At 41.2% G+C, this 57,671-nt stretch carries 50 protein-coding genes (1 of these 50 running past the window's edge); 13 read left to right on the forward strand and 37 right to left on the reverse strand.

Features of this window, described 5'->3' with window-relative positions:
• Positions 1–23: 23 nt before the first annotated feature.
• The 5 genes from selB to BN2425_RS21275 form a co-directional block, all read right to left on the reverse strand.
• The gene (gene selB / locus BN2425_RS21255) at positions 24–1,922 is read right to left on the reverse strand and encodes a selenocysteine-specific translation elongation factor (RefSeq protein ID WP_074433108.1); all 1,899 of its coding nucleotides are present in this window, start codon (positions 1,920–1,922) and stop codon (positions 24–26) included.
• A 71-nt stretch (positions 1,923–1,993) separates the two neighbouring features.
• On the reverse strand, positions 1,994–2,800 hold the full coding sequence (gene coaW / locus BN2425_RS21260; protein WP_042463924.1) for a type II pantothenate kinase: 807 nt from the start codon (positions 2,798–2,800) through the stop codon (positions 1,994–1,996).
• Positions 2,801–2,913: 113 nt separating this feature from the next.
• Complete coding sequence (locus BN2425_RS21265; protein WP_042463926.1) at positions 2,914–3,369, reverse strand: GNAT family N-acetyltransferase; 456 nt, start codon at positions 3,367–3,369, stop codon at positions 2,914–2,916.
• 63 nt (positions 3,370–3,432) lie between these two features.
• Complete coding sequence (locus BN2425_RS21270; protein WP_042463928.1) at positions 3,433–3,774, reverse strand: YkgJ family cysteine cluster protein; 342 nt, start codon at positions 3,772–3,774, stop codon at positions 3,433–3,435.
• Positions 3,775–3,798: 24 nt separating this feature from the next.
• The gene (locus BN2425_RS21275; protein WP_235714711.1) at positions 3,799–5,124 is read right to left on the reverse strand and encodes an MFS transporter; all 1,326 of its coding nucleotides are present in this window, start codon (positions 5,122–5,124) and stop codon (positions 3,799–3,801) included.
• Between the two features lie 178 nt (positions 5,125–5,302).
• On the opposite strand from BN2425_RS21275, the gene BN2425_RS21280 reads away from it, so the two are divergent.
• Positions 5,303–6,958, forward strand: a complete 1,656-nt coding sequence (locus BN2425_RS21280) for an FAD-binding dehydrogenase (protein WP_042463930.1) — start codon at positions 5,303–5,305, stop codon at positions 6,956–6,958.
• 55 nt (positions 6,959–7,013) lie between these two features.
• On the opposite strand, the gene BN2425_RS21285 is transcribed toward BN2425_RS21280, so the two are convergent.
• The 8 genes from BN2425_RS21285 to BN2425_RS21320 all read right to left on the reverse strand — a co-directional run bounded on the left by BN2425_RS21285 (position 7,014) and on the right by BN2425_RS21320 (position 23,117).
• Positions 7,014–10,148, reverse strand: a complete 3,135-nt coding sequence (locus tag BN2425_RS21285; RefSeq protein ID WP_042463932.1) for an AAA family ATPase — start codon at positions 10,146–10,148, stop codon at positions 7,014–7,016.
• Positions 10,145–11,290 carry an exonuclease SbcCD subunit D gene (locus BN2425_RS21290; RefSeq protein WP_042463934.1) on the reverse strand — a complete coding sequence of 382 codons (1,146 nt, stop codon included), beginning with the start codon at positions 11,288–11,290 and terminating at the stop codon, positions 10,145–10,147. The genes BN2425_RS21285 and BN2425_RS21290 overlap by 4 nt, the downstream gene beginning before the upstream one ends.
• A gap of 216 nt (positions 11,291–11,506) precedes the next feature.
• Positions 11,507–11,707 (reverse strand): cold-shock protein, encoded by a 201-nt coding sequence (locus tag BN2425_RS21295; RefSeq protein ID WP_042463935.1) that lies wholly within the window; start codon positions 11,705–11,707, stop codon positions 11,507–11,509.
• A gap of 338 nt (positions 11,708–12,045) precedes the next feature.
• A complete protein-coding gene (locus BN2425_RS21300; RefSeq protein WP_074433109.1) occupies positions 12,046–13,842 on the reverse strand; it encodes a TIGR04190 family B12-binding domain/radical SAM domain protein in 1,797 nt (598 codons plus the stop codon).
• 523 nt (positions 13,843–14,365) lie between these two features.
• Positions 14,366–17,878 carry an InlB B-repeat-containing protein gene (locus BN2425_RS21305; protein WP_042463936.1) on the reverse strand — a complete coding sequence of 1,171 codons (3,513 nt, stop codon included), beginning with the start codon at positions 17,876–17,878 and terminating at the stop codon, positions 14,366–14,368.
• Positions 17,879–18,056: 178 nt separating this feature from the next.
• On the reverse strand, positions 18,057–20,465 hold the full coding sequence (locus tag BN2425_RS21310) for a pectate lyase family protein (RefSeq protein WP_052352985.1): 2,409 nt from the start codon (positions 20,463–20,465) through the stop codon (positions 18,057–18,059).
• Between the two features lie 523 nt (positions 20,466–20,988).
• Positions 20,989–21,345 (reverse strand): ArsR/SmtB family transcription factor, encoded by a 357-nt coding sequence (locus BN2425_RS21315; RefSeq protein ID WP_042463937.1) that lies wholly within the window; start codon positions 21,343–21,345, stop codon positions 20,989–20,991.
• 23 nt (positions 21,346–21,368) lie between these two features.
• A complete protein-coding gene (locus BN2425_RS21320) occupies positions 21,369–23,117 on the reverse strand; it encodes a SulP family inorganic anion transporter (protein ID WP_042463938.1) in 1,749 nt (582 codons plus the stop codon).
• A 330-nt stretch (positions 23,118–23,447) separates the two neighbouring features.
• Between BN2425_RS21320 and BN2425_RS21325 the strand changes: the two genes are divergently transcribed.
• Positions 23,448–24,236, forward strand: coding sequence for a TIGR00266 family protein (locus tag BN2425_RS21325; protein ID WP_042463941.1), 789 nt, complete (start codon positions 23,448–23,450; stop codon positions 24,234–24,236).
• Positions 24,237–24,517: 281 nt separating this feature from the next.
• Here BN2425_RS21325 and BN2425_RS21330 read toward each other — a convergent pair whose 3' ends face one another.
• The 4 genes from BN2425_RS21330 to BN2425_RS22830 form a co-directional block, all read right to left on the reverse strand.
• On the reverse strand, positions 24,518–25,978 hold the full coding sequence (locus tag BN2425_RS21330) for a DUF4153 domain-containing protein (protein WP_052352986.1): 1,461 nt from the start codon (positions 25,976–25,978) through the stop codon (positions 24,518–24,520).
• A 68-nt stretch (positions 25,979–26,046) separates the two neighbouring features.
• Positions 26,047–26,685: an HAAS signaling domain-containing protein gene (locus BN2425_RS21335; RefSeq protein ID WP_042463943.1), complete on the reverse strand. Its 639-nt coding sequence runs from the start codon at positions 26,683–26,685 to the stop codon at positions 26,047–26,049.
• On the reverse strand, positions 26,666–27,013 hold the full coding sequence (locus BN2425_RS21340; protein ID WP_042463945.1) for a PadR family transcriptional regulator: 348 nt from the start codon (positions 27,011–27,013) through the stop codon (positions 26,666–26,668). Before BN2425_RS21340 ends, BN2425_RS21335 begins: the two co-directional genes overlap by 20 nt.
• A gap of 129 nt (positions 27,014–27,142) precedes the next feature.
• Complete coding sequence (locus BN2425_RS22830) at positions 27,143–27,319, reverse strand: hypothetical protein (RefSeq protein WP_195891977.1); 177 nt, start codon at positions 27,317–27,319, stop codon at positions 27,143–27,145.
• A 460-nt stretch (positions 27,320–27,779) separates the two neighbouring features.
• Here BN2425_RS22830 and BN2425_RS21345 point away from each other — a divergent pair, with 460 nt between their 5' ends.
• Complete coding sequence (locus BN2425_RS21345; protein ID WP_074433110.1) at positions 27,780–27,986, forward strand: methionine aminopeptidase; 207 nt, start codon at positions 27,780–27,782, stop codon at positions 27,984–27,986.
• A 49-nt stretch (positions 27,987–28,035) separates the two neighbouring features.
• On the opposite strand, the gene BN2425_RS21350 is transcribed toward BN2425_RS21345, so the two are convergent.
• A complete protein-coding gene (locus tag BN2425_RS21350; protein ID WP_042463947.1) occupies positions 28,036–29,025 on the reverse strand; it encodes a VanW family protein in 990 nt (329 codons plus the stop codon).
• A gap of 271 nt (positions 29,026–29,296) precedes the next feature.
• Between BN2425_RS21350 and BN2425_RS21355 the strand changes: the two genes are divergently transcribed.
• Entirely contained in the window at positions 29,297–29,638 is a 342-nt protein-coding gene (locus BN2425_RS21355; protein ID WP_042463949.1) for a hypothetical protein, read from the forward strand.
• Between the two features lie 72 nt (positions 29,639–29,710).
• Here BN2425_RS21355 and BN2425_RS21360 read toward each other — a convergent pair whose 3' ends face one another.
• Both BN2425_RS21360 and BN2425_RS21365 read right to left on the reverse strand, forming a co-directional pair.
• Entirely contained in the window at positions 29,711–30,109 is a 399-nt protein-coding gene (locus BN2425_RS21360) for a hypothetical protein (RefSeq protein ID WP_042463951.1), read from the reverse strand.
• Positions 30,110–30,115: 6 nt separating this feature from the next.
• Positions 30,116–32,350, reverse strand: a complete 2,235-nt coding sequence (locus BN2425_RS21365) for a molybdopterin oxidoreductase family protein (RefSeq protein ID WP_042463954.1) — start codon at positions 32,348–32,350, stop codon at positions 30,116–30,118.
• Between the two features lie 647 nt (positions 32,351–32,997).
• Between BN2425_RS21365 and BN2425_RS21375 the strand changes: the two genes are divergently transcribed.
• Positions 32,998–35,415, forward strand: coding sequence for a cytochrome P450 (locus BN2425_RS21375; RefSeq protein ID WP_074433113.1), 2,418 nt, complete (start codon positions 32,998–33,000; stop codon positions 35,413–35,415).
• Between the two features lie 50 nt (positions 35,416–35,465).
• On the opposite strand, the gene BN2425_RS21380 is transcribed toward BN2425_RS21375, so the two are convergent.
• Positions 35,466–35,729, reverse strand: a complete 264-nt coding sequence (locus BN2425_RS21380) for a hypothetical protein (protein ID WP_154663580.1) — start codon at positions 35,727–35,729, stop codon at positions 35,466–35,468.
• A 224-nt stretch (positions 35,730–35,953) separates the two neighbouring features.
• On the opposite strand from BN2425_RS21380, the gene BN2425_RS21385 reads away from it, so the two are divergent.
• Positions 35,954–36,409 (forward strand): CBS domain-containing protein, encoded by a 456-nt coding sequence (locus BN2425_RS21385; RefSeq protein WP_042463958.1) that lies wholly within the window; start codon positions 35,954–35,956, stop codon positions 36,407–36,409.
• 55 nt (positions 36,410–36,464) lie between these two features.
• On the opposite strand, the gene BN2425_RS21390 is transcribed toward BN2425_RS21385, so the two are convergent.
• The 8 genes from BN2425_RS21390 to BN2425_RS21425 form a co-directional block, all read right to left on the reverse strand.
• The gene (locus BN2425_RS21390) at positions 36,465–37,352 is read right to left on the reverse strand and encodes a YitT family protein (protein WP_042463960.1); all 888 of its coding nucleotides are present in this window, start codon (positions 37,350–37,352) and stop codon (positions 36,465–36,467) included.
• Positions 37,353–37,542: 190 nt separating this feature from the next.
• Positions 37,543–38,385, reverse strand: coding sequence for an aldo/keto reductase (locus BN2425_RS21395; RefSeq protein ID WP_042463962.1), 843 nt, complete (start codon positions 38,383–38,385; stop codon positions 37,543–37,545).
• A gap of 126 nt (positions 38,386–38,511) precedes the next feature.
• A complete protein-coding gene (locus BN2425_RS21400; RefSeq protein ID WP_042463964.1) occupies positions 38,512–39,249 on the reverse strand; it encodes a sirohydrochlorin chelatase in 738 nt (245 codons plus the stop codon).
• Positions 39,250–39,280: 31 nt separating this feature from the next.
• On the reverse strand, positions 39,281–39,880 hold the full coding sequence (cysC, locus tag BN2425_RS21405; RefSeq protein ID WP_042463966.1) for an adenylyl-sulfate kinase: 600 nt from the start codon (positions 39,878–39,880) through the stop codon (positions 39,281–39,283).
• 12 nt (positions 39,881–39,892) lie between these two features.
• Complete coding sequence (sat, locus tag BN2425_RS21410; protein WP_042463968.1) at positions 39,893–41,041, reverse strand: sulfate adenylyltransferase; 1,149 nt, start codon at positions 41,039–41,041, stop codon at positions 39,893–39,895.
• A gap of 1 nt (position 41,042) precedes the next feature.
• Entirely contained in the window at positions 41,043–42,143 is a 1,101-nt protein-coding gene (locus BN2425_RS21415; RefSeq protein WP_042463970.1) for an inorganic phosphate transporter, read from the reverse strand.
• Positions 42,144–42,149: 6 nt separating this feature from the next.
• Entirely contained in the window at positions 42,150–42,866 is a 717-nt protein-coding gene (locus BN2425_RS21420; RefSeq protein ID WP_042463973.1) for a phosphoadenylyl-sulfate reductase, read from the reverse strand.
• An 81-nt stretch (positions 42,867–42,947) separates the two neighbouring features.
• The gene (locus tag BN2425_RS21425) at positions 42,948–43,103 is read right to left on the reverse strand and encodes a YezD family protein (protein WP_264757830.1); all 156 of its coding nucleotides are present in this window, start codon (positions 43,101–43,103) and stop codon (positions 42,948–42,950) included.
• 313 nt (positions 43,104–43,416) lie between these two features.
• On the opposite strand from BN2425_RS21425, the gene BN2425_RS21430 reads away from it, so the two are divergent.
• Complete coding sequence (locus BN2425_RS21430) at positions 43,417–44,286, forward strand: cation diffusion facilitator family transporter (RefSeq protein ID WP_042463974.1); 870 nt, start codon at positions 43,417–43,419, stop codon at positions 44,284–44,286.
• Positions 44,287–44,386: 100 nt separating this feature from the next.
• Positions 44,387–45,277, forward strand: a complete 891-nt coding sequence (locus BN2425_RS21435; RefSeq protein WP_042463976.1) for an MBL fold metallo-hydrolase — start codon at positions 44,387–44,389, stop codon at positions 45,275–45,277.
• A gap of 273 nt (positions 45,278–45,550) precedes the next feature.
• Here BN2425_RS21435 and htpG read toward each other — a convergent pair whose 3' ends face one another.
• Together htpG and BN2425_RS21445 are read right to left on the reverse strand one after the other, a co-directional pair.
• Positions 45,551–47,431 (reverse strand): molecular chaperone HtpG, encoded by a 1,881-nt coding sequence (gene htpG, locus BN2425_RS21440; RefSeq protein ID WP_154663581.1) that lies wholly within the window; start codon positions 47,429–47,431, stop codon positions 45,551–45,553.
• Between the two features lie 206 nt (positions 47,432–47,637).
• Complete coding sequence (locus BN2425_RS21445) at positions 47,638–49,107, reverse strand: PAS domain S-box protein (protein ID WP_052352988.1); 1,470 nt, start codon at positions 49,105–49,107, stop codon at positions 47,638–47,640.
• A 355-nt stretch (positions 49,108–49,462) separates the two neighbouring features.
• Here BN2425_RS21445 and BN2425_RS21450 point away from each other — a divergent pair, with 355 nt between their 5' ends.
• The gene (locus BN2425_RS21450) at positions 49,463–49,822 is read left to right on the forward strand and encodes a carboxymuconolactone decarboxylase family protein (RefSeq protein ID WP_042463980.1); all 360 of its coding nucleotides are present in this window, start codon (positions 49,463–49,465) and stop codon (positions 49,820–49,822) included.
• A gap of 259 nt (positions 49,823–50,081) precedes the next feature.
• Positions 50,082–50,699 (forward strand): YitT family protein, encoded by a 618-nt coding sequence (locus tag BN2425_RS21455; RefSeq protein ID WP_042463982.1) that lies wholly within the window; start codon positions 50,082–50,084, stop codon positions 50,697–50,699.
• 10 nt (positions 50,700–50,709) lie between these two features.
• Here the strand turns inward: BN2425_RS21455 and cysC (BN2425_RS21460) are convergent, their stop codons facing one another.
• Genes cysC (BN2425_RS21460) through BN2425_RS21480 form a run of 5 tightly spaced genes read right to left on the reverse strand, consistent with a single transcriptional unit; the run spans position 50,710 to position 54,587 of the window.
• Entirely contained in the window at positions 50,710–51,303 is a 594-nt protein-coding gene (gene cysC / locus BN2425_RS21460; RefSeq protein ID WP_042464034.1) for an adenylyl-sulfate kinase, read from the reverse strand.
• A 53-nt stretch (positions 51,304–51,356) separates the two neighbouring features.
• Positions 51,357–52,520, reverse strand: coding sequence for a sulfate adenylyltransferase (sat, locus tag BN2425_RS21465; protein ID WP_042463985.1), 1,164 nt, complete (start codon positions 52,518–52,520; stop codon positions 51,357–51,359).
• A gap of 43 nt (positions 52,521–52,563) precedes the next feature.
• Complete coding sequence (locus tag BN2425_RS21470) at positions 52,564–53,274, reverse strand: phosphoadenylyl-sulfate reductase (RefSeq protein ID WP_042463987.1); 711 nt, start codon at positions 53,272–53,274, stop codon at positions 52,564–52,566.
• 30 nt (positions 53,275–53,304) lie between these two features.
• The gene (locus BN2425_RS21475; protein ID WP_042463989.1) at positions 53,305–53,835 is read right to left on the reverse strand and encodes a histidine phosphatase family protein; all 531 of its coding nucleotides are present in this window, start codon (positions 53,833–53,835) and stop codon (positions 53,305–53,307) included.
• Positions 53,820–54,587: a phosphosulfolactate synthase gene (locus BN2425_RS21480; RefSeq protein WP_042463991.1), complete on the reverse strand. Its 768-nt coding sequence runs from the start codon at positions 54,585–54,587 to the stop codon at positions 53,820–53,822. Before BN2425_RS21480 ends, BN2425_RS21475 begins: the two co-directional genes overlap by 16 nt.
• 219 nt (positions 54,588–54,806) lie before the next feature.
• Between BN2425_RS21480 and BN2425_RS21485 the strand changes: the two genes are divergently transcribed.
• The 3 genes from BN2425_RS21485 (at position 54,807) to BN2425_RS21495 (ending at position 57,253) form a co-directional block, all read left to right on the forward strand.
• The gene (locus BN2425_RS21485; RefSeq protein WP_406603211.1) at positions 54,807–56,000 is read left to right on the forward strand and encodes an MFS transporter; all 1,194 of its coding nucleotides are present in this window, start codon (positions 54,807–54,809) and stop codon (positions 55,998–56,000) included.
• Positions 56,001–56,074: 74 nt separating this feature from the next.
• Complete coding sequence (locus BN2425_RS21490) at positions 56,075–56,359, forward strand: hypothetical protein (RefSeq protein WP_042464037.1); 285 nt, start codon at positions 56,075–56,077, stop codon at positions 56,357–56,359.
• 129 nt (positions 56,360–56,488) lie between these two features.
• On the forward strand, positions 56,489–57,253 hold the full coding sequence (locus tag BN2425_RS21495) for a sulfite exporter TauE/SafE family protein (RefSeq protein ID WP_042463995.1): 765 nt from the start codon (positions 56,489–56,491) through the stop codon (positions 57,251–57,253).
• Positions 57,254–57,354: 101 nt separating this feature from the next.
• Here BN2425_RS21495 and BN2425_RS21500 read toward each other — a convergent pair whose 3' ends face one another.
• A protein-coding gene (locus BN2425_RS21500; protein ID WP_042463996.1) for a GerAB/ArcD/ProY family transporter crosses the window boundary here: on the reverse strand, positions 57,355–57,671 show its end. Its footprint extends 787 nt past the window's final position; the window shows 317 of its 1,104 coding nt (coding positions 788–1,104); the start codon falls outside the window, past its right edge; the stop codon is at positions 57,355–57,357.

Raw genomic sequence — 57,671 nt, forward strand, 5'->3', positions numbered from 1 at the left:
TCTCGACAATCTGAGGCTGATTTTCAGCCTCTTTTTGCTTTACTTTTCCATTCCCGTTTATTGTCCACTCGGTTTGTTAAACCTTTTGCATCTAATCTTTCTAAAAAAGGAATAATATATTTCCTAGATAAATCGAGTATATCCTTAGCCTCTCCCACCTCAAATTCAGCGCTAGTCTGATTAATCAGTTTGGAAACGGCTTCGTTAAAAACATCCCCATGATAGGCAAATTGGTCATCTAGTTGGACCATTTGGCCCGTGTCTTCGAAGAAACGTTTTAGGTCCCCGCTAAGCTGGTCTGGTATTCCTGCTGAAGAAAAATAATCCTTCAAATAGCGAACCTTTAATCCGTCTCTCTTTAACTCCTCCAAAAGGTTTTCTGCTCGTTTTGCCCAGTTGTTTGGCACATGGGGAACAAAAATCTGCAAGGAAACAAATTGCTCTCTCCGTTTAAATACTTCACTCGATATGCCATTTTCAACCACAAAATCCAAAAGCGGCTTGGGAAATTTCTTTTGCATAGCCTGGAATAATTCCGCTTTATTCAATCCAGGCTTCATTGGGTATTGATGATGGTACTCCTGCAGCCGATCATAAATATCTTCTTCGATTTGATGAATTAACACCCTTAGTGTGTACTCTTTACCATTAAATAAAACAAAGTCGGCGTCACTCAACTGGTTGGTTAAAGTAATTTCATCTAAGGCTGTGCGTTTTATTAATTCATTTACTGTTAAGCTTTTTGCCTCGAGTAATGCGGCAGTAACCCGTTCTTTTGGTGAACCTTCTTTTTTCTTTTCGAGCTCATCAATGGTTTGGCTGCCAAACCGATATTTATTTCCCCTTGGGTCAATCACCCAGCCGCCGCCGATCGTTTCTTGAGGACTTGGCCGCCGTAAAATAAATCGGTCGCCGCGCTTTGTCAAAATTTCCTCTTCAAGCCGGAGTTGGCAGAGAATTTCGCCATTATCCTCTTTTACTTCATTCCTGTCAAAAAATACAATCCGCCCCATCACTTCAGATGTACCAATATGAAGCTTAATGGGCATCCTCTGTTTTACGATATGCTCCAACTCATCCACCAGTAAAATAGCTACATCAATAATTTTTGTGACTATAAAGTGTTCAGATGATACAAGTACATCTCCCCGCTCTACCAGTTCTTTTGCGACTCCTGACAAATTTACTGCTGCCCGTTGTCCGGCAAATGCTTTAACCGCTTGCTTATGGTGAACCTGTATTTGGCGGGCACGAACATCCAGTCCTTTAGGCATAATTTTCAACGCCTGGCCTTCCTCGACGGTTCCTTCGTACACAGTCCCACGGACCACAGTTCCTTGGCCTTTTACTGTAAACACTTGGTCAATCGGGAGCCGGAATGGTCCCTTTGCGTCGCGCATCTCTTGTTCTTTAAGCTTTAAAATAATTAGCTCCTTTATCTGGCCAATTCCTTTATTGGATAGGCTGTCCACTAAAACAAAGGGGGAATTTTCAAATACTGACCCCTTTAGTTCCTCCAGAATATCATCCTTGACGAGTTCAATGAACTCCTCATCAACTCGATCAATTTTGGTAATGGCTATGATTCCATTCTTAACACCTAAGAATTTTAAAATTTCAAGGTGTTCCCGCGTTTGCGGCATCACACCCTCATCAGCAGCAACCACAAGTACGACTAAATCAATGCCAGCGACGCCAGCAATCATTTGGCGAATAAACCGCTCATGTCCGGGAACATCTATGACAGAAATCTGAATTTCGTCATCCTCATAAAGTGGAGCAAAACCAAGTTCTATTGAAATTTGCCGTTCTTTCTCTTCTTTCAGACGATCTGTATCAACATTCGTTAACGCCTTCGTCAGCGATGTTTTCCCATGGTCAATATGACCTGCCATTCCAATGGTAAAATATCTTTTTTCCAAGCTTGCCACCTTCTTTAACGGTCTTCCTCTTTACTGTAGCTTGATTGGCAAGATAGTTCAAGTGTCCAATTTCAAACAGATAGAAGGGCTCCATAGGAACTTGAGAATTCCCCGTTTGCTACAAATACTGGCGTTAGCCCAAGCATCACTAGATAGTTTTCAAGCGTCGTCTTTAAAAAAGGATTATTAAGTAACGTGCTGCCAATCAGGACAATATCTTTTACTTTGTGTAGAGCAGCTGCCTGCAACGTTAACAAAATGATGGTTTCGGCAATCATATTGGTGACTGCAGCCATTCGGTCCGCTTCTGAATGCATAACCTTTGCAGCCTTTGCAAAATTGGCTGCTGTTAAGTCTCCATTAATAGGCGACTCGTCGGATTCGTAAATATCTTTTACCAACAAATCCAAATTTCCCTTTGAGCCCTTGCTTGCTAGGCTTGTCAGTTGATCATAATCCTGACTGTTAGCCAACAGGGAGCCAAGACCAACAAAAGTTCCTCCGCCAAGGCCGCTTCCAAGGATCCTTTCATAGTTTTCCCCCTTTACTAAGTGCCAAGAGGTACCGGTGCCGATATTGATTATTAGGAAAGAGTCCTCGACCTTTGCTCCCTGTTCGGCTAATAAGAACCGTGCACCGTCACAGGTTGCTTGAAATTCAGGCACAATTGTCGCGTCAGGAAAATAGTTTTTTTGTAGGATATGCGCTTTGCCGCCAGTTAAAACAGCTTGAACGTCCACTCCTGCTGCCTTTACCCAGCTAATTGCTACATCCGCCTTTTCTATCGGGAATTTTTTAAAGTGAATGCGATTATTTTCTTTATAAGCTATTTTCAAAAGTGAACCGCCGGCATCGATTCCTGCTTTTACCTTTGACATATCCATCACTCCCTGAATTCATTTACATACTTTTTTGACAGCTATTGCTTATTTCCTGCTTTGACATAAAAAAACCCCATTCTCTTTTAAAAGATAGGGGTATTCCACTGTATCTACTCTTTCTTCTTCTGGAACTGGCTCATATAAAAGTTGGGTGCTACTTCGATATCGCTAGTTAGCTTGAACCCATTTTTTAAATACAAACTTTTGGCTGGGATATTGTCTTTACCGGTTGACACGTAAATAACTTTACTATCCGGATGAACATTTTCAACGGCGGCTAAAAGATTTTGCGCAATTCCTTTTCGGAAGAAATTGGGATCCACTACCATTCGGCAAATGGTGAGTTCTTGGCTATCGACAGTATAGGAAACTGCCCCCGCAAGTTCACCTTGCTCAAAAAAGCCTATAAAGGATTCACCGCAATTTCTGAACTCCGATAGCGTCTCTTGTAATGGAGGGATGTCATAAAAGTTAATCAACCGGGCTTCTACTAAATAAGCTTCCCGCTGCAATTGATACAACCTTTTTACTATACTATCATCCTGCCAATCAATATTTTGTATCATTCAATCCGTCCTTTTTTTAAAAAGCTCTGTTAAATTTTGCTGTTGATTTCCGCAGAGCATTTTTTAAAAGTCCTTCCAGGTATAGTCAATGGATAGGACGCCAATTTTTTCTTTTTGTATATAATTGTCTGAAACCGCCAGTGTTGGGTTCCGGAAACAGGCTAAATTTTTATGATAGCCAAACCTCTTACATACTTCCGGCCTTGCTGAGTAAATACCGCATTTATCATTTTCAACATCATAAAAAATACATGTCCCGTGATACCGTGTTTGCTTTTCTAGATTAGTACGTAATCTAGACGGCATTGCTTTTACTTTCTTTTTAATTTTGACAAGCTCTTTAGCCGTGATTGAGACAGGACCGCAGCATAAACCTTTGCATCCCTTGCATGGTAATGAATTCATTGTTCACCTGCTTCTAATCTGACATTATAGTGATACTTCCTCCATAATTTCACGATAGTAGCTTTCCTTGGACCGCTGACATACCAGCAGCACCAACAATATACTAGAACAAAATATAAGAATTGAGGCAAAAATCATGCTGTACCGCAATGGGAACAGTTCGCCAGAAAAACCAATCAATAACACCAGACCGATTTGTAGAATACTTTGAATGGTTCCAAAAACGCTTGAAATTCGGCCCATGATTTCGACAGGTACATTATTTTGATAAAAAGTGACTAATCCTGCATTTGAGAAAGAATTAAAGAATCCTAGAACGATAAAACCGATTGCTACCAACAAAAAGGACGTGGAAAAGGCATAAATGATATAACCAGCTGCTACCATTACGTATCCTAAACCTAGCAATAGTTTTATAGATAACCGTCTAGAAAAATAAGATAGAGCAGAGGAACCGACAAGATACCCAATTCCTGTAATAGAGACTAGCAAGCCATAATCTGTTTCAGTCAGCCCAACTACCTTTTCAATAAAGACGACCTCCTGGGCATCCATCCCTAGTGCAATAATCCAAAAAAACTGTCCGAGAAAAAAAACAGCAGCTATGTATGAATGTTTTTTTGAATACGATAAAACCTGCTTCCAATCATTCATTAAGACCTTAAGAGTAATAGATTGTGAGTGATTCCCTGACTTCTCCACATTTGGCAGGAGAAATAACATGAAGGCTGAGACAGCAAACGAAACCGCATTAATCCAAATGGCCGCATTAGCAGTTGTGAACATCAGGAGGGCACCCGCAATGGCTGGACCCACTACTAACGCACCTGAGGTTACAAAACTTCGTAACGCGTTAAATTGCTTACGATTTTCTCTTGGGATGATACTGGTTATATAGGTAACCGAAGCCGGTTCAAAGAAGGCTTTAGCAGCCGACAAAAAAAACAAACAAACATAAATCAGCCAAATGGATGGAAGTATCGGTATAATCGCAACTACCAAGGCTCGAATGAAATCAGTTAAAATCATCAATTCGCGTTTATTTGCCCGATCGATAATACTGCCTGACCAAAATTTAGTCAATATGGCCGCAATCGGGCCAATGATCCACAATCCGGCCACCGCTGCAGCGGAGCCTGTTAATTTCAATACAAATATATTGATAGCTATAATATAAATGAAATCACCTAATGAGGAAATACCTACCCCAAATAATAATAAAAAGGAATTTCTTTTATTAGTCATATTGGCGGTTGCTTGCAATTTAACCCCTCTTCCATTGTTGTAGTAAATTTTATCCTGAGTGGATTTTTCCCCATTTTCTGCTGCCGCACTCCTTATTGTTTGCATGTTTTCTATGAAATTATTATGGCATAATCAGGTTTACTTTCCAATTTCATAAAGTTGGGAAATATTTAGCTCACTCATACTTTCATAGGTGATGTTTTAATCGTATTGACTTTTCTGTATATTTTGAATACTATCTGATTCAACAAGATAAAATAATGTTTCACGGGGGGGAATGAATTTGAAGTATGACGTGATAGTAGTTGGAGCAGGTCTAGCCGGGCTTGTAGCCACCACCGAACTGGCAGCTTCTAGAAAGAAAGTTCTACTATTAGACCAAGAACCGGAGGCCTCATTTGGCGGACAGGCATGGTGGTCGTTTGGAGGCCTCTTTTTGGTTAACTCACCTGAGCAGCGCCGAATGGGTATTAAAGATTCCAAGGAACTTGCCTGGCAGGATTGGTTGGGCGCAGCAGGGTTTGACCGGGAAGAGGATGAAGATTATTGGGCAAAAAAATGGGCTGAGGCCTATGTGGACTTCGCTGCAGGCGAAAAACGGCAATGGTTATACGATATGGGTGTCCGATTTTTTCCGGTTGTCGGCTGGGCAGAACGGGGCGGTTATCTCGCTGAAGGCCATGGCAACTCAGTACCGCGATTTCATATTGTATGGGGTACAGGTCCCGGCATTGTTAAACCGTTTGAAGAAAGAGTACGCATAGCAATGGCAGATGGTCATGTCGATTATCGTCCACGACACCGGGTGAACAGTTTAATCACAGAAAATGGTACTGTTGTTGGAGTAAGAGGTGATATACTCATCCCCAGTAATGCAGCACGTGGAGAATCCAGTTCGCGTGAAAGAATAGCAGATTTTGAGTTTCAATCACAAGCAGTAGTCGTGACTAGTGGTGGTATTGGGGGGAACCATGAGTTAATCCGCAAAAACTGGCCATCAAGGCTGGGACCTATCCCAAGGAATATGATATCAGGTGTACCCGAACATGTAGATGGACGGATGTTGGCTATTACAGAAAATGCCGGGGGAAGAATCGTTAACCGCGACCGGATGTGGCATTATACAGAGGGTATTAGGAACTGGAACCCGATTTGGCCTATGCATGGAATCCGAATATTGCCAGGTCCTTCATCACTATGGCTTGATGCAACAGGAAGGCGGTTTCCCGCCCCTAATTTTCCAGGCTTCGATACTCTCGGTACCTTAGAAGCGATAATGAAAACGGGTTATGATTATTCTTGGTTTATTTTAACGGAAAAAATTATTGAAAAAGAATTTGCCCTTTCCGGTTCGGAACAAAATCCCGACCTCACAGGTAAGAGCATCAAAAAAGTATTGGCACGGGTACTTCCCGGCCCTACTGCGCCAGTGAAAGCATTTATGGACAAAGGTGAGGATTTTGTTATCGCCCAAACATTGCCGGAGCTGGTTTCAGGTATGAATAAGCTTGTTGGAAACCATTTGCTGAAATTGGATGAAGTGGAACGGCAAATCCAAGCCAGGGACAGGGAAATAGATAATAAATTTACAAAGGATTTGCAGATAACCGCTATGCGTGGTGCAAGGAATTATTTGGGAGACAAACTAATCCGAGTGGCCCCGCTGCATAAAATTTTGGACCCAAAGGCTGGCCCATTAATTGCAGTTCGATTAAACATCGTCACTCGAAAAACACTTGGCGGTCTTCAAACCGATTTATCAGGTAGAGTATTGGATTCTTCAGGAAAACCTGTACCGGGACTTTATGCAGCGGGTGAAGTATCAGGGTTTGGCGGCGGAGGCATTCATGGTTACCGGTCACTCGAAGGAACCTTCCTTGGCGGCTGCTTATTTACTGGTCGTCAAGCTGGGCGTTCCCTTGCTAAAAAATTATCTTGATACAAAAAAATCGGGTCTCTTAAAGAGAATTATATCTTTAAAAGACCCTGATTAATTAATTTATAAACACGAACTCTGTCCTGCTTCCAGTTTGACCGGCGATGACCTCTAATCGGGCATCAATCCGTTCCTTCAATTCGGGAACGTGCGAAATAATTCCTACTAAGCGACCACTATTTTGAATATCCATTAACGCTTCAATGGCTTGATCTAGAGATTCTGGGTCGAGCGTGCCAAACCCTTCATCAATAAACATCGTTTCTAACGACACACCGCCCGCATAATTTTGCACAACATCCGCCAAGCCCAACGCTAATGATAAAGAGGCCTTAAAGCTTTCCCCACCAGAAAGCGTTTTGACGTGGCGCTCCTGTCCAGTGTATTGGTCAAAGACTAACAATTCCAATCCACTTTGGGCATTTCCTTTGGCACGGTCTGTTTTTCTCAGCAGCCGAAAACGCCCCGACGTCATTTTTCTGAGCCGAATGTTCGCTTCTTGTAAAATATCATCTAAAAACGATGCGAGCACATACCTTTCAAAAGTTATTTTAAAATTATTGTCACCTTTGGCAATCTTGTAAAGATGACCAATCAGCGTGTATCGATCCTCTAGCAATTTAACCTTTTCGTTTAACTCCTGAACACGCTGATATATTTCCTCGTTGTTTTGCTTTTTCACCAGTAGGTCCGTTCTTTCCTGGTTAAGTATTTCAAGTTCATGGTTTACTTTTTCCAGTTCCGTTCTCAATCCATCTAAATCAGGTATTTTAATATTCGTTAACCGTTCGGTTAGTTCCGTTAGCCTGTCCGTAACTGACCGTAACTCCTCATGGTACATGCGGATATCGGTGGAAAGTTTCTGAATTTCAACTTCAGTCATCTTGGAAGCATGATATTGGGTATAATTTTCAAAGCCTTGTTCAACAAGCAAATTCTTAAACAATTCCCGCTCCAATTTTAGTTCCTGTTGTTTTGTGATAAAAAGCTGGTCCGCATCTTGTAATCTAGCAGTTTCAGTGGCATGTTTTTCCTTCACTGCATTAAAATTCTGCTGAGCCTGCTCCAGCTGCTTGACCAGTTTTTGATGGTTCAGCTGAGATTCAGCCAAAACTCTTTCATACTCAGCTTCAGAACGAAGACTTTCCGGGATTGAGTTCATCATCCGTTCTAATTTGGTTCTCTTCTCTGTCACCTGAACTGTTAAATCATTGATTTCCTTCGTCATGTCGGAAATAGCACTTTGTAAGGAAGCACTAGTTTGCTCCCCTTTTTCAATCCGTTCCACTATTTGCTGAAGCTGTTTTATTTGCAAAACAAGCTTTTCTTGTGTATGGATTATGTTGCTTTTCAAAGAAGTGATCTCCGCTTTTACATATGGGAGATCGTTAACAGAAAAGTCCTCTCGTGTTTGCTGAATTTCCTGCCATAACTCCTGCACAGCTTCTGACTGACGCCTTTCCTCTGCTTGGCTTTGGTAAAGTTTGGCTTCGTCCGCCGATTTTGTCGTTTCCCACTTTGCAGCCTGCTCTTTTGCTGCTTTTAGATCCTCTTGTTTTGGCAGTTGTTCATTCATTTCTAAAGCAGGAGATGGGTGATGCTGTGATCCGCATACCGGACAAGGTTCTCCATCAGATAGGGTCGCAGCTATTACCGCTGCTTGTCCATGCAGCCACTTTTTCTCAAGCTCCTCCACAAGGGCTTTGGCATCATTATATCTCGACAGACTATTTTGATACCGTTCTGTTGCTGTTTTTAAAAACTGTTCTGCTTTTTGATGCTGAATTGACTTATCTTCAAACTTAGCCAAGCGTTCAAGTTCTGTTTCATATTTTTCTAACTTCGCCTTATTTTCTAAAAAGGCAATTTTGCTTTTTTCAATTTCATCCTTCTGCTGTCTTAATGACTTCAGTTGCCTATCATTTTGCTCATATTGATTTTGATATTCTTGTTGCTTTCTATTAGCAACCTTCAAGGAAGCTTCTGTTTGACTTGTCTCTTTCTTGAATCTTTCAAATGAATAAACATCCTCTTTCATATTGACCAGGAAGTTTATCTGCTCGAGTGCTGCTTGCCGCTCATTCTCGCGATCTAGTTCTGCCTGCAATCGCTGTTCATATTGTTTAGCTTGAATATCAAGGTTGATTAGATTGGCTTTTATCGTCTGGACATTTTCTTCTGCCCTGTCCATATCACGCTTTAACCGGTGGCATGCCTCTTCTTTGCTCTCCAATAGCGCTGCCTTTTGAGCTAATTGAACTTGCTTTTCTTTTTCAGCAACCAATTGTTTTTGCGATTCAAGATCGGCTTTCTGAGTCTCTAATGCCTGCTTTTTTTGCAGCTGTTTTAGCAAATCTTGAGCTTCTATCAGCTTGGAAGTCAAAGCTTCTTTTTCTAGACCCTTTTGCTTAATTTGCCCTTCCTTTTGGTTGAGCCTTTCGCTCATGGTCTCAATTTCGCTTAATAGCAATGGCATAATAAGTATATCGTTCGTGCTGCCGGCCTCCAGATAGGCCTTGAGCTCTTCATTGGTTAGAGCCTGGATACGGCGGATGGCTTCATTTCGGAGCTGGACCTTGTCATCAACTGACCTTTTAAGTTCCGTTGCCTCTTCCTTTAATTTTTCCTCAATGGCTTTATATAGCTGCGTATGAAACAACCGCTGCAAGATCACTTCTTTGTCTTTACTATCGGAAGTTAACAGCTTCCGGAATTCGCCTTGGGGGATCATAAGAATTTGCCGGAATTGATTGGCATCTATTAGCATGATCTCTTTAATTTTTTCTTCGACATCGCTAATTTTAGAAGCCAGCAGCTGCTTTTCTCCGTCTTCGATCGCATATAGTTCTGCTTTAGCCCCAATCTGTGTATAACCGTCCCCTTTATCCTTCTTTTTCAGCTGCTGCGGCGATCTAGTAATCGAGTACATCTTGTTTCGCAGGGAGAAGTCCAATGATACCTCAGTTAATAAGTCATCTTTGGCAAACTGGCTCCTAAGCTCCGGACCGTTCCGATCTTCCCCGCTAGCCTTTCCATAGATGGCATAACTAATTGCATCAAATATTGTGGTTTTGCCAGCTCCTGTTTTTCCAGAGATGACAAACATTGTACGGTTACCCAGCACGGTAAAATCGATTGTCTCCGTTCCCGCATAAGGTCCAAACGCCTTCATGGTTAGTTTTAACGGTCTCATCTTACCACTTCCCCTCGCAACGCTTTTTCGATGATTCCGATCATGGCTGATTTTTTGTCCTCAGAAAATTCGGATGTTGTCATGTCAGAATAAAATTGTTCAAACAGTTCGAGTTCCGACTTTTTCTCGCTTTTGATGGAGTTAAAAGATTGCTTTTTCTTTAAGTCCGTCAGTTCAATTTTCCGTTCAAGATGTAGGACGTTTGGATATACCTGACGCAACTTGTTAATCGGATCGATGATTTCCCCTTCGTCCAATAAGGTAATTTTTAAATAATCATGGCTGCGTTGTTTTTCATAAAATTGCGGATCCAATAGCTCTTCCATATAGCCCTCGATTTCGCGCATATCATAGGTTGGGTTTAGTGACCGCAGGCGTTGAGTAAAGTTCCCTTTTTCATCCATTTCAATAATCGAGATAGACTTATTTTGCTTTGCTTCCGAAAAAGAGTATTTTAATAGGGAACCTGAATATTTGACCGTTTGATGACGGATCGCATCAGGGCTGTGTAAATGCCCCAATGCCGTATAAGAAAATGGCTCGAAGAGGTCTGCAGTTACACACCCAGAACCTCCCACGGACAACATCCGTTCGGAGTCAGAGGTTTGGCCTCCTAATACGAAGGCATGTCCCACAAAAATATTTGGTTCATTAGGATTGATTGATTCTTCTATTTTACCAATCATCGCTTTCATCGCATCTTGATGTGAATGAATGGTATCATCATTCAAAATCTGGCGGACAACACCAGGCTCTGCATAAGGAAGCAGATAAAAATTGGCTCCGTTAATCCGAACAGGGTCAAAGGAATTTGTTAGCTTGCCTGATAAATAAAATTGGCTATGCTTGTACCATGAACTCCCGAATGAAAGCCGTTCGGCGCTATCATGGTTACCGGCAATGCTGATAATCGGAGTTTTCAAGACGACATTAATTTTAAATAGAATTTCGTCAAGTAATTCCACAGCATCGGTCGGCGGGACTGACCTGTCATACAAATCACCTGCGATGACAACCGCGTCCGGTTTTTCTTCCGCTACGATGTCAACAAATTGCTCTAATGCCTCCCGCTGATTTTCAGTCATATAAACTCCGTGGACCAATTTGCCTAAATGCCAATCGGCTGTATGGATAAACTTCAACTGCCTCACCCCGTGTTAAGAACTATTTGTGCAATACTGTTATTATAGCAAAATATAAATCATAAATGACTTGGAATTGATTTCATAGAGTTGAGGTAACTGGTGGATGTAGAGAGAGGAACAACTCGGAAACTTCCGTTCTTGCATTTTTGGCCTTGAACGCATTAAAAAACAGTCCAGAATAGATCTGGACTGTTATAATTAGCGTAATTAAAATTACTTCTTAGTTACATTAGCAGCTTGTGGTCCACGAGCTCCTTCAACAACTTCGAAAGAAACTTCTTGACCTTCTTCTAGAGTTTTGAAACCTTCTGTTTGAATAGCAGAGTAATGAACGAAAACGTCGTTACCGTCTTCTCCTTCGATGAATCCGAAACCTTTTTCTGAGTTAAACCATTTAACCTTACCGTTTTTCATGTAAAAAAATCCTCCTATTGGCTTGCTATCAAGCCATGTGTAAAATTCACCAAATTACAACGTGATAGCTTTACTTTCATACTCTTATCCAAACACTGGTTAGAAACCTTTGAACAAGCTTGTAACATAAATCTATTCTCGTGCAACGGCTGACTCAAATTTACCACTATTACTATATGTTTGTCAAGAAAGCAGGATGTGACATGAACTGACACGTTTCCCAAACAAACAACTTTTTACCGTTGTTATTTTCCATTCCTTTGCTATCTTAATCACTACTGATTATATTATTTGTCGGTTTTTGAGGAAAAATATTTTGGGCAAATATCAATAGCTTCTTATTTGGGAGTATGGTGGCTTTGTAGAACAATATTCCTGTCAATTTTCCCCAGCCTACATTTAACCCCTTTAACGATCTCCTGAATTAATAGTTCTAGCCCAATATAAGTTAAGGATGGGAGATCAGCAAAAAGCTTCTTAACCTCCCATTTCAATTCGTTCTTCCCGCAGATGCTGTGGCGATTAATTTGTTCAACCTCATCCTGGATTTTGGCCATTTCAATTGCCTGGTCTTCCCTATCCAACAAGGTCATCTCATCCAACCGCTCTAAGAACTCAACCGACTTCATAATCTTATAGGCAACTTCATCATGAACCTCTTTTTGGATAAGATGATGTTTGTATTTAAACTCATTTAATCGCAAGGCGGAATCGTAGGTTGCCCGGACAATATCCTCTCTCGTCATTTTATTCGTTTCATAGCTGAGCATGTTTTTCCAGGAAGGCTGCTTCATTGCTGCACGGAAATCTTCCAGCTTGTTACAGAATTTTTTATAGCCATACGTTTCCGGATGCTCAAAGGCAGGACTTCCTGGGTCGAGGAACGGTGAGAGTGGAGCAATAAAATAAGAGATTTTCGGACTTTCACTACATTGTTTGTGAATGTTTTCACAAAAATCCACATTACGCATGGCACTTTCATAATCTTGATTAGGAATTCCAGTCATGAAAAATAAATCAATTTTTGCACAGCCATGTTTTAAGGCAAATTGAAGCATCTCAATGACTTTTGCATTCGTACAAGGCAGCTTTCCATTATATTTGCGGATGTCCTCATCCGCTGATTCCAAGGTTAACTCGATGCTGTACTTCGGCATGGCTTTATTTAATCGTTTAAAAAACTCTTCATCTGCATAATTAAATAATTCAAAAACAATCTCATTTTTTATATCCATTTGTTCTAAGCCGGAAAGAAATTCGTTAACATATTCCGGCCCACCCTGACGAATGTCATTTAATAAAAATATCGGGGCCCGTGTGAACCTTTGAATAAGGCCAATGTCCTCCAGCATTTTCTTCGGCGATCGCATCACCAGTTTCTTTCGGTTACAGTTTACGGCATAAGCATCTTTTGAACCACCGCAGATTAAGCAATTATAGGAACACCCTTTTGAGGTCAAAATGGCTGTGTTCGGATACTGAAGCCACCCTTTGTATGGCAATGGATCCAGCAAATTACAATATTTAAATACGGATCGGATGACATAACCATATCCCGGAAAATTAAATTCATCCAGACTATCTGGAACATAGGTCATAGCATTATAAAAGTACTTGCCGTCACGTTTCCAAGTTAAATTTGGGATATCAGTGTAATCACAATTTTTCTGTTCCAACTTATTTAAAAGCATAAGGATGAGCTTTTCCGTAGTGTCGCCGCGCACCACAAAGTCAATCCAAGGATATTCGATTAACTCTTTATGAAAATATGTACTTGACAAACCACCAAACAAAACGGGTGTATCAGGATGGTATTTTTTCACGATCCTGGCCAGTTCAACACTGCCATGGGCATGTGGCAGCCAATGTAGATCAATGCCGAATGCCTTGGTTTTTATTTTTTTAATTTTCTTTTCAACGTCGAAATCAGGATTTTGCAGCATTCGGTTAGCAATATTAATAATCTTCACCTTTAATCCAAATCGTTCTAAATAATCGCCAATACTTGTTAAACCAATTGGATACATTTCAAAAACGGGTGAAGATGGAACAACATCGCTGATGGGTCCGGTAAATAACATTTCTTTGCGGAAATCATATACTGTCGGCGGGTGGAGCAGTACTAAATCGTACACAGTTGAGTCACCTTCCTTCTTTATATTTCAATTTAATAGTAATACAAAAGCTTTCCTAAAAAAGTGAATAATTATTACAAAATTAAGAATTAGACCTATCCCACGCATTTTTTATTATAAAGCTCTGTTAAATATGGCTGTTGATTTCCGCTCCAATCAACGAGTTAAGACAATCAACAGTATCGTTTAAATGAGCCTATTATAAAAAGGCTCTTTTCTTTTGGATTGTTACTCTTCTCCTACCTGAAGGAGTAAATACATAAAGCCTAAATACAGACGACCGAACGTTCAGAAAACACACTGTCTCAGTCGTTATTAGGGCCCTTATTAACTATCGAACTACGACCTGAGATTCGTTTGCTGCCTTCGCGATCTTTCAGATGCACCGAAAACAGGTTCAAGCAGGCCTCTAAAACGCAAAAAAAGGGGAAGCTATTCTAGTAACCAGCCTCCCCTTTCTTACTAGAACATTCTGAATCTCAGAACCTACGATTTCCCACCAGGCACCGGAGTCCTTGGCAATCTACTCCACGAAATAACACTCCCGGATTTGGGTGTTCCCCTTGGTGTTAACATACACCTTGTATTTATCGACCTTGTAGGTGTCGGCCGCGTTATTGCGGATACTGAAGGTCTCGCTGATGACGTTGGTGCTGCCGTCAGAAAGCGCCTCGGAGATTTTAATTGTTAGCTTGTTCTTGTTGTCACCCAGCTGCTCGACCGAGGCTGACGGAGTCGCCGAGAGGACTACAATCTTTTTCCAACCGGCGTACAACGTCATGTCGGTGGTGACAGGCATGTCGAAGTTCCACGGGGTCTCAAGTTTGGCGTCGCTGAACCAGCCGCCAAACAGGTAGCCGGACCTGGTCGGGTCTTCCGGCTGTACAATTTTGCCCCCCTCATTCACAACCTGCGAAGCAACCGCAGAACCTCCATTGGTATCAAACGTTACCACATGATTTCTTTCCGAAGCGTCAACTCTTACGTTGTGCAGCATGACGGTGTTATTGGTTGTCATACCGCTGCCGGCATAGTCATAAGAGGAGTTGCCAGAGTTGTTAATGCGGATGCCGAATCCTCCAAAATTGTTTTTACCCAATGCGCCGGTTTCATCCGTCCACGAAATGTCAACCGAATTAGCCAGATTTTGCTGGGTTTGCAGTGGCGTCTTCTTGGACTGCGTCGATGCCTGGACGCGAAGGGTGCTGCCCGTTACGGAAACGGTAATGGTGCTCTTCGGCATAAACGCAGCTGTCCTAATCGGCTCGCTCAACATAGTCTGATTATTGCCGTCATATTTATACAGCGTCCACATCGTGGCGTTAGAGCCTCCGGCAGCGGTACGTTCTACACGAAGGCCGTATCCCACTCGGGTCGCTGGATCGTATTTAACATAGAGATCCAAGAAGTTACCGTTACCTCCGAAGCCCTGACCCTCGACCTTACTTGAGGAGTAGTTCAGGACCATCGACATGTCGCTGTAGCTGCCGGTTTGACCGAACACGAATCTGGTGTTCGTACCGCCGGAATTGTTCTGAAGACCCCAAATCTTATCCGTGCCGTTGGTTCCAATCCCCCATCCCCACGGGACTGCTGAACCGCTCACGCGATCAAAGAACCATCGGCCCTTGGTGGTCATATGGTCTTCATTGGTAAAATACAAATTCTTAAAGTCGGTATACAATGACCTGTCTGTTACGTCAGCCGCCGTGACAGCACGCTTGGAGTAAACCGTGATGGGTTCCCCGGAAGAGCTGAACTCATACTTTGGTGTGATAACAGCGCGTAAGTAATAACCAACATCGTACTTATTAAGAGCATAGTTTGTATACGGCTCATCTACGAAGAACTCGTTCGCGTCGTTACGCATCGTGCCGATATGAACGCCGTTTGTCGTATTGGGACCTGTCTCGCGATACCATTCAATGACAGAGGTATCCTTGTATCCAAGCTGGTCCAGCGTGTAGCTGAGCGTCGCAAGATTCTCGGTAATCTCAATCCCTTGCCCCGTAACGACAGGTGCGGAGACAGGCGTCGGGCGGATGTACAGCGTCGCGCCGGCCGAGATACCGCTAGGAAGTGTGCCCGTCACAATCGTCTTAATGATAGAGCCGGTATGGTTGGGCTTGGCGGTCAGCGTAATAACACCAGTCGCATCATCGACAGTGCCGTTTAACAGATTCGTATCGTACGACCACACCGTATTTTTTACGTCGACAGAATCCGCCGGGGTCGGGGCGGGCGTCAAAACAGCCCTGTTGGTATTGTCTGTTTTGTCGGAATACATGGTTTTACCCGTTGCTTCGATTAAGAATCGGTACGGCAGGTGGGCGTAAGGTTCCCACTCCTCACTGTACTGGCCTTTAGGGTCCCAACCGTCATCCCCCTTTAAGAGGTTATACACATTGTATTCCTCGCCGACCTTAAAGGCATTAAGGGCGTTTCCGGTAAGCGTAACAGAGGTTTGCGGCTGTGACGGGCTGATGACGAGCGGCTTTTTATCTTCACCGATTGTGTTGTTCGACACGAAGTGGCGGGCGTCCTCGCGCACCACGTTTTCCCACTCGACAGATTCGATCCGGCCGGTGAACTGGGTATCGATGATGGCAAAAATCCCATTAGCGTTAGGGCCGATTGCGTTGGACTGCTTAGCAAGGTAAACATCCGTACTAGTCATTTGCGGCATGCCAATGATTTTGCTGCCCAAAAGGACGCTGACACCGCCATTACCGGCGCCGTTGACGGACGGGTGGTTGCCGAAAAAGTGAAAGGTACAATTCTCGTATACATTGACACCGCCGGCGAAAATAGAGTCGTCGGTTAATTGGAAAGTGCTGTCTAAGAAATAAGCACGGGTTGGCGCAAGGTTAAGCATCATGTTCAAATAGCCGATAAATCGCGTGTTTTCGAAGTATAGCTTATCAGGCGCACCCGTGCCATTGGCTCTTGTTAAAACCTCGGCGTGATTTTTCGAGTCGATTCGCTTTTTCATATTTTGCGACGGATCGCGCGGATAAACCAAATCCTCTTGCGCGTAATTGGCGATGGTGATGTTCTCGCTGCGGAAGCCCGAGGAGATGCCAAGTGAATACCAACTGCCGTTCGCGCCTAAGCCGGTCTCTCCTCCCTCGCCGCGGTTGCCGCAGATAATCGTGTCTGTCGCATCCTTAGTCAAGCCGAGGAAAGAGACGTTTTCACCCAAAATGCTTAGGCCGATATTCGGACCTGCAATCACGCCGCCTTCCTTATACGTTAAATCTGTCCAGTACACACCTGGGACTACGTACACCGTCGTGCCCTCGGGCAGCGTCAGCTCGCGTTGGTTCTCGGATAGCGTTCCCAAGGTCTGCAGCGTTTTTGCAACGTAAGGATTTTCAAGCTCTTCAGCCGAGGCATAGGCGTTCAGCAGGCGATGCTTCTCGTCCACCTTAACCCACTTTGCGTAGAGCGTCATCGAATCGACTACCGTGTTGTTCAAAAAGTCCCACATATGTACATTAGTGGATTTGTCTGTGTACCAGCCCACAAATACCAAACCGTCTTTTTTTGGACGCTCTGGAACTTTGATCGTGTCGCCAGCGTACACGTGCTGCGAATCGACCTTGCTTCCGCCGTCGGTGTCAAACGTTACTAACAGAGATTCACCGCTTGAAGCGTTGGTTACGTTGTCGATGAGGTCGTTAGCCGCTTCTAAGGCTCTGCGTGCTCCCGTCCGTGCGGTCTGTAAGGCAGCCTTCTCCTCAGACGACGCCGCTTGGGCAGTTTCCAAACCGTCCGCCAGCGCTTTTACAGCGGCCTGCTGCGACTGCAGCTGGGCAACTGTGGTAGCATTGGCCGACTTGGCCTTCTTCAACGTGGTTACCTTGTTCTCAAGTTCCATCTTAGCAATCTCCAATTGGTTGATTTTTTCTTGGTCAAATCGAGCACCTGCAGGGGCAGCTGCGTTTGCGCCTTCCGCGGCAGACGCGATTGCCAGGAACATATTGAATACAAGCAGAACGCTGGTCAAAATACTGACTGCTCTTTTTACTACCATCAGACAATACACTCCTTCTTTTATTGAATTTAAATGCACCTTGGAATTATAAATGCTATATTCCTCTTTCTAAAACGACGCCGCCGCTTCGGGGAATGGGCGGCGCCGTTTTAGTTAAGGTTGATCTTCCTTCAAGTTCAGCCGCCGTCTCAGCGGTTTTCAATTAAATGGCTTTTTCTTACTTCACGATGTAGCACGCGCGAATTTGTCCGTTTCCTTTTGTGTTGACAAAGACTTTGTAGTCGCCGACACTGTAAGTGCCTTCCGCATTGTTTTCAATAGTGAAGGTTTCGGAAATATCATGGGTTTGGCGATTTTGATACGTTTCTGTTACGGTCACTGTCAGCTCATTTTGATTGCCTTTCTGTTTATGGACGACTGCTGAAGGCGCAGCATCCACCACTTTCAACTCGCCGACCAGATACACATCCGACCATTCACTTGCACCCGCTGAGTTGAGGGCGCGGACTCGGAATGAATAAGCACCGCCTTCTTCTGCTTTGGCAAGAATGGCTCTCAGATTGGCAAACTGATCGATATCCTGGGTTATAAAGCTGGTCGGACGGCCATTGGCTTTAATGGTCTTCAGGGTTATCCACTCATTAGAACCTTGATCCCATTGAATTTCATAGTTTTCTGTCAATACTTCTGTATTCATCCAGTTGACGGTAAAGGTATCTTTATATACAACGATTTTACCCGGTGCTTCAATAAACTCTCCCACCGCAGAACGTGCTTCATCATTAATCACAACACTTGAAATCTCTGGAGTTGTTGGCACCTCTTGTGCTTTCGGAGAATGTTGGGCACCGGAATAAGATTCAATTTCAGTTCGTAAAGCCTGGGAATGTTCCGCTGTACCCGTTGGCCAAACCCCTTTTTCACTAGGCCTAAATTTCCAATCCAATTGCGCTGCCGGACTTGTTGTCATATTTGGATTAGTAGTGGTCGAATCATGAGCAACGACGATTCCCACATCTTCTTTGACATTAAAGTTTTTGGCAGAGCTTTCGTCAAGTACATTTGGTTGAAGTTTCAGGGCAGCTTCTCTAAGAGCATCCAGGTCTTCTTGGGTAATGCCAGGCATAACATCGGTAAGTGCTCTAAATCCTTCTAACGTTTCAGGAAAGTCCCCTTGCGTCACGGCTTCATAGGACACGATAAATCCCGGGGCATCACCGAAGAAGTGGTTATATCCGGCATTTGGCGTTCCAGAAGGCAAGTCAGATCCGTAATCATTAGGTTGGAAGCCTCTTGCGTGACCTTGACGGCTTCTTAAGAATGGGAAATTGACATTGTCAAAGATATTCCCCTCTGCCCAAATGTTGGCATTATGGGCAGCACCGATTCCATAACCCGTATTACGGTCAAAGAGAGTGTTATGGTATGGATGCCCTTGAACATTTTGGTAGAGGTTGTTGAAGACGTGAACGCGTCCGTTACGGACCCGTGGTGTCCGTTCTTCAGAACCCTCGAACCAGTTATGATCGATGGTTCCATAGTGCGCGCTGATGGAGCTAGGACCGCCACCAATCAGCATGACCTTACTGCTGCCGCTGAAGTGGTTATAGGCAATGGTGTAGTTTCTTGCATGGTTGGTGATATCAACGGCGCCGTCGCCTTTCGCTTGGTCCGGATCGATTGCCTTGGCAAGGTACAGGTTTTGGCCATAACCGAAGCTGTTGTTATGTACCCAATAATTGGAACCTCTTGTGGCAGCGTTATTACCATTAAGTTCAATAGCGTCATTTGGCCAATAATCGAAGTTCAGGTTGCGGATGACAATATTGTGGGCGCCTCCGGTACGAATACCCCATCCATAAAGCAGTGCATCCGGACCGATTCCTTCAAAGGTGATATTTCCGTTGCCGGCACCGACTAAGCGGTCATCGCCGGTAATTTTCCCTAAGAAACGAACGATTAACGGCGTACGTTGATTTGGAGTAGCTCCTCGATCTGTCTGAAATACTGCATTTCCCCAGAATGTAGTGCCTTTATTTTTTTCGGTGACATAAATGATTTTCGCCTTAGGATTTACGCGTCCATCTGGCAGGTAGCCGCCGACAGCTCCATCTAAAGCAAATTCATGATTTCCTTCGAATTCATTTTGATTTGAAGGAACAAACGCAGCTCCGTTACGCGGGAATGAGCGCGTTTCTAGATTGGAAATGGTCTCAAGGACTTTCCCATCACTGTTTCGAATCTGGATTTCATATTGCCCTTTAGGCAGGCCGGGAATATCCACTCGCCAAGTGCCGCGGGCTTCGTCCACTACACGAACCAACAGTTTGTTTGCTTCGTCATTAACTAAAGTCCAGTCTGTTAAGAAGTCTTTGATCAAGCTTCCATCGCGCCAATCGACGATGTTTTCTCCTCGGACATAAACTTTATAGTCGGCGTCGTTACTTCCTGTCCAAGTCGCAAAAGCGGTCTCAAACCAGGTCCCGGATTCTTTGGCAATTATTTCATTAGAAGCCGCTAAAGCAGGGGAATCATTAGCTAAAATCGGTACATACACGAAAGTTGACAACACCAACATTGCCGCTAAGACGATACCGATGCCTTTCTTTGCTTTTGAAAAAAACATTTTGAACCACCTTCCCTTACTCCATTTTGTGCCAACAATATTCCACCATTTTCTCTCAAATTAACGCTTCCGCAGCCCCAATTTCCATTGATTTCCTCCTTTCTGGGTCTCATTATATCGAAAACGTTTTCAAGGATACATGAAAGAATTTTAGAATTTAGATTAATATATTTAGGTATTTAAACTTACAATTTTCCCATCACGAATTCTAGTTTTTAGAGACTTAGGAATATGCTTTCTCCATACCTCCTTATCTTCTCTATTTTCAAAACCTTCCACTGGCGTTAAAGCACCATGTTTATACTTTTTAACTAACCTTTCGGGATCAATAATTGATTTACTTTTAGCCCTGCCCTGTGCTCAGTTACAGTTCCATCTTGAATCTCTCCTAAAGCATCCAATTCATCTATTAGTTGAATTAACTCGTCCTCAGAATAAAATTTAGAAAGTTCCTTTTCATTTATTTGGGGTTTCAGTGATTAATAGTGAAAAACAACAAAGCATACAAAAAGCGCCGAAGAGATTAATTCTTCGGCGTTGTTCCTGTTTGTTCTTCATCATCCTTAAACTTATCAAGTATGGTAATAATCTCAACTAAATGATTATTGAATATTTGCCGGGCGACGGCAAGCAATTCAATAATCATCGGATCTTTAAGGGTGTAAATGACCTTATTCCCCTCTTTTGTCCCAGAGACAATATTTTTCGCACGGAGGATTTGCAGCTGCTGAGATACAGCAGACCCCTCACTCCCGGCAAGGCTTTGGATCTCATTTACACTTTGATCCCCTTCAGCCAAAATCTCTAATATCCGAATCCGTAATGGATGGGCAAGTGCTTTAAAAAATTCAGCTTTAAATCGCTGCATATCCAAATTCAATTTATCATCACCTTTTCTTGTTACTAGAAGGTTGCCGTTAACTTTTTGCCGCTAGTTTCAACTGTCTCACTCCCAGAAAGACTCTTACATTCCTTAAATGCATAATGCCTGCATCCTAAACACTTAGTTTGATTAATATGATTTAGTCCATATTGGATAGCATCTCCGGTATGTTCAAAAAAGTGCTCCTTGCCAATGATGTCATATAACCCAGTTTTTTGCAGAACGCTTTCTGGCTGCGAATTCAACCCAGATATTAATACTATACCACTTTTAGAAAAGTGACGGACAATACTTGATAAATTGGCTTCCCCTGTTGTATCCATAAAAGGGACACGGCCCATCCTTAACAATAAGATTTTTGGGTGGTAATCGATGGTACTCATAATGGTTTTTTCAAAAGAATCGGCTGCACCGAAGAACAGCGGACCTTCTACGTTAAAGATACTAATTTGCGGACAATCGTGCGTATCTGTCACCACACCGGATGCCATCTTTTCATGTTTGTGTCCACGGTTTGGCAAAGCCTTTGCTGTAACCATCAAATCGCTCATCCGTTTGGTAAATAATATCGCTGCCATCACCAGCCCGACTTCGACAGCTGTAGTTAGATTAACAAAGACAGTTAATAAAAAGGTCACCACAAGAACAAGTGAATCCGTAGATTTTGTTTTTAACACTTGAGCAAACACTTTCCGCTCACTCATATTCCACGCAACGATCATTAAGATCGGTGCCATACTCGCCAATGGAATATAAGAAGCGTATGGGGCAAAGAATAATAATACCAGCAATACAACAATACCATGTATCACTCCTGATAAAGGCGACACCGCTCCATTTTTAATATTAGTAGCCGTACGGGCGATTGCACCAGTTGCCGGGATGCCTCCAAAAAGCGGAGTAATCATATTGGCAATTCCCTGTCCAATTAACTCCTTGTTGCTGTTATGCCGGCTGCTGGTCATACCATCTGCTACCACCGCAGAAAGAAGTGATTCAATGCCCCCCAGCATGGCAATGACAAACGCCGGCTTTATTAAACTAACGATCACATCCATATTCACTTCGGGGAAATGAAGCCGCGGCAATGAACTGGGAATTTGCCCATAAGCCGTTCCAATCGTAGCTACTTCACCTGGGTAAAAAATAGAAGCCACAAAGGTAGATATTAAGAGTCCAATGAGGGGACCGGGAACCTTTGGCGCAATTTTAGGAGTGATTATGATCGTGACTAAACAAATAATTGCTGTGAATAGACTGTAACCATTTAGGGTGTGGAGATGAACGAAAATTTCCTTTCCATTAAGGATAAATTCTTCGTGTTTTTTTATTCCCTCTAAACCTAGGAAGCTGGCAATTTGTCCTGTAAAAATAGTTATTGCGATTCCAGCCGTAAATCCAATGGTTACCGGTCTTGGGATATACTTTATCAACGATCCCAGTTTAAAGATTCCCATTAACAGAAGCATGATTCCCGCCATAAATCCAGCAATAAGCAGATTTTCGTAACCGTATGTCATGACAATTCCGAACAATATCGGAATAAATGCACCGGTTGGACCGCCAATTTGGTACTTTGAGCCCCCAAATAAGGAAATAAGAATTCCGGCAACAATGGTCGTATAGATTCCATACTCTGGCTTCACTCCGGAAGCAATTGCGAATGCCATACCAAGCGGAATCGCAATGACACCTACGATCACCCCGGAAAGGAAATCTTTTGGCAGGCTTGAGATTGAATATTGATGGAACCTATTATCTGGTAACATATTCACCCTTCTATCTTCTTATTTTTGTATATCTGATTATTTGAATATAGAATAATAGTTTGAAAGATGCAAGGATTTTTTCACGAAATTTCCATTTGTCTTTTTTAACTGGAAGTGTTACAATAGCATAGCGATGAGCTGAGTTGCGTAAGTCGAGAAACATTTCCTTTTAGGAACGCACAATGTGGAGTGTGGTTTACTCGCCGCAATACGCAAAGGCGCCTGTTTTTTAACAGGCGCCTTTTTTAATTATCTCAGAAAAAAATAGCACTTTTTTCCTAAATATTTTACAATTAGAGGGAATAAGAAAAATGTGTGGAGGGAAGAGCCATGAATAACCACGAAATTGATTACAAGATTTATGGGGATGACATGCAGTTTGTCGAAGTAGAGCTTGATCCGCAGGAAACAGTGATTGCAGAAGCAGGAAGCTTTATGATGATGGAAGATGACATACATATGGAGACCATCTTTGGCGATGGGGCTAGCGGTGGTGGTGGCCTTATGGGCAAGCTATTTTCTGCTGGGAAACGTGTTCTTACAGGTGAAAGTTTATTCATGACTACCTTCACGAATGCCGGCACAGCCAAACGCCATGTTTCTTTTGCCTCCCCCTATCCAGGAAAAATCATTCCTATGGACCTAAGTCAATATAATGGCAAAATTATTTGTCAAAAAGATGCATTTCTAGCTGCAGCCAAAGGTGTTCAAGTGGGAATAGAATTTCAAAGAAAAATTGGCGTTGGGTTCTTTGGCGGCGAAGGTTTTATCATGCAAAAACTTGAAGGTGACGGGATGGCGTTTGTCCATGCTGGCGGAACCATTACTAAGAAAGACCTCCTTCCTGGTCAAACTTTACGTGTGGATACCGGATGTTTAGTTGCCATGACGAGCAATGTTCAATACGACATCGAATTTGTTAAGGGCGTTAAAACAGCGTTGTTTGGCGGTGAAGGATTATTCTTTGCCACATTAAGAGGCCCTGGTTCCGTCTGGGTACAATCTCTTCCATTCAGCCGTCTTGCAAGCCGTGTATTTGCTGCTGCCCCACACCGCGGCGGTGGCAAAGACGAGGGAAGCATTGCCAGAGGACTTTTTGATATGTTTAACGGAGATTAAAAAAAATAGGCTCTGTTAAACGATAATGTTGATTTTTTAACTCTGTTGATTGAAGCGGAAGGCGCTCGACTCCTGCGGGAGTACGGGGCTGGGGAGACCCCGCAGGCGCGGTACTCTCCGAGGAGGCTCACCGCAACGCCATAAGGTCCGCGAAGCGCCTGGAGCGCAAATCAACAGCCCCCATTAAAAGGGCAAAAAAGACTGTGGGCAAATCGAATTTCTTCGGATTTGCCCACAGTCTGAAACGGGATCAATCGATCCCATTTTTTTGTTTAATAAAACTATTTTACTTCCAGCTCTCTAAGCACTTTATTTACCTGTCCCCTTTTCAAATTATAAGACTGCCAAGGATAACTTGCTGTGAGTGCTTCGTTTTTCCGCTCTTGCAAAATGCTGGCAAGTTCAGGGATATGAGGATCCGTTTTATACAGTTCAGTTAAACCAAGCACCCCAGTGTAGGACAACCTATTCAAATAATGCACATCAATTTTTCCATATGTTTCATAACGCTGAATATTTTCCTCTACTACGATTTTATCCAAATCCATCACGGCGATGGCTGTATAATACAATAACGATGTGATGAAGTAAAAATGCAACAATGAAAGTTTTGCCATCCAAATTTTTACCAATGTATAAGCAAAAATTAAGATTAAAAAAATCATAAATGAATGGGCAAGGACTCTTGTAAACGTAAATCCGTAAGCTTCTTCATACATACTTAAGCGGAGAAATGCTGAACAAAGCATAATAGAACTAGTCAAAATTAAAACCGTTAACAGCACTTGGATGAGACGTTTCATTCCCTTTCCAGCTTGAAAAGCAAGAGTCAGAACCGCTACCGTAATTGAAAAATTAATTAGTGTTACGAAAAGCAGTTCAAAGAATCCTTTTCTTGCATACTCAGCGTACGTATAGTCTGCTTGCAGTGAGCCGCCAAAGAAATATTTAAATTGAACCACCGTAAACAGAACATAAACTGCATTTATTAATATAAGCACCGTAATGGTAATAATAGTATCTAATTGAAAGGCAATGGATTTTTCCGGATTTTTGAACACCTTGATTGGTTTTTGTAAAAGCACTTGCATAAATCCAAAAAAGCACAATGTAGTGATGACGACAATGAGAAACCGAATAACTTCCTCTGCATTAATAACCTTAAACCAGTTCGGAACACTTCCTACCAACCGTTCAAATTGGCTATCTGCTGACATGAGTAAGGTTAAAACAACAAACAAAACAGGAATAGAAATGACAATACCGATCAAAACTTTCTTCCAAATAACTAGTTTATCCTCCTTTGCCCCCTGTTTCACCCCAGTTCCAACAGCTGCCGCAAATTGGAAAATGTACTTTATCGCTGCAAAAATTCTCAATAATATAAAAGTGACAAATGCTGGCTGATTCCATTTTATCTGGTTAGGACTTGTAACCAACACTAAATGAAATATAACCAAGCCCGGAATGATCAATATATTTAATACCCGGAATAGAGCATTGTCGTTTAACATGTAACTCGCTGCCAATAGCCATACACAGCACAAAACTAGATAGCCTAAACGCTGATGAGATAACGAAATGGCCCGGTATCGCCAAAAAAAGACCGTATAAAAGGCAATGATAAAAATAATAAATGAAATGCCTACCTGTCCTCGAAAAAAAGACTCTTCTGCTAGCATCCCAAGCAGAAGGCAGAGAACGAAAAAGAAACCATCTTTCTTAACCCATTCCTGTTTCACTGTTCATTACCTCTCTTCATAGATAATCTATATACATTGAATTTCTAGGTAGTTATGCAAAAAAATGCTTATATCGACGCTTTCCTGCCCCAACGGTATCCTAACCAGCTAATCGGGTATAGAACCATGGTAAAAACGATACAAGCTACAATAAAAGTCTTTGTTAGTAATGGAGCAAACCATCCATGTGGAATAACTTCAAAAACCGTTAAAATCATTAAGGTTAAGTTTGGGATTAGCGAAAGTAAAAATGTGGTTCGAAGGAGTCTCCTCCCCCCATGGCCAAAACCTCTGCCGATTTCATACCCCAGCAAGGCCCAAAAAAACATATAGAGAAAGGCAATCAATGTTGGGATCGCTGTTAAGTAATTCCAAACCTTAGTTATCCAGTCCCATTCATAAAGATTGTGTACTAAGGTTAAAAGACTGCCACCGCAAAAGAGAACAATGTTCAATAAGATGAACAGCCATTTCATATTACTTGGAGTGACAGACAGCTCTTCTTTCCACATTTGAACGATTTCATCCGGGCTGCCAAGCCGGGAAACAAGACGGTTCATCATTTCCTCTTCATCGTTGCAATCAAGAGACTCCAATAAAATTTCATCGATATGTGCTTCATATTCTCGAAGAATATTGTCTTTTTCCAGATGGTCCCCCAATCCCCTAGCCAATGCATTAAGAAATTTACTCTTCGGCCGTACCATGATTTGATCTCCCAATCACTTTGTTCATAACCTTAACAAAGTCCTGCCATTCGCGAGTTTTTTCACGTAACAATTCCCTGCCAGCTTCGGTAATCCGATAATATTTTCTGGCTGGCCCTTTTTCTTGTTCCTGCCAGTAGCAATCAATGTATTCTTGCTTTTCCAGCTTGTGAAGTGCTGGGTATAACGTCCCTTCCTTCACACTTAATCCATGATCACTGCGCTTTTCAAGCTCTTTCACCAATTCATATCCATACATATTGCGCTCATTCAAAAGCTGCAGCAAAATTAAAGAGGTACTTCCTTTTACAAGCTCACGGTTAAACACTCTATCACCTACCTAGTTTTATTAGGTACATAGAAATTCTACACGAATAAATAAAAATTGTAAAGGAGTTATCTGAAAACTTCCAACAAAAAAGTGACGATCTGATTTCGTCACTTTTTCCTTCTGCTATTATTTCATTTTCAGGTTTTTTCTCTGTCGGTTAATAAACTCGTCACGTTCCCCGCCATCTGATAACTCTTCGGAAAACTCATGATCGGTTGTTTGGTCCCCCACAAAATTCCCTAACCTAAGTGTTTTCGGATGTAAATTATTATTCGGTGCAGACTGTCCATTCCAATCTTTCATGCTCATCACCTCATCATTAGTATTAGATTATGGCAATGATTTATCCTTATTCCACACACTTGAGCCTTACTGTGAGGGTTGAAATTTTTAACAAAAGTAATCACAAAAACGAGTAAATTCACATAAAAATATTATAACATGATAGCATTTCCGGCTAATACGGAACCAGAAACATTGAAAATACTTGTTTTTTTAGGCTTTGTTAAACGATAATGTTGATTTTTTTTACTCTGTTGATTGGAGCGGAAGGCGCTCGACTCCTGCGGGAGTGCCGAGGAAAGCGAGCGACTGGAGCGCAAATCAACAGCCAAATTTTACAGAGCCTTTTTTTAAATAAAAGCATAAATATTCCAATTTAGCCCATACTAAAAGAAAAGTTCTAAACCACCGTATTTAGACGGTTTTATTTGGACAAAAACTCTTCAATTATGACTAATTGAAAAACAATGAGGTGAAATAAATGGGATTACTCAACTCATTTAATCAATGGAGAGAGTCTAGGTACCAATCCCATCTCTCCAATATGAAAGAGCAGGGCAAATGCCCGGATTGCTACGGTCGCGGCTATACGGTGTACCCGTATAATGAATTCGCCTATTTTAACTCATTTGATTGTCCTGGTTGTCAGGGAAGCGGCCATTATGCAGATTGGGAAGAAATGAGATAGAAGATAAAATCTAATATCCCTTCCATAAAAATATGGAAGGGATTTGATGTTAAACAGCTTTTTTCATCTGCTCGCTATATATTCTTGAGGTACGGAGTTCTATCGTCAATGTGCCTTTTCCGACAATCGCCTTAACTAACAACGGCACTCCGGTGGTATTCTTAAACCTAAAATCCTTGCCCCCATATGAGACAGTGGCGTCACGGCCTGTCGGCACATATCCCACATGAAGGGAATGGTTGTGCTTTTCAATATAACTGACACCCAATTGATCAACCGCATTAAACAAGGTGGAGGATGTTTGACAAATTCCGCCGCCATAACCTTCAACCAATTTACCATCCATTATTTCTTCAGCCTTTTGATAACCGTGGGCAGCATCACTTGGACCCACCGTTGTATTAAAAGAGAAGGAGTCCCCGTTACCAATAATAAGATTGTTGATTGCTTGGGCCGATAATTCAATATTTTTGGTTCTCCCTGCTACATTGCTATTAAATTTTGTCGTATAGGCGGCCACAACGACTTCTCCCAGATGGGACACGTCTTCTACGTTATATCCACTAGCCGTTACGTATAATGGCAATTCTACATTGCCACCTTTTTCTGATGCCTGAAGCAGCCTATCCGTTAACTCTTCTTCATCCAGAACAGTTTGTGGAGAGCCTTTTATAACCTGTCCATTGGCATCAATTTTATCAAGAATCATTCGTTCGTCATATCCAGGTGCGGCCTCCGTACCTCTCGCCAATTCTTTTGCCCATTTTTCAAGTTCAACTTTGTATTGTTCTATATCTGTTTTATAGCCAAAATCTTTAGGAATAAACGATTTTATAATTTTTTTCGTTTCGGGTTCAACTATGTTGACCACTACAGGTTTTTCCTCTTTTTTCTCCACCTGGTTTTTTGTATTAGTGATCTTCCCCTGCTGTTCACTGGCTTTAGCTTCTTTTTCTTTAAGCTGGTTTTCACCACAGCCAACTAATCCTATTAAACTACCGGCTAACAAAAGTGAAATAACTGGTTTAAGCCTTTTCATCCTTACAGAACCCCTTCTAAATAAATCATGTACTAACTGACACCATAATAGACGCTGCGAAGAAATTAAAGTTTCATATTTTTTCCAAATCAATTTCGTTTTTTGTCATATTTTTAACATGAATGACATATTGTTATTTTTCTATTTTACTACTGCTAGTATAAAAAACCATGTATAAATTTTACTAATTCCCTTTCAAGGAAAGGGAATAACTTTCGATTTTACAACCATAATAAATATAAGTTTGTTTACTTTTTTGGGGGTGCAGGACATGTCTGTAATCATTTACCAAACATTTGTGATTAAACAGGAAAAGTTTAAGGAAGGGATTGACAACCTAAGAGAAATAAAAAAGTTTAGAGTTGAAAATTACAATCATTCTGTTGAAATATTAACACCCATCTCTGGAGCAGACCATACCTATGCTCTGCTTGCTACATATGAAGGTTTAGCTGAAATGGAATTACAAAACAAGAAAATGTTTGAGGATGATGAATATCTAGAGCTAATTGGGCCTTTCTTCTTGGAACATGTTGCAGAGGGCAGTTTGCATACTCAAATATATCGAACATTAAGTGATAAGAAAAAAGCAGCTGATAAGGAAAATAAATGAAGATTATTCAGTTTAACTCAAGCATAACAAAAGGCCGCTAAAGCAGCGGCCTTAAGGTTATTAAAGATTCGATCACCATAATTTTGCCAATTCTTGAAACTTCGGAGTAATGATATACAAAGACTCGCGTTTCCCATACAACTGAACCACTTCAGTCGTGAAGAATACCAACTGTTGTTTCAAATAATCCACATCGTCTTTAATTGGTACTGGCGTTGTATTGTGAAGAAGAATGGACATTTCATCTATCGCATCTCCAGCTCTGTATAAAACACCCCAATGTTTTTTTTGAAGCTCGGGGTTACTTGATGCTGATGATAGGGAACGCAAATGAAACTGATATTCCCTCACAACATGCTGAATTCTAAACAGAAGAGGGTTATTTTCCAACTTTAATTTTTCATTAACTTCTGCTATTATATTTTGACAAACCTGCTGAATATCCGCTATTACCCCCGGAATCAACTTCATCGCCCCTCATGAAATGTGTATTTTTTCAATTCTACAGGCTCCATTTTTAAAATGCGGCTGTTTGGAGACCAAATCCCAGGTTTCTAAGGTCAACACATTGGCAGCTTGATTTTCAGTCAATGTCCCATAATGAAATGGTATAAAAATGGCTCCTGAACTTACAGCATCCGTGATTCGGGCGGGAACCTGAATTTCTCCTCTTTTCGTTGTTATTCGAATTAGATCCCCCATATAGATTTCAAGCTCTTTGGCATCTGCTGGGTTAATTTCTACATATGCCTCCGGTGAAGCTAAATGCAGCATCGGCGCCCGACCGGTTTTTGTTCGTGTATGCCATTGATACACAAGTCTACCGGTGTTCAGTTCAAAAGGATATTCGTCTGACGGAATTTCAAGTGGCGGTGCCCAATCAAATCCATAAAGGATTGCCCTGCCATTTGCATTTATTGCCTGAAACTCCTCTCTGGTTCTCGCCCTGCCTGTCAGCAGGTCTCTTCCATAAGACTCCGATTCGTCAACGTTTGTTGGGAAGCGGTTATCAGTATATAAACGCTCCTTCCCGTTAGGGTATTGCTCATTGCAGGGCCATTGAATTCCACCTAACTGTTCCATTTTCTCATATGTCATTCCAGACATATCACATGGTCTTCCTTTTGAGACGTGTCTCCATTCATTGAACGCTTCTTCTGGAGTTCTGTAGGTAATGAGCGGCCGGCCGTTACGGTCTTTAAAATCCATTCGTTTCGAGAACTCTAATAGAATCTCAAAATCAGAAGGAAGGTTAAAGGGCGGGTCAACCGCTTTCCTCAACACATTGACCCTTCTCTCTAAATTAGTCATGGTCCCTTCTTTTTCTCCCCACATGGCTGTAGGGAGCACAAGATCAGCTAACTCCGCTGTTTCGCTTAAAAACGGGTCTTGGACGACGAGAAATGTTTTTTTCAGAACCTCGATCATTTTATTTCGATTTGGCAAAGAAACAGCAGGGTTCGTGAAAATGACCCACAGCAGCTCAATTTCGCCCTGCTCTAGTAACTGAACGATATCATTAATGTAGGTTTGCGGCCCAACCGGCAATATTTCAGGGTCGACGTTCCAAAGCTCCGCAATTTCCTTTATATGTTTAGAATTACTGTTGTTTCGATAACCTGGATAAAAACCGGCTCCGCCCACTTCCCGATTCGACATCGCACTCGGCTGCCCAGCATGTTGAAAAGGGCCTGATCCAGGTTTACCGATTTTACCCATAATCAAGTGCATGGAGTTCACTAGTGTGGCTGCCGCTGTAGCATCCATGCTTTGGTACACACCTTGCAATAAAATAGAAACAGTGGACTTCGATGTCCCAATCCATTCAGCACATTGGTAAATTTTACTTACACGGATGCCGGTAATCTGCTCTACCAACGCAGGAGTATAACGTGCAACGGACTGTTTTAATTCAGAAAAACCAACCGTATAAGAGTTAATGTAGTGATGATCAATCCAATTATTTTGAATAAGTAAATGAATAATGCCGTTCGCAAGGGCTACATTTGTTCCGCTTCTAGGTTGAAGGGACAAATCTGCCATTTTATCGCTTAAATCTCTGCGTGTATCAATTTCAATTATTTTCGTACCGTTCCTTTTTCTGGCCTGGAGAACACGTTCCCAAAAAACTGTATTGGTTTCATTGGAATTTCTCCCCCAAAACACAACAACCTCTGTGACATCTATATCTTCTTGGCATGCTGGAGGCCCATCTGAACCAAAGCTTTCAATTAGTGACCATTCCGCAGTTGCCGTACATAATCTAGTATTAGCATCGACATGATGCATCCTTAACCCGGCGCGGGTAATTTTGCTAATTGTATAATATTCTTCTAGATAGGCTTGGCCTGTATGATAAACGGCTAGGCCGCTGGGACCTTTTCGCTTTATGATGTCTTTTGTTTTTTCCGTTAACAAGGAATATGCATCTTCCCAGCTTGCGGGCAAAAGCTTGCCATTATGGCGGATCAGCGGGGATGATAATCGATCTAAGCTGTTATTGGCCCACCACTGATTTTCTCCTTTTGGGCCTAACCGACCTCGATTGACCGGATAATCCTCATTTCCCATAATCCCCACTATCTTATTATCTTTAACGGCAATATAACAGCCGCACCCATTTGAACATATATTGCATGTCGAATAAACAAAGCGTTCCACTTTACCTTGGGAATAAATATTCATATCAACTCGTGAGTGTTCCCATGCCATTCTCTCACACCTGCTTATCGTTTACGTGAAGTTTAACTATTTGTAGTTGTTCCTGATATGAGGGGAACCTTGGAAATCTTGAGACACTTCTGTATGGGAGAAATGGTGGAACAACTGGATTCATTGCAGAATAAATTGGGAGCTCCGCACTAGATAGGTCGGTTTCTTTTCGGAATGGAGGAACTAATAATTGTTGGTATGAAAGGGAGGAAGATTGATTCATGTAGCTCACTTCCTTTACATCTTTTTATCATCCTATTCAAACCACAAAGTTTTTATCACATACTATATCAACGTCGGTAATCCGAAATAGACTGTAATCATTCTATTCAAACATGTTCCAACCTGAGGACTTTGTTTTATCGGTATAACGAAAGATTCATTTTCACCTTAAATAAGAGCTTAAGACAATTTTCACCATTACCTTAGTTTTCCCAATGTAATATGTAAGCGGTTTCAATAGCATTCCTTATTTCTCCGCCCTCCCTGTTTTGTCGAAATCTAAGAAAATTGTTGTTTTATGTCATATTTTTTCGACTTTTAGCTACTTATGCAAAAGCTGTTTACATGATATAATCTATTAAAATATTATTTTAATATTATAAAAATTCGAAACAGTTATTGAAAGGAAGGTGTAATTGAAGAGCATGATTACTGCTGAATTCACTGAGATTCCCCAACCCAAAACATATGGACCGCTAGGAAACCTTCCTCAGCTGGACCTAAACGCCCCCTCCCAATCGATTATGAAATTGGGTGCTCAGTATGGACCGATCTTTAAAGTGAAATTCCCTACTGGAACAGGCATATTTGTTACCTCTGAAGAATTGGCCAAAGATGTTTGTGATGAATCCCGGTTCGATAAACTGGTAAATGCACCGCTTAAAAAGGTTCGTTCATTTTCAGGGGATGGGTTGTTTACCAGCTGGACAAAGGAAGAAAATTGGAAGAAGGCGCACAATATCCTGCTGCCCGCTTTTAGCCAGAGTGCGATGAAAGGGTATCATCTAATGATGGTGGATATTGCATCACAGCTCATTCAAAAATGGGCACGGCTGAACTCGGATGAGAGCATCGATGTCCCTGAGGATATGACCAGATTGACGTTGGATACGATTGGTCTATGCGGCTTTAATTATCGGTTTAACAGTTTTTATCGAGAAAAACCGCACCGGTTTATTAAGTCGATGGCCCGTGCCTTGGATGAGGCGATGCATCAAAGCAATCGGCTTGGCATTCAAGATAAGCTAATGGTAAAGAGCCGGCAGCAATTTAATCGGGATATTGAGTACATGTTTTCTCTTGTTGACCGGATTATCCAAGAAAGAAAAGCGAGCGACGAACAAGATGCTGACGACCTGCTTTCAAGAATGCTCAACTGTGAAGATCCTGCCACGGGAGAAAAATTAACGGATGAAAACATTCGTTATCAAATCATTACCTTCTTGATTGCCGGACATGAAACAACCAGCGGTTTATTGTCATTTGCCTTGTATTTTCTGATGAAGCATCCGGATAAGCTGGCTAAGGCTTATGAAGAAGTTGATCGTGTCATAACAGGTGCAGTCCCGACCTATCAGCAAGTGCGAAATTTAAAATACATAAGAATGATTCTCAACGAGGCCCTGAGATTATGGCCTACAGCACCGATATTTTCGCTTTATGCTAAAGAGGACACTGTTCTGGCAGGAAAATATGCTATTAAGAAAAGAGATGTTGTGAACATCCTAAACCTTAATTTGCATCGTGACAAACAGGCTTGGGGAGACGATGTGGAAGAATTTAGGCCCGAGCGATTCGAGGATCCCAAAAGGGTTCCCCACTTTGCCTTTAAACCTTTCGGAAATGGGCAGCGAGCTTGTATTGGTCAGCAGTTTGCTATGCATGAAGCAACCCTCTTGATTGGGATGATTTTAAAAAGCTTTGATTTGATTGATCATACTAATTATCAATTAAAGATTAAGGAAACATTGACTCTAAAACCTGATGGACTAACCATGCAGGTACGTCCGCGTGAACAGCAAGAGTCTATTAGTTTTGTAATCCCCGGAATGGTTCCAGCAGCTCAAGAGGAGGAAAAACTGCCGCTTCATTTGCAGACAACCTCATTTATCACCCATCTTACGCCGCTGCTCGTCCTGTATGGCTCAAACCTCGGTACCGCCGAGGGAATTGCTCGTAATCTAGCTGAAACTGGAAAAGCGAAAGGGTTTCAAGCTACTTGTGCCCCTCTCGATGAGTTTGCCGGCAAGCTTCCTAAGGAAGGAGTCATTTACATCGTTACGGCATCTTATAATGGTAAACCGCCCAAAAATGCACGTAAGTTTGTTAAATGGCTACAAGAAAATGATGATATTGATTTAAGCGGTCTCCGCTACACAGTTTTTGGCTGTGGTGATACCAACTGGGCAAGCACCTATCAAAATATACCGAATTTAATTGATGAAAAGTTCGCTGAAAAAGGGGCCTTAAGAATCGCTCCTAAAGGACAAGGTGATGCAAGTAGTGATTTCGATCGACAGGTAGAAGATTGGAATGAGCAATTATGGCCAACAGTTATAGAGGCATTGGGTTTAGACCTGGATCTTCCTTTAAATCAGGCTGATGAAGCTTTAACAATACAGTTTTTAAATGAGGCCCCAGAATCGGCCAGCCAAGAGAATCTTCCAATTATGCCTTTTGCTAATCCAGCCCCATTGGTAGAACGAGCTCTTAACCGATATGGGTTAGAAGTTAATACACAAATGGTCCTAAATGGCAGCGCACTCGAATATCATCACCTTCCACTCCATTTTCCTGTTCGTGCGTGGGATTTGTTAAGCTATAGTGTCGGTCTACAAGAAACTGCCACTCCTGAACAAATCAAAGAACTGGCGGCCTATACCGTTTGTCCACCACATAGGAAAGAACTCGAGGCACTGCTTGAAGAGGGGCCATTCACAGCACATGTATCTGAAGAAAAGGTCACGATGTTAGACCTCCTAGAAAAGTATCCAGCTTGTGAAATGCCGTTTGAAAGGTTTATCCAACTATTAACACCACTTCATACAGCAAGCACAAATTAGGTTAAAAAGCAGAGAGGAGAATCCCACTGACTAGGATTCTCCTTTTTTAGTTATGATTCTTTCTTCACGTAATGACTTAAATAAAATGCTAGTAAAACTAATAATAGATATAAAATAGACCAGCCACCCTGCGTTGCTAAAATAATGGCAGGGAAAAGAAAGGCAAATCCGCTAATCAAGAATGCGTTACCTGACTTTTTCCATAGCCCCCAAATAAATGACAACACAGAAACGATAATTAATCCCCAAAGAATAATTCCTGCCAAAAATAAGCTCCACTCACCATATATAAAACCCAGCCAGTAGCTTTCCACCATTTCCCCTCCTGTTTCTTCTGGCAAAAAAATTTCTTGTTTTCCTTTGTCTTACAATTTATTCATTGTTGATACATGCAGGTTGGTGGTTTAGCCTATCAGGTTATATAAAATTCCCCCTACTGTCAAGATGGATCTATCATGAAAGCCATTTTGAAGAACCCGTAAGTAGAGGTATAATACAATCAACATGACAAAACCTGTATTGTAAAAGGAGCAATCAAATGTTAGCGCATGAAATGATGATTACCAACGTTCATAAAGTAAAGGAAAATGAAACTGTAAGGTCAGTGATTGAAAAGTTTATTAAGTACCGAATTAGTGGACTTCCTGTTGTTAACGACAGAAACGAAGTAATCGCGTATGTAAGTGATGGAGATATCCTGAGATACATCGGCAAACACGAGGATCGAATCGTAGATAATTTCTACTATACATTTGTCATTAAGGGTGACCAGGAAGAATTTGAGGAACGTGAAAAACGGCTGTTGGACTTAAATGTGAAGGAAATCGCCAAGAAAAAAGTCATTAAAGTTTCATGGGATGATGAAATCGAAGTCATTGCGGCATTACTAGGAAAAAAACAAATCAAAAAGGTTCCTGTCGAACGAAATGGTGTATTGGTAGGAATCATCAGCCGTGGAGACGTCATACGGAATAGCTTTAAAGCCCTTCTTTAAGACATATAGAAAGAGGATGGTGCATACATGCACCACCCTCTTTCTATTAGCAGTGTTAGTGGATGTTTTTCTTCTTAAAATTACCGCCCCTGACCTCAGCAATATCGGCAATTGCAAGAAAGGCGGAAGGGTCAATTTCCTCGACGATTGTGGTTAATTTGGATTCTTCTAACCTGCTAATGATACTAAAAACAACCTTTTTATTCTCACCAGTAAAGGCGCCTTCTCCATTTAAATATGTAACACCTCTGCCTAATCGGTCATTTACAGCAGTGCCGATTGCTTCTGCGTTGTCACTGATAATCCAGACTGATTTGGTTTCTTCCAGTCCTTGAACGACAGTATCGATGGCTTTAGAGGCAATTACATATGCTAACAAAGAATACATCGCGCGGTCCCAAGAGAACACGAAACCGGCTGCTCCCAAAATGAAAAAGTTCATAAACATAATAATTTGACCAACGGAGAAAGGAACCTTTTTGTTTACGACGATAGCAAGGATTTCGGTGCCGTCTAATGCTCCACCATTGCGGATGACCAGCCCAACACCTATTCCTAAAATCATTCCTCCGAAAACAGTAGCTAAGAGAATATCCTCAGTGAAAGGGGGAATCGGGTGAAAAAAAGAGGTAAAAATGGATAAAACAATAATTCCGTAAATAGTTGAAAAAGCAAACGTTTTTCCCATTTGTTTGTAACCCATAAAAACAAATGGAAGATTAAGGATGAAAAGAAATAGTCCTAATTTCCAGCCGGTAATATGAGCGATCATAATCGATATACCGGTGATCCCTCCATCAATGACGTTGTTCGGAACCAAAAATATTTCTAGTCCTGTTGCCATGAGGATAGCTCCTATGGTGATCGCGATAATCCGAAATATGATCTTTGATAACGGCAGTTTACGATGCTGTTGAATCAGTGTTTTTTCAAATTCTGTCATTCAACCACTCCTCGCTATTTACTTTGAAGATGTTACTAAAATTAATCCTTCAATCCTATAAAACATGTAAAATATACTTATATTTTACCATTTTCCCCATAATTTGTGAACCTTTGTTCATATTTAATGAATCAAAAATTCTAAAGGGAACCAGCGGAGGAACTACACTCCGCTGATTCTGGCCGTTACATTAATCCTCAAAACCTGCACTCATTGTGTCTGGATCGGATCCGACACGCTCATCTTTATTTAATGCATCAATTTTCTTCATGTCCTCTTGGGATAGCTCAAAGTCAAAAATATTGGCATTTTCAATGATACGGTGCTCTTTAATCGATTTTGGAATTGTGACAACCTCAGTTTGTAAATCCCACCGTAAAATAACTTGTGCGGCTGTTTTACCATACTTTTCTGCAATCTCGTTAATAGTTGGATCACTTATTAATTGGCCTTGTTTTAATGGCGACCATGCCTCAAGCTGGATACCTTGATTTTGGCAATAGGTTAAAAGGTCTTTTTGAGTTAAATGTGGATGGTATTCCACTTGATTGACCATGGGCTTAATTTCCGCATCTTTCAATAATTCCTCTAAATGATGAACTTTAAAGTTGCTCACACCAATTGCCCGTACACGTCCATCTTTGTATAGTTTTTCTAGCGCCTTCCATGTTTCCTTGAACTTTGTTTTACCAGGCCAGTGAATTAAGTATAGGTCTAAATATTCTAGGCCTAATTTCTTTAAGCTTGTCTCATAAGCTTGGAGAGTAGACTCGTAGCCTTGGTCACTATTCCAGACCTTGGAGGTGACAAATAATTCTTCCCTATTTATACCGGATTCGCGAATGGCTTGCCCTACTCCCTCTTCATTCTGGTAAACAGCGGCAGTATCGATGCTGCGATAGCCATTTTTTATAGCTGCTTTTACAGATTCAATTACTTCTGAACCTTCTTTGACTTTAAAAACACCAAGACCAAACCATGGCATTTTTACACCGTTATGTAATGTGGTGGTAGCGGTTAAACTATTGGGCATTTTTATTCTCCTTTCAATATGTATTAAGGCAGGACGAAACTATTATGTCCTGTTTCTTATTTTACCTATACATGATTTATTTAGCATTAAAAAAGCACTTCTTGACGAAGCGCTGTTGCTAGTTTTTCAATTATCTACTGACCCAATGGCCCGTTCTATGACTATATCTTCAATTATTCGATGGCTGCTCAGCGGACCTGTGTGGATGATTTTCTGCCCCTGCTTTTGCCTTTTTCGGACCTCTAGATTTACCTCTGCTAATAAAAGTCCGGAAAATAATAAATAGGGAATCACAATCACACGCCCATTAAAAGTTCTATTAGAAATAGTATTTAGACCTTCCTGAAACCGTGGCTCTGCAGCTGCTAAGTAACAAACAGATACATGCTCAATCCCGAGCCGCTTTTGTAATCCATCTGCAATTTGTGAAAAGGCAGTATGGACGCTAGGGTCACTGCTTCCCCTGCCCACAATTAATATAGAATCCTGTGGCATCAAATCCACGACTATATCCCGGACCAGTTCCATTATTCCATCCAATATTTTATCTTGTACCCCAAACGGGTCTCGTACGTCTATGGTTACCTCAGGAAATTGTCTTTTTAAGGAAGATAACTCGGCAGGTATGTCTTCCTTAATGTGCCCTGCAGCTAATAGAAAAAGAGGAACAACGGTAATTTCCGTTGCTCCACGTTGTACGCAGCGCCTAAAGCCCTCACCTATGAACGGCTCCGTTAGTTCAAGGAAACTTATTTCCTGAATCGGCACAGGAATCCTCTCCATCACGCGATGGATAAATGCCTTCGCGTCTTCAGCACCTTTTTTTGAACGGGTTCCGTGGCCAATATATAGAATTGCTCTCATTGCAGCGTACCCCTTTCTCCTTAAAAAGCGATTAAATAATATTGTTATCTCTTAAATAATTTAATATTTGTCCAACCGCTTCGTCAACTGTAACTTTTGATGAATCAATGGTGATTTCAGGTTTTTTCGGCGCTTCATACGGAGAATCAATCCCAGTAAAGTCCCTAATTTCCCCCCGGCGGGCTTTTGCATAAAGCTGCTTCGGGTCGCGGCGCTCACATTCTTCAATTGGACAATCAATATAAACCTCGATAAATTCTCCTTCTTCAAACAGGGCGCGTACTTGGTCTCGGTCCGAACGAAATGGCGATATAAAGGCTGTTGTTACAATTTTGCCGCTATCCACAAATAGCTTTGCGACTTCGCCAATTCTGCGGATATTCTCGGTCCGGTCGTGCTCGGAAAATCCAAGATCCTTGTTAAGGCCATGGCGGATATTATCACCATCAAGTACATATTCATTAATTCCCAATCGAAATAATTCGTTCGATACGGCGTTAGCAATAGTTGATTTACCTGAACCAGAGAGCCCGGTAAACCATAGGGTACAGCTGCTGTGGGCATTTTGCGCACGCCTGTCATGTTTGGTAATCGTCGATTCATGCCATGTAATATTCGTTGATTTAGTCATTGTTTGTTCTCCTTACACCGTGGTTTTTTCTCGCATGCCTTCGATTAGGACTTCTACAACCTCTTTGCGGCTGAATGTTGATGGAGGCAATACTCCTGCACGAAGCATTTCTCGTACTTTGGTTCCAGAGAGAATAACGCGATCTTCTTTGCCATGCGGGCAGGTCTTATCTGAAGCCATTCCTTCACATTTTGTGCAATAGAAACTATGTTCAAAGAACAATGGTTTGATTCCTAGTTCTTCCTCTGTAAAGTTGCTGAAAATATGTTGGGCATCATAGGTACCATAGTAATTACCAACACCGGCATGGTCACGACCGACAATAAAGTGTGTGCAGCCGAAGTTCTTACGGGCTATTGCATGGAAAATGGCCTCTCTCGGTCCAGCGTATCGCATGGCGGCAGGATAAACACCAAGTTGTACCCGCTCTTTTGGATAATAATGATCTAACAGTACCCGATAGCTTTTTAACCGTACTTCAGCGGGGACATCATCTGACTTGGTTTCCCCTACAAGTGGGTTAACAAAAAGTCCATCTACTGTCTCTAATGCAGCTTTTTGAATGTACTCATGAGCACGATGAATCGGATTTCTAGTTTGGAATCCTACTATGGTTTTCCAACCTTTTTCTTCAAATAATGCTCTAGTTTCCTTCGGCTCAAACCAAACATCGCCAAAGACACCCTTATCCGATTTCTTGACAAGGACTACGTCCCCAGCAACATAAACAGGTCCTCTTTCGAACAGCCGCTTCACGCCTGGATGCGCTAATTCGGTTGTTCTGTATACATTTAAGGCTTCTTTCTCTAAATCTGGTTCGTACCATTCAGAAACCTTAATCACTCCATAAACCTCACCACCATATGTGAGTTTGAATTCCTCACCGACCGATAAAGTCTCAGCAGTTTCATAGGATACAGGGAGTGTGACTGGAATCGACCAAATCGTATTGTTTGCCAACCGCATATTTTCCACAACCGAGTCGTAATCCTCTTTTCCTAAAAAGCCAGTTAGCGGACTGAATAATCCAATGCCAATAAGCTCCAGGTCACTTAACGCAATAGCATCAATCTCAATATCTTTTACAACCTCGGTTACATTATAGTTAGGATTAAATGCATCAACGAGCTTTCCTCCATGTGGTTTTGGTAAAAATGACATGTTAATCAACCTTCCTTAAAGTATTATTCATTTCTGCTACATTTGATTTATTTAGAGCTCCAATTGCGGGGGTCTTCTTCATCAAAGAAATCACCCCAAAAACGGAGATAATCACACCGATCATAACAACGATTGGATAAATATTCTGTTCAATCACCAATTGAATAATGGTATAAGAGAGTACCATGGATAATACCGGTGAAACAGCCCAAACAGTCAAAAGCTGCACCACGATATCCTTTTTTAGTACTTCTTTCCCCTGCTTAGCAAAACCAATGCCAATGATGGAAGATGTGGTGATTTGTGTAAGAGGAATCGGGATCCCAAATAATGATGCAGTTGTCACAATACTGGCTCCCGTTCCCGAAATGATACAGCCTTCTTCCAGCCGAAGTGCCGTAATTTTCTTTCCGTTTGTTTCAATCACTCGGTGTCCGAAAAAACAAGCACCGGCAGCGACTGCTATGCCACCCCAGAGAACCGCGTGCCCTTTGGTCATTAAGGACGCGGCGACTAAGGGACCAACAGCATTTGCCACATTATTCATCCCCGCGGAAAAGGCTTCGAATAAACCCATAAAAACAACCAATATAGCTAGCACTGGACCGGCCTTCGGTTTCGCTAGCCATGCCTGCAATGCTTTTAACTTTAATAAGTTGGCAGCAGCAACTGCGATAAAAAAAGCCGCAACAGGAGATAACAGCCAGAAAAGAACGATCCAAATGAGATGGCTTACGTATACAGATTGATAAACAATACCGGCACCAACCACTGCTCCTACAGCTACTTCACTGGTCGATAATGGTATGCCAAACACATTAGCCAGAAATAAAGATAGAGCTGCCGATGCTAACACGATTAAGGCAATGGCATTGGTAAAGGTGCTGCTGGGAACAATACCGCTGCCAATGGTTTTGACAACTTCTCCTCCTCCAAGGTATGCCCCCAGGAAAACAGCTATGGAGCAGAGAAATAGTGCTAATTGTTTTTTTACAACCCCTGCACCATAGGAAATTCCCATTGAGGCAGCTGCACCGCTAGCACCAATATTGACTGCAAAAAATAATCCAATGGTTATAGCAATGATGGTTACCGTAGGAATCCCCCCTTACGTCGTGTGCAAGCCACACTCTGTCTTACTGCTCCCGGACCACCGTCCGGCACGGGAATCTCCGCCCGCCTCAACTGCCTGGGTGCATGGGAAGCAGCCGATACTTGGATAATTTTGATCATGCAATTGGTTATATGGAAGATCTTTACTGCGGATATATTCCCAAACTTCATCCCATGTCCAATGGATTAACGGACATATTTTGATATTCTTAAATTTCTCATCCTTGTTAAGGAATTGAGTATCCTTCCTTGTAGGAGACTGGTCTCTGCGAAGCCCGGAAATCCAAGCTTGCTTTGCTGTTAGCGTTTCACGAAGCGGCAGGACTTTGCGGATGTGACAGCATTGGTTCGGATCCCGCTTCCATAGCGCAGTGCCATACTGTGCCGCCTGTTCGTCTAATGTTAATGACGGCTGTTTTCTTTCAATTTTCAAGGACGGGAACCGTGCCTCAATCCGATCGATTACGTCATAGGTTTCGAGAAAATGCAGCCCTGTGTCTAAAAACACAATATGAGCATCGGGTTTCACTTGCTGTATTAAATCAATTAATACAATTGCCTCAGCTCCAAAGCTGGATGAATAAACAATTTGATCTTCTGGGTAATGCTGATAAGCCCACTCCAGAACCGCTAAGGCACCTTTCGTTTTATTATCTATGGAGAAGGAATCTGATATTTGGTTCCAATTTTCATAGGTTAGTAAGCTAGTCATTTTCAAAACCTCCTAATATTTCAATAAAAAAAGGCAGTCTTCCACCATCCTTTGGTGTTAGACCGCCTCTAGTTTGTCTAGTCAGCGTGGTTTATTTGATTGAAGACGAACCTTTTCGCTTTTTTCAATTTGGACGACCTTGCCGTCCTGTACAACTAATGTAATGGATCCAAACTGGATATCCGTAAGCATTCTCTCAACATGCTCGGCAATTTCTTTCCATTCAGATGGTTTCAGCCGATTCGCCCCCCCTCTATAAAAAACATATCAGGAAAAGAATTTTTTATTGGTTGAGATTAATCCTATTATACCAATAGGAATTTGTCAATATAATAACTTGAAATATTATAAAAATTTAATTCTATCTGTCAAAAGGTTTGTTCTGCTGCTCTTCAAACGGAGGAATTGTAAATTAATGCCTTAATTGTTTCCTGCCTGAAACTATTTTTACTTTAAATATAAATTTAAGAACTAACTAAAAACGTTGCTCTAGACCCACTTGCTACATGCTTGTTAAGATTATGTAGGAGTATTCGTGGAGGCAAAAACAATGGACCAAGAAAAATATTTGAGCTTAAGAAAAGGGGAAAAAGGTGTCATCATCAGTATAGCGGTTTACCTTTTCTTAGCCGCCCTAAAAATTATTGTTGGATATTTGGCAAATTCTGAAGCTTTAAAAGCGGACGGATTAAACAATACTACCGACATTGTATCTTCTCTTGTCGTATTTATTGGGTTAAGAGTTTCCCAAAGACCCGCAGACGATGATCACCCCTATGGACATTGGAAAGCAGAAACAGTCGCTTCGATGGTATCTTCCTTTATTATGATGGCTGTTGGCATTGGCGTCTTATTCGAAGCAGTTTCAACCGTTGTCAAAGGAAAGGAAACATCACCAGACCCTATTTCCGCTATTACCGGATTGTTATGTGCCGTTGTCATGTATCTTGTCTACCGATACAATCGAACCCTTGCAAAAAAGACGAGCAGCCAGGCAGTTATGGCTGCTGCAAAGGATAATCTGTCAGATGCATGGGTTAGTATTGGGACAACCCTCGGAATTCTAGGTGCGCAGTTAAACCTCCCATGGCTAGACCCCGTTACCGCTGTTGTTGTCGGCCTGCTCATTTGTCATACAGCATGGGATATTTTCCGCGATTCTTCGCATCGATTAACGGATGGTTTTGATGTAAATGAAATCGATGCATTCAAAGTAACCGTTCAAGGAATTAGCGGAGTAAAGGGAATAAAGGACTTGAAAGCAAGAAATTATGGCAGCAGTGCAGTGGTTGATATCGTCATTCTGGTCAATTCAAATTTAAACGTACGTGACGCCCATGATGTCGCTGATAAGGTCGAAACGGAATTGAGAAAAGAACATGATGTATTTGATGTAAATGTCCATGTGGAACCGAATTAATTTCCTAGCCCTCATAGCAGCCATATCCTAGAATAAATGGACTACCTGTTGTGTAAAACTACTCATAGTTGTTAATTTTACAGGACAAGGAGCCACATTCATGGAGAAAGAATTATCCTATGGGAGTGATTACAAATTCATTCCCGCTACTTCCATTGGGAGCGGTGTTGGAATATCGGTTTCACCGGACATTTATTGTTACACTATCCAAATTGTTAATATCATTTTTGTAGGAGATCCCAATACTAATGAATTTGTGTTGGTAGATGCAGGGATGCCTCACTCATCGGATGAAATTATTAGGGTTACTGAAGAGCGATACGGGGCAGGTGCCGCTCCCAAGGCCATTATTCTTACCCATGGCCACTTCGATCATGTAGGGGCGATTGTGGAACTGGTGCAGAACTGGGAAGTCCCGGTTTATGCGCACGAATTAGAAATACCCTTCTTAACAGACAAAAAAAGCTACCCAGAACCAGATCCTACTGTTGAAGGCGGCTTGGTAGCCAAAATGTCCCCGCTGTTCCCGACCCAGCCGATTAATCTCGGAAATCATGTGGCAGCACTTCCTGCAGATGGCAGTATCCCAGATATGCCTGGTTTCCGCTGGATTCACACACCAGGACACTCGGTTGGCCACGTATCATTTTTCCGAGACTCTGACAGGATGTTAATTGCTGGTGACGCGTTTATAACCGTTAGGCAGGATGCATTATTCAAGGTCATGACACAGGAACAAGAATTAAATGGCCCGCCGCGGTATTTGACAACCGACTGGCAAGAAGCTTGGAATTCGGTACGAAAATTGGAGGCATTAAAGCCTGCTGCTGCCGTTACCGGACATGGTTTACCGATGTCAGGGGAGGCTTTATCGAACGGCTTATCAAGGCTTACAAAAGAGTTTGACAAGCTTGCCATTCCTGATTACGGAAAATATGTAGATGGGCAATTGCCTAAACCTGCAAAAATTAAAAAGGGTGAGAAGCAATGACATGTCATTCGCCTCCCACCCTTTTTCTAATGCTCTTTTCTATGAATTGTTACTATTCATCGATCATCGGAAGAAGTGTTAACAGAGTTACCTATTATTAGAGACCGAACTCCTGGCAAATACCACCAAACTCTCTGGAAAATCACGAGACCAGTAGTTAATAGCCTTGATGCGACAGAATTCGGTCCGATCAATCGTATTAGAAGACACACTTTATCAGTATGACAAATAAGGAAACCAACAACATCTACCAAAACAGCCTTTTCTAATTAATTAAACCATAATTTTGCAAATATCATTCGTAAAGTCCACTGGATCTTCAATTGGCAAACCTTCAATTAATAAAGCTTGGTTATAAAGCAGATGAGTATATAGTGTTAACTTATCTTTATCATTTTCAAACGCTGCTTTTAATGAAGCAAAGACATCATGATGGACGTTAATTTCTAGAACCTTATCCGCCTTAACATTTTGATTGTTTGGCATCATATTTAGAACCTTTTCCATTTCAATCGATACTTCTCCATCTGCCGTTAAACAAACCGGATGCGATTTCAACCGTTTTGAAATCCGAACATCCTTTACTTTCCCCGATAAAAGGTTTTTCATAAACTCAAACAATTCTTTGTTTTCCTTTTCTTCCTCGGCGGTGACTTTTTCTACCTCATCCGCTTCAATGCCCAAATCTCCGCTTGCCACATTCTTAAATTCTTTATCTTTAAATGCCATCAGCATTTTAATAGCAAACTCGTCGATATCATCGGTGAAGTAAAGAATTTCGTATCCTTTTTCTGCCACCAATTCTGTTTGCGGCAGCTTCTCAATTCTTTCGATTGTGTCACCAGTCGCATAATAAATAAACTTTTGACTTTCAGACATTCTCGATACGTATTCGTCTAAGGTTACCTGTTTTTTCTTCTTTGAAGAGTAGAACATTAACAGATCTTGCAATTCCTCTTTATGGGTGCCGAATTCACTATATACACCAAATTTCAGCTGTCTGCCAAAGGCTTTGTAAAACTCTTCATATTTCTCTCTGTCATTTTTTAATAAGCTAGTGAGCTCACTTTTGATTTTTTTGCTAATATTTTTGGAGATCAGTTTCAATTGGCGGTCGTGCTGTAACATCTCGCGGGAAATATTGAGAGACAAATCCTCAGAGTCCACCATACCTTTGACAAAACTAAAATAATCAGGAAGCAAATCAGCACATTTGTTCATGATGAGGACGCCGCTGGAATAAAGTTCTAAGCCTTTTTCATATTCTGGCGAATAATAATCGAATGGGATCTTCTCCGGAATATATAAAATGGCGTTATATCGGACTGCACCATCTACACTAATATGGATATGCCTAAGTGGTTTGTCAAAGCCATAATGCTTTTCCATATAGAAATTGTTATAATCCTCATCGGTCAATTCCGATTTGTTCTTTCGCCAAATCGGAACCATGCTGTTGATGGTTTCTTCTTCTTGATATTCTTCATATTCATTATCGCTATCTGATTTCTTTCTGCTTTTGGTAACATCCATTTTGATAGGATAGCGAATAAAATCAGAGTATTTTTTAACGATGGATTTTAAACGATATTCTTCAAGGTATTCATCATAGTTTTCATCTTCGGTATTCTCTTTTAGCTTTAAGATAATGTCTGTACCCACTGAATCTTTCTCACAAGGTGTGATGGTATAGCCTTCCGCACCTGCTGATTCCCATTTATAGGCTTCATTGCTGCCCAGTGCTTTACTAATAACTGTTACGGTATCAGCTACCATGAAGGCGGAATAAAAACCCACTCCAAACTGTCCGATAATGTCATGTCCATCTTTTAACTCATTTTCTGATTTAAAGGCAAGTGAACCACTTTTAGCGATGGTACCTAAGTGGCTTTCCAATTCTTCCTTGGTCATACCAATACCTGTATCAGTTATTTTCAGGGTACGGGTATTTTTGTCTGCCTCGATTTTTATGTAGTATTCATCTTTGTCGAACGTTAACGTATCGTCTGTAAGAGCTTTATAATAAATTTTGTCAATCGCATCACTTGCATTGGAAAGTAACTCCCTAAGGAAAATTTCCCGATGAGTATAGATAGAGTTAATCATCATATCCAATAAACGCTTAGATTCGGCTTTAAACTCTTTCGTTTCCACTATATCCACTCCTCTACTTTTCATTTCAAATATGATTATAAATCATCTGTTCGACAATCTTCAAACTTTTAGCACTCAGATTAAGAGAGTGCTAACAAATACTTTAATACCATATCTTGATAAATGAGTCAATAGGAATCACAAGAACTTAACAAAACCCCTAAAAAAAAAACGAACAACAGTCTCCTATTGTTCGTCTTCCACTCTTAAAGCGGGAGTGTTATTTCAATGATGGTTCCGTTTGGACTACTAGATATATGAAAGGTCCCATTATGGTTTTTAATAATTTGCATGCTAATCATTAACCCAAGACCAGTCCCATTTTCCTTAGTCGTGAAAAAAGGCTGCCCAACATGGTCTAAATGCTCATTTGCAATTCCAGAGCCCTGATCTGATACTGTAATCATCACACTATTCTCATTATACTTATCAACTTCAATGTTTATAGTACCACCATCGGGCATTGCTTCGATGGAGTTTTTCAATAAATTGATAAAAACCTGCTTTAATTGATTTTCATCACAGACTAAATGAGGGATTTTAGTTGTACAGCTAATTGTCACATTGGTATTATTTAAAATAGCCTGCGCATCAATAAGTGCTTTCACGTTTTGTAAGATCTTTATTATGCTGGTTTCCTTAATCTTTTGTCCTTGTGGTTTCGATAACAATAATAATTCGCTGAGGATTTGCTCGATTCGGTTCATCTCTGAATTAATAATATCAATGTAAGTGGATTTTACATTTTTATCGGATTCCATTAATTGAAGAAAACCTTTAATGGCTGTTAAAGGGTTCCTTATTTCATGGGCAATTCCCGCAGCCAGCTGCCCAGCAACTGTAAGTTTCTCAGATTGCAGCAGCATTTTTTGGGTTCGCTTTTTCTCCGTTATATCTCTGATAATGATATGACGTGCAGGCTCATTCTGATAGATGGCGGGAATTGCCTTTATTTCTACATCCATAATCTCACCATCGAGACGAACTAGCTGTATTTCAATAAAATCGACAATCTTCCCTGTTTCGACTAGTTTTACACGTTCTTTTATAATTTTTTTATAGTCACTGAGTAAAAAGTCATAGATATTGCGCCCAATAATTTCTGATTTTTCCTTGCCACCTACTAAGTGAAGCGCCGTGTTATTCGCAAAAAGTATCTGTTCGTGTTTTGCTATTACTACAGCATCAGGGGAATGTTCGACAATTTCCCGATAAACTTCTTCTCTTTGCTGAATTTCCTCGGTTAACCTTCTCCTGCGCTGTTTAATTTCAGTTATATTTTTAGCGATACCATATACACCAATAATTTCCTCGTCTACGACAATTGGATAATTGGTAATATTCACATCTATAATAGCCCCATTCTGATGGATCACCTGACAGTCAAAATTTTGTAACTTTCCTTCTAAGGCCTTATAAAAAAAGGAAAGAGCCCGATCTAAGTGTTCTACCGTGACCACTTTCATATAGGTCAGTTTCGAGAACCGCTGTGGATCATACCCAAATATCCGCTCGCAAGCTGGATTTAACGGCAAAAAGAAACCGTCTAGGTCCATCACATAGATGGCGTCGGAATCACAGCCAAATAATGAACTGTATTGATTCAAACTTCCCTTGATATGGTTTTCCAACAAGTCCCGTTTGTGTTGTTTTATTTTTAAAATAGATGTATTCATCTGAATTTATAGATCCTTTCTTCATATTGAAAAACAACCAAATTAGAAGCTGTTCTAATTTGGTGCATGTCTAGGATCACTACTGTACAATCATTCAACAACGTTCGTCATATTTCTTTTATCCTACTATAATAGTAATGGTTCATTAATAGATTTTCAATATGTTTCTAGCTTATTACAGACTCGAATCTTGACAAAAAATGTTGGGAAAATTTTTAAAAAAACTATTTTGTAATCCACCATTTTCCATTGCTCATACTTAATAAACATAATCGAGTAATAATAGACAATTAAGAATATATTAAGTAGGGATAGTCAGCTAACCCGAGATAAAACGACAAAAGGAGTGACTGTTTTGGAAGCTCAAAACCAAACACAAGAGGCATTGCTGCAATACAAACAAGGAGTTGGAACGTTTACCCAAAAAATGCCTCAGCTTGCCAGAGCATACAATGAATTTACCGAAATTTGCTTTCAGGAAGGACAATTAAGCCAAAAACAGAAGCAGTTGATTGCCTTGGGGATCGCCCTTCATTCTCAAGATGAATATTGCATTATTTATCATCTTAAAGGCTGCTTAGACCAAGGTTGTTCTGAAGAGGAGATTTTAGAGGCCGTTGGTGTGACTGCTGCTTTCGGTGGCGGTGCCGCAATGAGTCAGGCTGTTACCCTAGTACAGCAGGCAATGGATGACTTTAATCAAATAAGCCATTAAAAAGAGATATCACCAGGTTTCTCAATATCAACTTATAAGCAAAATTCAAAAAGCGCAGGATCCATCTGGTCCAGCGCTCTTATTTTATGCTTATTAGCTCGCTTTTAGTGGGGTTACACCAATTGGGTAAACTGATTATTTTTATGTCACTTCCTTCATAATCCTAATGGTCGTCTCATAAAATGGACAAGGAGGCGGTTATAGGAGGTATGAAAGTGGCCAAAAAATCTAATATAGATAGAGAACAATTTTATTACCGATGAAAAGAACTATTTTGACGTATTTTTGCCTGCTGCTTGGCGCCACCCTGCAAGGAATGTCGATGTCATTGTTTTTATTTCCTCATTCTATCCCCTCCGGAGGGGCAGCGGGCATTGCCATTCTATTAAATCACTGGTTCCACTTGTCGCTTGGGTTTTCTTTGTGGCTGGCTAACATCGTCTTCTTATTGTTTGCCTTAAAATACTTTGGCTACACTTGGACCTTGCGGACGATCTTTTCAGTAGCAACTACCTCCACTGTGGTAACCATTCTGACAAGCACTATTCCGCACCTTCATTTTCATACATTCTTTGATATTGGAGCTGGCAGTATTTTCTTTGGGATTGGCGTAGGATTACTAATTCGCGCCGGCGCATCCAGTGGTGGAATGGTAATTCCTGCTTTAATGATTGCCAATTACAAAAATTGGAGCCCCGGCAAAGTCATGATGGGCATTAACCTTCTTATATTTTTGCTAACATCACTAGTTATCGATTATAAAATTGTTTTGTATGCCGTTGTTTGCCAGTTTTTCTCGACTAATATCATTGATTTTATTTATGAATTAAAATTCCAAAACCTATTTTTCTTATCTGCCAATTGGAGGAAAAGATAAGAAGACCACATTAAAGGATCTTCCTTTTCTTTAGGTAATCTATAATAAAAGTAACAGACTCCTCTATCGTTACTTTATCGGTTTCAATTTTAATGTCCGGCTGTTTGGGCTGCTCATATGGGGAGGAAATCCCAGTAAACTCAGGGATTTCCCCTTTTCGTGCCTTCTTATAAAGCCCTTTTGGGTCCCGGTCTTCACATACCTCAATTGGACAATACAAATAAATTTCAATAAACTCGTCAGGCTCAAACAGGTCTCTTACTAACTCTCTGTCTTCCCGAAATGGGGAGATAAACGCAGAAGATACGATTTGCCCACTGTCAACAAATAGTTTGGCAACCTCACCAACCCGGCGGATATTTTCTTTGCGGTCACCAGCCCCAAAGCTTAAATCCTTGTTTAAGCCATGGCGGATATTATCCCCATCAAGTACATAGCTGTTTATGCCATTTTCAAATAAGGCATAATCAACAGCATTGGCCAACGTAGATTTTCCAGAACCTGAAAGTCCTGTAAACCATAGGACACAGCTTTTATGACCGTATTTTTGATGACGGTCTGCTTTTGTGACAGTGGTTTGATGCCATGTAATATTTTTGCTCATTCCCATTATCTACACCCTCTGTTTATTTGGCTAAACTGATAAATGGTTATTTGTTAGCTAATTGGAGAATTTTCACTTTCATATACTTCCTTCATGCCTGCAATAAGGATTTCTACGACTTCCGGACGGCTGAATTCCTTTGGAGGCTGCACTCCATTCCTTAACATCTCTCTTACTTTTGTCCCTGATAAAACCACGCGATGCTCGCTCTCATGCGGACACGTCTTTTCCGAGGCCATGTTTTCACATTTTTTACAGTAAAAACTATTCTCGAAAAACATCGGAGTAATGCCCAGTTCTTCTTCCTCAAAGCAGCTAAAGATTTTTTGTGAATCGTATGTCCCGTAATAATCTCCTACGCCGGCATGATCTCTTCCTACAATAAAATGAGTGCATCCAAAGTTTTTACGGACAATAGCGTGAAAGATGGCTTCTCGAGGGCCTGCATATCGCATTGCTGCTGGAAATACGGATAATAGTACACGGTCGGCAGGATAATAATTTTCAAGGAGTGCCTGGTAGCTCTTCATGCGGATTTCACCAGGGATATCGTCTGACTTCGTTTCTCCAACTAGCGGGTTTAAAAAAAGACCATCTATGGTTTCTAGTGCAGACTTTTGGATATATTCGTGTGCTCGGTGCACGGGGTTTCGTGTTTGGAATCCCACTACCGTTCTCCAGCCTAATTCGTGAAACTTCTTTCTCGTTTGGACTGGGTCAAAAAAATACGATTCAAAAACGCCTTTATTAGGACGATTAATTAGAGTAATCGGACCAGCCATATAAACCTCAGGGCGCTCATATAGCTTTTTAACCCCTGGATGCTTTAATTCGGTTGTTTTGTAAACACTTTTCGCTTCTAATTGTTTATTAGGAAAAAACTTTTCGGTCACTTTCATGATTCCAAAAACTTCTCCCTCATGGACAAGATTAATGGTTTCCCCAATTGCCAGTGTACGAGCCTTTCGTTGACTCACAGCCAAGGTGATGGGTAAAGACCATGGTAGTCCATTTGCAAGTCTCATCTGTTCAACAACCGAATTGTAATCATCTTCTCCCATAAATCCTTCAAGCGGGCTATAAGCCCCATTTGCTATTAGCTCTAAATCACTTAATTCAAGCCTATCTAATTCGACATAGTTGGCTGAAAAATCAATAGGATATTCCAAGTTAATTCGGTTGATTAATTTACCGCCATGCGGGATACTCTTTTTCAACTGATACCCTCCTCCAAACTAGTTATACGTTTTTCCCGATTGTTTACTGCTGATGCAACCCGCACTCGGTCTTGGAAAGACCTGCCCAGCGCCCCGCTCGGGAATCCGTTGAATCACCAATGGGCTGAGTGCATGGTGCGCAGCCTATACTTGGATATCCCTTGTCATGCAAAGGATTATAAGGCAATTGATTTAGGTCAATATAGGTCATGACATCATTCCAGGTCCAATGAATCAAGGGACAAACCTTTATATTTTTAAATTTCTCATCTTTATTTATATAATCTGTCTGGCTTCTCGAAAGGGATTGCTCCCTTCTTAACCCCGATATCCAAGCTTTAACACCGCTTAATGCTTCCCTTAACGGTTCCACCTTCCTTAATTGGCAGCAAAGATTAGGATTTTGCTTCCATAACTCCTCACCAAACTGCTCAGACTGCTCCTTCAAGGATAATTTAGGTACCACCATTTGGATCTTTAACGATGGGTATTTCGTTTCCACCTGGTTAATCAATTGGTAAGTTTCGGGAAAATGAAGTCCAGTATCTAGAAAAATAATTCGGGCATCTTTTTTGACTTTATGAATTAAATCAATTAAAACAATCCCTTCTGCACCAAAGCTGCATGCATATACAATATCATCGTTATATTCTTGATAGGCCCATTTGATAATATCTAAAAAGTCAGGTTGCTGACTTAAAATATTGCTAATCTTCTCCTGTTCCCAGGATTCATAGGTAAGTACAACTGACAACCATCATCCCCTCCTATATTTGGTCATTTATTAGGGTAACGTTAATGTCACGCAAGCATTGTTGCCAAGATCACGCTGATTCATAAAATTGATATCCCCATACTCTACATAGGAGAGCATCGCTCTAATCCATGAGCCATGTCCAAATGCTAATACATTTGAATGATTCTTATATTTCTCTAAAAACAAAACCACTCGTCTCTCTAAATTTCCAACCCGTTCACCCAGAATTAGGTCTTTCGGATTATTCCTCCATTGATCACCATATTGATCCCATAAAGTCTGTTTTGACATTCCTTCAAATGGTCCGAAATCCAATTCGTCTAGCAGCCCTTCTGTTTCTGGCTGAAATCCATAAGCCATGGCTGTCTGGTGGGTCCGTTTTAAGCTGCTCGCTAAAACAAGTTCAAATGGAGCGAGATTTCGTAATACTTGTTGATTATGAATAATGCCTTGCTGGTACTCCTCCGTTAATGGTGATATTTCAATATCCCGCCTCCCTTGAAGCCATGTTTTTTTATTCCATTCCGTAGGTAGATGCCTGATTAAAGTAAGTTGCATTCAATGTCCTCCATGAAGAATGTTTCACTTCGCAATCCTACGCGCTGTGTTTCTAGTACTAAAACATCCTGAATTTTCACATTACCTAAATTCACATTGGGCCCGACTTCTTTTATAAAATACATTTGGTGTTTCGAGGAAGGTGCCTCAAAAATAATTTTGTTAGGATCGACATCTTTAATTAAATCTCGGATTAAATCAAATTTAATGGTTCCGCTTTTTTCATAAATTCCAGAAGTACCTGAATCTCGACCTTCAGTTATGACGTATTCACATCCTGCTGTTAGTAACTGTTCAATTTCATTCTTCCATTCGGATATGTCCATATCTTTATTGCAATCCTTGGAACCAACCTCAGCAATGACATGAAAATGTTTTTTTAACTTGGATACTAAATGGAGGCGGTCTTGAATGGAAATATCCAATGTCCCATTCGACACCTCGATCCATTCAATTCCCAGGGATTTTAAGAAAAGTATATATTCCGGGATTTTGTTTTGGTAATAACATTTTTCAAATAATGTGCCACCACAATACGGACGGATATCATGCTCTTTGTATAAGTTAATCTTTTCTTTTAAATTAGGTGTTAGATATGCAGAGCCAATACCTATTTTGGCAATGTCAATGAGGTGTCCATAGTCGACAAGAATGTGTTTCAGTTCCCCTATGGGAGTGCCAAAATCCACAACGGAAGTTAGGCCATAGGTTCGTTTTCCTGTGGTCCTTTGTGGTAAGGTTAAAAAATCCATAGGCAAAGCGCCTCCTCTTTTTTTCTAAAATAGACTATTCAAAAACTGGGTGAATGTGTAAATAATAGGCCTTTTTTCTTATAAATTAGGCAAATGCCTTGAATAAACTTTTGTAGCAAATCAAACAATAATGGAGGCTTATTCTCACAGTTAGGAGTGTGCATTTTGGGAAAACAAAAGCATAAAGGCTTGACTATTTTAGCCATCAGTTCCATCCCCATGATTCTGGTTCTGGGAAACTCAATGTTGATTCCGCTTCTCCCAAAGATGAAGACTGAGTTAGATATTTCACAGTTTAAGGTTAGTTTGGTGATTTCTGTTTTTTCCATCGCTGCTGCTATTTCTATTCCTGTTTTAGGTTATTTATCCGACCGGTTCTCTCGAAAAGCCGTGATTATACCGGCACTTATTTTATATGGGAGCGGCGGCCTATTAGCGGGGGCAGCATCTGCTTGGTTTTCCAGTGCTTATACTTGGATATTAGCGGGAAGAATCATGCAGGGTATTGGTGCTGCAGGTACTGCACCGATTGCCATGGCGTTAACTGGTGACTTGTTTAAGGGCGGTGAACAAAGTAAAGTTCTGGGCTTGGTCGAAGCATCAAATGGATTCGGCAAGGTTATCAGCCCAATCCTAGGCTCCCTTTTTGCCCTGTTGTTCTGGTACGCTGCTTTTTTTGCCTTCCCGATTTTTTGCCTAATCTCTATATTACTAACGATCTTTTTTATCAAAGAGAAAAAAGCAAAAAAGGAACCACCGCCTGTCGGTAAATATGTGAAAGGGTTGGCTAGTGTCTTTAAAACAGAAGGTCGGTGGCTATTTGCTGCCTACTTGACCGGAGCGACCTGCCTGTTTACGCTATTTGGTATTTTATTTTACATTTCCGATATTCTTGAAAAACAACATGGCATTGATGGGTTGCTTAAAGGGGGAATCCTGGCGATTCCACTGCTGTTTATGACAACCACTTCCTACATTACTGGGAGCAAAATTGGAAAAAGAATGGGATTGATGAAGTCGTTAATAATTTTAGGTCTTTTATTGATGACGGCCTCATTTGCATGCCTGATCTTCTTTAAAAGCCTTGTGCCATTCTTTTCCGTTTTAGTGGTCAGCAGTATTGGAACTGGATTAGTACTTCCGTGCATTAACAGCTTTATTACTGGTTCTGTTCCGACAGACCGCCGGGGGTTTGTCACCTCTTTATATGGTTCTGTTCGTTTCTTAGGGGTTGCCATCGGGCCGCCAATCTTTGGAACCTTAATGGAATGGTCTCGAACTGGCATGTTTTTAATCACTGCAGGTTTAACACTATTTTGTGCTCTTCTATGTCTCGTTCTGATCCATGTTGCAAAGAAGGAAAAATCGTCTAAAGAAAATGATACTCTATTTGAAAAACTGCAGTTCACTTAGAAAGTGGAAGCGCCGGCGAGGCGTTTCCTTCATTTAAAAAAGTATTGCCAATCCAAAAAAGGGAGTGAATTTTGTTGCAAATTTATTTTTCTCCAGAGGTCATTACTCCACAATTTCAAGTGTTAAATGTTGTAGATTCTGAAAACAAGGCGGTTGGAAATGTGGCCTTCTTGTTTGATGAAAAAAAGTTGTATGTATATGGAATTTTAGAAGAAGAAGGTGTCGGAGAAGATTTTAAGGACTTGGTGACTCCTTACATAAAGGGGTTGGCTAAAGCTAAACCAGATGTTGAAGTATTTTCCTGTTTATATATTGGCTGCCAGAAAATAAAACTACATGGTGATGAAGAAGACAAATAAATGGTCTATTGGGTATATTTCTAAGGGAGGAGTTCCTCCCAATTTTTTTTAGAAAAGTTTGTGTAACATGGCATTTGACCACTTCATACCTTATTGTATCTTTAGCTAGAGATATGGAGTGTATGCCCAATGAGTATAGGCATCATCTTTATGGGGCTTTTTATTGGTTTTATGGTTGGATTAACCGGTGTAGGCGGTGCAGCTCTATTAACACCTATTTTAATTTTATTAGGGATTAATCCTTCCATTGCGGTTGGTACAGACCTGTTTTATAACTCCATTACTAAATTATTTGGCTCTATTCAGCATTTCAAACAAAAGACGATTAACTTAAAGCTTGTCAAGTACCTAGCGATTGGAAGTATCCCAAGCGCTCTCCTCGCAGTAGGCATTCTCCATTTATTTAACGCCTACTTTCATAATCAGGAACAAATCATTAAACACTCACTCGGATATGTATTAATATTAGTGGCCGTTGCTACCTTAATTAAAACCTTTATGAAAAATAAAATTGAATGGAATCAGCTTCAGCTAAAGCCTGTAGAGGAAAAACGAGCTATGTCAATCGCAATCGGAGCAGTACTGGGATTTATAGTTGGTCTTACCTCGATAGGTTCAGGTTCTATGTTTGCGCTAGCCATGTTATATCTGTATCGGTTGGGTCCTTCAGAACTGGTCGGAACTGATATTGCCCACGCTTTTTTATTAGTGACCGCAGCAGGAATTTTGCATGCTGGTATTGGAAACGTAGATTATATGTTAGCTGTCAACCTACTTTTGGGGTCCATTCCTGGTGTGATTATAGGAAGCAGCCTATCATCCAAATTCCCAGCGAAACCTTTAAGAACCATTTTGGCCATTATGATCTTACTAAGCGGCATAAAGCTAATATAATCATATTCACGGTCCAAATATAAAGCCCTGTATACCAATAGTGTTACAAGCAGAGGATGGACTAAAGCCGCCTCTGCTTTCTTATGTCTACTATGTTGTGATTATAATACTGGTCTTCCGGGTCCTTCTAAGTTTTTTCTTGATTTTCTCTTGATGATCAGGAACATCCCAATGAGAATGACCTCCAAAATAAGCCCTAACGAACTCCATGTATAAAAAGAATAATGAATATGCTCCATACTGTTCTTAAATATAAGGATGGAGATATAACCCAAAATAAAAGCAAAAGGAAATAAAAACTTATTCGTGTTAGATTTATAAAAAATACTAAAGCAATGGTTGATGCCGTATAACAAAAACGCCGCTTTCGTTATGAGTGTGGGAACCCAAACTGCCACAATGACTAAATCAAGCCGGT

It is taken from the genome of Neobacillus dielmonensis, from assembly GCF_000612665.1.
GTDB classification, from domain to species: domain Bacteria; phylum Bacillota; class Bacilli; order Bacillales; family Cytobacillaceae; genus Neobacillus; species Neobacillus dielmonensis.

Excerpts from the sequence above, each read along its gene's own strand:
- coaW (WP_042463924.1), bottom strand. The coding sequence starts at position 2,800 with ATGTCAAAGGTAAAAGCAGGAATCGATGCCGGCGGTTCACTTTTGAAA.
- BN2425_RS21265 (WP_042463926.1), bottom strand. The coding sequence starts at position 3,369 with ATGATACAAAATATTGATTGGCAGGATGATAGTATAGTAAAAAGGTTG.
- BN2425_RS21270 (WP_042463928.1), bottom strand. The coding sequence starts at position 3,774 with ATGAATTCATTACCATGCAAGGGATGCAAAGGTTTATGCTGCGGTCCT.
- BN2425_RS21275 (WP_235714711.1), bottom strand. The coding sequence starts at position 5,124 with ATGCAAACAATAAGGAGTGCGGCAGCAGAAAATGGGGAAAAATCCACT.
- BN2425_RS21285 (WP_042463932.1), bottom strand. The coding sequence starts at position 10,148 with ATGAGACCGTTAAAACTAACCATGAAGGCGTTTGGACCTTATGCGGGA.
- BN2425_RS21295 (WP_042463935.1), bottom strand. The coding sequence starts at position 11,707 with ATGAAAAACGGTAAGGTTAAATGGTTTAACTCAGAAAAAGGTTTCGGA.
- BN2425_RS21305 (WP_042463936.1), bottom strand. The coding sequence starts at position 17,878 with ATGGTAGTAAAAAGAGCAGTCAGTATTTTGACCAGCGTTCTGCTTGTA.
- BN2425_RS21310 (WP_052352985.1), bottom strand. The coding sequence starts at position 20,465 with ATGTTTTTTTCAAAAGCAAAGAAAGGCATCGGTATCGTCTTAGCGGCA.
- BN2425_RS21320 (WP_042463938.1), bottom strand. The coding sequence starts at position 23,117 with ATGTTACCAGATAATAGGTTCCATCAATATTCAATCTCAAGCCTGCCA.
- BN2425_RS21325 (WP_042463941.1), top strand. The coding sequence starts at position 23,448 with ATGAATAACCACGAAATTGATTACAAGATTTATGGGGATGACATGCAG.
- BN2425_RS21335 (WP_042463943.1), bottom strand. The coding sequence starts at position 26,685 with ATGGTACGGCCGAAGAGTAAATTTCTTAATGCATTGGCTAGGGGATTG.
- BN2425_RS22830 (WP_195891977.1), bottom strand. The coding sequence starts at position 27,319 with ATGAAAGATTGGAATGGACAGTCTGCACCGAATAATAATTTACATCCG.
- BN2425_RS21345 (WP_074433110.1), top strand. The coding sequence starts at position 27,780 with ATGGGATTACTCAACTCATTTAATCAATGGAGAGAGTCTAGGTACCAA.
- BN2425_RS21350 (WP_042463947.1), bottom strand. The coding sequence starts at position 29,025 with ATGAAAAGGCTTAAACCAGTTATTTCACTTTTGTTAGCCGGTAGTTTA.
- BN2425_RS21355 (WP_042463949.1), top strand. The coding sequence starts at position 29,297 with ATGTCTGTAATCATTTACCAAACATTTGTGATTAAACAGGAAAAGTTT.
- BN2425_RS21360 (WP_042463951.1), bottom strand. The coding sequence starts at position 30,109 with ATGAAGTTGATTCCGGGGGTAATAGCGGATATTCAGCAGGTTTGTCAA.
- BN2425_RS21365 (WP_042463954.1), bottom strand. The coding sequence starts at position 32,350 with ATGGCATGGGAACACTCACGAGTTGATATGAATATTTATTCCCAAGGT.
- BN2425_RS21375 (WP_074433113.1), top strand. The coding sequence starts at position 32,998 with ATGATTACTGCTGAATTCACTGAGATTCCCCAACCCAAAACATATGGA.
- BN2425_RS21385 (WP_042463958.1), top strand. The coding sequence starts at position 35,954 with ATGTTAGCGCATGAAATGATGATTACCAACGTTCATAAAGTAAAGGAA.
- BN2425_RS21390 (WP_042463960.1), bottom strand. The coding sequence starts at position 37,352 with ATGACAGAATTTGAAAAAACACTGATTCAACAGCATCGTAAACTGCCG.
- BN2425_RS21395 (WP_042463962.1), bottom strand. The coding sequence starts at position 38,385 with ATGCCCAATAGTTTAACCGCTACCACCACATTACATAACGGTGTAAAA.
- BN2425_RS21400 (WP_042463964.1), bottom strand. The coding sequence starts at position 39,249 with ATGAGAGCAATTCTATATATTGGCCACGGAACCCGTTCAAAAAAAGGT.
- cysC (WP_042463966.1), bottom strand. The coding sequence starts at position 39,880 with ATGACTAAATCAACGAATATTACATGGCATGAATCGACGATTACCAAA.
- sat (WP_042463968.1), bottom strand. The coding sequence starts at position 41,041 with ATGTCATTTTTACCAAAACCACATGGAGGAAAGCTCGTTGATGCATTT.
- BN2425_RS21420 (WP_042463973.1), bottom strand. The coding sequence starts at position 42,866 with ATGACTAGCTTACTAACCTATGAAAATTGGAACCAAATATCAGATTCC.
- BN2425_RS21430 (WP_042463974.1), top strand. The coding sequence starts at position 43,417 with ATGGACCAAGAAAAATATTTGAGCTTAAGAAAAGGGGAAAAAGGTGTC.
- BN2425_RS21435 (WP_042463976.1), top strand. The coding sequence starts at position 44,387 with ATGGAGAAAGAATTATCCTATGGGAGTGATTACAAATTCATTCCCGCT.
- BN2425_RS21445 (WP_052352988.1), bottom strand. The coding sequence starts at position 49,107 with ATGAATACATCTATTTTAAAAATAAAACAACACAAACGGGACTTGTTG.
- BN2425_RS21455 (WP_042463982.1), top strand. The coding sequence starts at position 50,082 with ATGAAAAGAACTATTTTGACGTATTTTTGCCTGCTGCTTGGCGCCACC.
- cysC (WP_042464034.1), bottom strand. The coding sequence starts at position 51,303 with ATGAGCAAAAATATTACATGGCATCAAACCACTGTCACAAAAGCAGAC.
- BN2425_RS21475 (WP_042463989.1), bottom strand. The coding sequence starts at position 53,835 with ATGCAACTTACTTTAATCAGGCATCTACCTACGGAATGGAATAAAAAA.
- BN2425_RS21480 (WP_042463991.1), bottom strand. The coding sequence starts at position 54,587 with ATGGATTTTTTAACCTTACCACAAAGGACCACAGGAAAACGAACCTAT.
- BN2425_RS21485 (WP_406603211.1), top strand. The coding sequence starts at position 54,807 with ATGATTCTGGTTCTGGGAAACTCAATGTTGATTCCGCTTCTCCCAAAG.
- BN2425_RS21495 (WP_042463995.1), top strand. The coding sequence starts at position 56,489 with ATGAGTATAGGCATCATCTTTATGGGGCTTTTTATTGGTTTTATGGTT.